Consider the following 55,093-nt stretch of genomic DNA (forward strand, 5'->3'; position numbering starts at 1 on the left):
GCGCGCCTTCCTGCAGGGCCTGGGCGTGAAGACCGAGTTTGCCGACTACGGCGTCACCGACGACGAGGCCGGCGCCATGATCACACGTGCGCTGGACGGCGCCCGGGGCAAGAACTTTATCGGCGCCGTGTCTGCCTAGCGGCACGACCCCGGCCGACGGTACCGCCGGCCAACACGAGCCCGCAATACGGGCCGACAATACAAGAGGAGACAAAAATGGAAACTGCCGATCGCATCCAGGCAGGGGCGTTCGTCGCCCCGGCCGAGCTATCGTTCCGGCGAGCACAGTGGCGTATGCTGCTGGCCGCGATGTTCTGCTACTTCTTCTTCTACACGGGGCGGCAGACCTTTGGCTTCGCCATTCCCGGCATCCAGCAGGAATTCGGGCTTTCCAAGGAGACGCTGGGATGGGCCTCGACCTGCCTGCTGTGGTGCTACGCCATCGGGCAGGCCATCAACGGCAACCTGGGCGACAAGTTCGGCGGCCGCCGCGTGATGACCGCCGGCGCGATCCTGTCGTGCGCGGCCAACTGGGTGGTCAGCTTTGCCGTGGGCTTCAAGACCCTGGCGATTCCATGGGGCATCAACGGCTACTTCCAGGCGCTCGGCTGGGCGCCCGGCAGCCGGCTGCTGTCGAACTGGTGGGGCGCCGGCGAACGCGGCAAGGTCTACGGCTTCTATGTGTTCGCGGCTGGCTGCGCTTCGGTACTGTCGTTCGTCACCTCGATCGTGGTTGTGAATATCCTGCACCTGGACTGGCGCTGGATCTTCCGCCTGCCGGTGCTGCTGATGCTGGTGGGTGGCATCACCTTCTTCCTGATCGTGCGCGAGCGTCCGGAAGACCTGGGCTTCAGGTCGCCCGACACCGGCGCCGCCAAGGCCGACGATGCGGACAAGGCCGCGGCGGTCGAAACCGACGCCAATGAAAGCTCCTGGTCACGCTACAAGGCCGTGCTGTGCAACCCGCGCCTGCTGATCGCGGGCCTGTCGATCGGCTTCCAGAACGCCGCGCGCTATGGCCTGATCGTCTGGGTACCGGTCCACTTCCTGGGCAAGAACTGGAAGAGCGCCGAGACGCTGATCGACCCGGCGTGGATCTCGGTGGCACTGCCGGTAGGCATGGCGTTCGGCGCGCTGAGCAACGGCTGGATTTCCGACCGCCTGTTCGGCTCCAGCCGCAGCAAGGCCATCATGCTGTACATGGTGCTGGGTGCGGTGGCGTCAATGGTCATGTACAAGCTGCCCACGGGCATGGGCGCCATCGTCGCGCTATTCCTTGCCGGCTTCTTCGTCTACGGCCCCGCGTCGTCGTTCTGGGCGCTGTGCCCGGACCTGGTTGGCGCCAAGCGGGCCGGCACCGCTACCGGCATCCTCAATTTCTTCTCCTACCTGCTCGCCGGCCTGGGCGAACCCCTGATCGGCCGCATGCTGGATCACTCGGGCAATACCTCGCTGGTGTTCCCGATCGTGGCAACCAGCTGCATCATCAGCGCCGTGATCGCGGCCTTCATTCGCCGCTGAGTGCGCCGGGCCGGCACGATGCCGGCCCGCCCGCCACGGCTGCAACCCGTTCCCCACACTGCACAAGACCCGAGAGGGCAAGCCCATGACCGCATTGCATGCCATCCCCGAAATCCGCCACGAAGCGCTGCGCATCGCCGGCGAGAAGATCTACCGCGAAGACGTGATCGAGGTGACCTATCCGTACACCGGCGAAGTCATCGCCACCGTGCCGAAGGCCACGCTCGACGACGTGCGCCGCGCCTACCGCATCGCGCGCGACTACCAGCCCACGCTGACGCGCTATGACCGCTACAAGATCCTGATGCGCGCCGGCGAGATCATCGCCTCGCGCCTGGACGAGATCTCGCGCACGATCACGCTGGAATCCGGCCTGTGCCGCAAGGATTCGCTGTACGAGGTGGGCCGCGCCTCCGACGTGCTGCTGTTTGCCGCCAACCAGGCGCTGGTCGACGACGGCCAGGTGTTCTCGTGCGACCTGACCCACCACGGCAAGAGCCGCAAGGTCTATACGCTGCGCGAGCCGCTGCTGGGGGTGATCACCGCGATCACGCCGTTCAACCACCCGATCAACCAGGTGATCCACAAGGTGGCGCCGTCGGTGGCCACCAACAACCGCATGGTGCTCAAGCCCAGCGAGAAGACCCCGCTGGCAGCCTGCCTGCTGGCCGATATCCTGTATGAGGCCGGACTGCCGCCGCAGATGCTGTCGGTCATCACCGGCGACCCGCGCGAGATTGCCGACGAGATGCTGACGCACCCGGACGTGGACCTGGTGACCTTCACCGGCGGCGTGCCGATCGGCAAGTACATTGCCGCCACTGCCACCTACAAGCGCCAGGTGCTGGAGCTGGGGGGCAACGACCCGATCATCGTGATGGAAGACGCGGATCTGGAAGAGGCCGCCACGCTGGCCGCCAGCGGCTCCTACAAGAACTCCGGGCAGCGCTGCACGGCGATCAAGCGCATGCTGGTGCATGAGTCGGTGGCGGACCGCTTTGTCGACCTGCTGGTGGCGAAGACCGAAGCGCTCAGCTATGGCGATCCCATGGACCCGAAGGTGGACATGGGCACCGTCATCGACGAAGCCGCCGCGATCCAGTTCGAAGCCGTGGTCAATGAAGCGATTGCCGCCGGGGCCACGCTGCGCTACGGCAATATCCGGCGCGGCGCGCTGTATTCGCCGACGGTGCTCGATCATGTCGATCCCGGAATGACGGTGGCCAGGCACGAGACCTTCGGGCCGGTGTCGCCGGTGATCCGCTTCAGGGACATTGAAGAGGCGATCCGCATTTCCAACGGCACCGCCTACGGGCTCTCGTCGTCGGTCTGCACCAACCGGCTCGACTACATCACGCGCTTTGTGCGGGAGCTGAAGGTTGGCAGCGTCAATGTGCGGGAGGTGCCGGGGTATAGGCTGGAGCTGACGCCGTTCGGCGGCATCAAGGACTCTGGCCTGGGCTACAAGGAAGGCGTGCTGGAGGCGATGAAGAGCTTTACCAATACCAAGACGTATTCATTGCCCTGGTGAGCGGCCCGGCGCGTAGTTTCTGCTGGTGTCTCTGGTAGCCAGGACCAGGTGGGTTCTCCCGCACTGCCATCCCGGATTTGGCCGCCTGCGCAGGCGGCTGCTTTATTTTCAGGCGGCGCTGGAGACCCCGGCGATTCTGGAGCAGCTTGGGCAGGCACGCGGAAGCTGCGGCGCGCACCATCCGTGCGCGCCGTGGCACGGCTAATCTGCCTTGACATTGGCGCTGCGCACCACCTCGCCCCAGCGCTTGAGCTCGGCCGCGGTGAAGACCTGGAACTGCTTGCCGGGCATATAGCTGGGCAGCGCGCCGTCGGCTTCCATGGCGGATTTCAGCCTGGGCACGGCGAGGGCCTTGCCTACGGCAGCCTGCAGTTTCTCAAGGGCGTCCGGCGGTGTCTTTGCCGGCGCCACGACGCCGGCCCACGACGTGACCTCAAAGCCGGCAAGGCCCGATTCAGACAATGTCGGCAGTTGCGGCAGCGCCGCCGAGCGCTGGCCCGAGGTAACGGCAAGCCCCTTGAGCTTGCCGGACTTGACGTGCGGGATCATGGCCGGAATGGTCTCGATCGTCAGGGTGACCTCGCCGCCCATCGCGGCCAGCATGGCCGGGCCGCCGCCCTTGTAGGCGACATGGGTCATGTCGACCTTGGCCTGGGACTTGACCAGTTCACCGCTGAGGTGGCCTGGCGACCCGGATCCCGCGGACGAGAAGAAGACCTTGCCGGGATTGGCGCGCATATATGCCAGCAACTCGGCGGAGGTTTGCGTCGGCATCGCCGGGTTGACCGCTACCACCAGCGGATAGCGCGCCACCAGCGCCACCGGCTCGAAGCTCTTGAGCGGGTCGAATCCCGGCTTTGCATAGAGCCATGGATTGATGGCCTGGCTGCTCAGGGTCGCCATGAACAGGGTGTAGCCGTCGGGCGCGGCCTGCGCGACATACTGGGCAGCGATGTTGCCGGCGGCACCCGGGCGATTCTCGATCACCACTTGCTGGCCCAGCGCTTCCTGCATCTCCCTGGCCAGCAAGCGGGCCAGCTTGTCGGTCGAGCCGCCGGCGGCGAAGCCAACCACGAGGCTGACCGGCCGGGCCGGATAACCGCCCTGGGCGTAGGCCGTGCAGCACAAGGTCGCGGCCAGGCCGATCAGTGTCAGGGTGGCCCGGATGCGCCCGGGCCGGTGCGGCTTGCGTTGGTTTGCCTGCATGAGTGTCTCCTGTGGGGATTGTCGTTGTCGGTTCACGCCTTGTGGCCGTGTCCGGCCGCCTGCCTGCTTGCTGCTTGTGGCGTCACGGATTGAGCAGGCGTTCCTGTGCGTGCGGCGCGCCGGCATTGTCGGCGGGGAGGAACGAAGTGTCTTCAGGGAGGGCGCCGCGCATGCCTGCCGGCGCGGCGCACAGCAGCGCGTTCATCTGGGAAAGCTCACGCAGGGTGTCGAGGTGCAAGGCGCTGGTTTCCACGCTCGCGGTGCGGCGCTGTGCCACCCGGGCAATGTGGCGGGCGGTGAGGCGCCCGGCGCGTGCCTGGAAGTCGCCAGCGCAATCGATCAGCAATGCCGACGCTGCGCGGTCGTTGGCAACGAAGAGCGACATCCTGGTGCGCAGGTTGGCCACCAGCATGTCGCAAAGCTCGAGCAGTTCGGCACTGCCCTCATCCGAGAAGCAGTAGTTGCGGCTCAGTTTGCGCTGGTCCAGATCGACCAGGATGCGTTCGACGATATCGCCGACATACTCCAGGTTGATATTGACCAGCATGATCTCGTCCCAGCGGGTGGCATCCTCACCGTCGAGGCTGCCGGCGTCGACGTCGGTCAGGTACATCTTGACCGACGAATAGAGTGCGTCGATGCGGTCGTCCAGCGCCCGGCAGCGGGCGTTCACGGCGCGGTCGTTGCCCACGATCGAGAGCTTCATGCCATTGAGCATCTCCTCGATCACGTTGCCGATGCGCACGACTTCGCGCGTGGCATTGCCAAGGGCGACGGAAGGATGCCGCAGGTCGCCCTGGCTCAGGTAGCGCGCGCCGCTGGGCGCTGCGTCGTCGTGCGCATCAGGCAGCCATCGGGTGCACAGGGACGCTACCGGGTTGACGAACCAGACCAGGGTTGCGGCCAGCGTCAGGTTGAATGCCATGTGGAAGTCAATGGCCATGGTGCCGGCACTGCTGCCCAGGCGGTCCAGCAGCCAGGGCATGGCGTCCAGCATCGGCAGGAATGCCAGTATCCCCACGAACCGGAAGATCAGGTTCGCGAGCGATACCCGCCGCGCGGCGGGCGAACTGCCGGAATTGGCCAGGCAGGCTATCAGTCCACTGCCCAGATTGGCGCCAAGTACCAGCGGCAAGGCGGTGGCAGGGCCGATGACGCCGCCCATGGCCAGCGTTGCAGTCAGCAGTACCGCGGCCAGGCTGGAGTACGCGAGCAACGTCACGAGGGCGCCGATCACCAGCGCCAGCAGTGCGTCATGGCCAAGCGAGGTGAAGACGGCGCGCACGATCTCGGCGTGCAGCAGCGGCGCGGCGTATAGGCGGATCAGCTGCAAGGCCAGCGTGATCAGCCCCAGTCCCACGATGACTTCGCCAGTCTGTCCGCGCAAGCTGGCCTTGCCGGACAGACGCAGTGCGATGCCGATCACCAGCAGCAGTGGCGAGAGCCAGGAGATGTCGACCGACAGCAGGCGCGCCATCAGGCTGGTGCCGACGTCGGCACCCAGCACGATCGGCAGTGCCGCCGGCAACGACACCAGGCCGCCTGCGACAAAGGCGCTGGTCATCAAGGCCGTGGCGCTGCTGCTCTGGATCAGCGCGGTCACGCCAAGCCCGGCCAGGAAGCCTCGCGCGGGACTGGCCGTGCCCGCGGCCAGCACCAGCCGCAGGCGCGGCCCCAGTACCTCCAGCATGCCGTGGCGGGTCACATGCGCGCCCCAGATCAGTAGTGCGACCCCGGACATCAGGGAAAGCAGGATTTGCATGGCGCCGCCCCCTGGTGGTGGCCGTCTTGGCGGCCACCTTTAGCTATTGACTGATGACGCGTGCCGGCCTGGCCGGCACGCACTGGCTTTAGTCCGCGTGGTTCAGCGCCAGCCGCAGGATGTCGAAGTTGCGCAGCCGCTGGCCGGCGGGCGCTGCAACCTTGCGGTTGAACAGCAACGGCACCTTCTGCTCGGACAGGCCGCCGTGCGAGCGCAGCGGAGCATCCAGGCCGCTCAGGTCATGGCGTGCCGGCGTGGTGCCGAGCACGGTCAGGCGTTCGCTGACCACTACCAGGTCGCCGATGCGGTCGGGCGGCAGCTCGAAGCGTTCGCTGGCGGCGCGCTTGTCCAGCACCAGCTCGATGCCGGGCAGCGCGGCGATGGCCTCATGCACGGCACGCTGGTCGGTACCGGCGGGCAGGTACACGGTCGCGTAGGAGCCCAGTGCGCCGTGGTGGGCGACATAGGGATCGGTGATCGGCAGCAGCACGCGCGTGGCGTCCGCGCCGAAGCGCTCGTCCAGCACCTGCTGCAGGAACAGGATGTTGGCCTTGCCCAGCGAGTCGGTCTTGGCATTCATGCCGTGGTCGGCGGTCACGCCGATGACCGCGCCGAGCGCGTCCAGGCGCTGCATGTAGCTGTCGATCATGGCGTAGAAGGCATTGGCCTGCGGCGTGCCCGGGGCATGCTTGTGCTGGATGTAGTCCGTCGTGGACAGGTACATCAGGTCGGGCCGCATGGTTTCCAGCAAGGCCACGCCGGCGGCGAACACGAACTCTGACAGGTCGGCGCTGTAGACCGAGGGCAGGGGCATGCCGACCTTGCGCAGCACGTCGTCGATGCCGTTGTCTTCGATGGTGGCCTGGTCGGCCTTCTCCGCCGAGAAGCAGATGCCCTTGAGGCCGTGGCCCAGCAGCGCGCGCAGCTTGTCCTTGGCCGTGACCACCGCCACCGATGCGCCGGCCTGCGCTGCCGCGGCCAGCACGGTGGGGGCGCGCAGGTAGCGGGCGTCGTTCATCAGCACTTCGGCGCCGGCTTCGGTGTCGTAGAAGAAGTTGCCGCAGATGCCGTGCACCGACGGCGGCACGCCGGTCACGATCGACAGGTTGTTGGGATTGGTGAACGACGGCACCACGCAATCGCCGGTCAGCACCGTTCCGCGTTTGGCCAGGCTGGCGAAGAAGGGGGTCGCGCCCGCCTGCACGGCAAGGTTGATGTATTCCTGCTCGCAGCCATCGATGCAGACGATGACGGTGGGGCGGGCGGGAAGCTGGTAGTGGTGGCCGTTGACCTGGATCTGGGTGCTCATGGCGTCTCTTGCGGAAGGATTGTCGATGGGATTTGCCTGAGACCCATGCTAAGTTAGGCGATAAACTCTCACAATCGAGTTTACTTTCCAGATTCTGTCAGGAAATCTCACAATGCCGCACAAGCTGCCCCCGCTCAACGCCTTGCGCATCTTCGAGGTTGCCGCCCGCGCCGGCAGCTATTCCGCGGCCGCGCGTGAGCTGCACCTGACCCATGGCGCGGTCAGCCGGCAGATCGAGATCCTGGAGCAATGGCTGGGGCAGCCGCTGTTTATCCGCCAGGGCCAGCGCATGGTGCCGACTGTCCACGCGCAGGCGTTCGCGCGCGAGATCAGCACGGCGTTCGACCAGATCAGCGCCGCTTCCGAGCGCTATGGCCGCATTGCCACGCGCAAGGTGGTGCGCGTCAATGCCCCGGCAACCTTTGCCATGCGCTGGCTGATTCCGCGGCTGGATGACTTCCGGCGCCAGCAGCCCGAGGTCGACGTGCGTGTGTCCACCGCCTTCAGCAACGAGGCCGGATTCAACGGCACCTTTGACGTGGCGATACGGCGCACCCTCGAACGTGGCGAACAGTTCGAGTCAGTGCCGATCTTTTCGGAGTACCAGACGGTGATCGCCAGCCCGGCGATGCTGGAGCAGGTGCCGTTGCAAGGTGTAGAGGACCTGGTAGAGGGCGTCTTCCTCTATACGGAGACACGGCCGGGAAGCTGGGAATCGTGGCTGCAGCAGGCGGGACATGCCTCGCTGCTGCCTGTTCGCACGCTGCGCTTCGACCATTTCTTTGTCACGCTGCAGGCGGTGGTGGACAGCCTTGGCTTTGCCATCGGCACCTTTCCGACCCTGGAAACGGACCGCGCGGGCGGTCGCATTGCGACGCCGTTTGCCGCCATCCGCGCACCGGGCAATACCTATCATGCGCTGGTGCCGCGCGATGCCGACAAGCCGCTGCATCTGCGCGCGTTCCTGGAGTGGTTGCAGCAGCAGGGGGAGGCTGCCGCGGAGACCTGAAGCGGCGCGCGCCCGGGAAGCGGGGTGAGGGTGGCGCGCGGCCCGCGCGATGCGGGCCTGCGCTGACGGGCGCTCAGGCCCCGTCGAGGAACGCGCTGCGCTGGCCCAGGCGCGTGCCGAGCGCATCGGGGGCCAGGCTCATGCTGGCGGGGTCCACGGCCGAGGCGGGGCTGCTTGCCATGGTCGGGTCGGCGGCTGCCGGCGCCATGCCCGGCTGGGCCGCCTGTACGGGCGCCTGGGCATAGCTGCCGCCCGCTGCGGGTGCCATCTGGGCCGACGGCGCTGCCGACGGCATGGCTTGCACGGGCTGGGCGGATTGCACCGGCTGAGTGGATTGCATCGGCTGCATCGGCTGCGTCATCGGCATGGGCTGGCTCGGCTGCAGGGGCTGGGCCTGCTGGGCAAACAGCGGGTAGGACGCGATCATCGCGCCAGCCACGACCAGGGATTTCGCCAGATGTTGCTTCATTCGTGTACCTCCTAGAACGCCTACAGGCAAGGGAACAGTCACTGTAGCGCCGAGGCACCTGACATTCTGTTTGATTTTGCAACGGTCGTTAACCAGCCTTGCCATCGGGGCCAGGGCAGGTTAGTTACGCGCGCGGCCTGCAAACCTTGCGGGCCGTCAACGCCTGGCCAATCGCTTGAGCGCCGCCGGGTCCAGCAGTTCGATCTGCCGGTACTCGCGGCGGATCAGGCCCGCTTCCTCCCACGCCTGCAGGTACTTGGCCACGGTCTGGCGAGAGCGGTTGACCATGTCGCCAAGGTCCTCCGCGCTGATGCGCACGACATGGTCGGTGCGGTCGGCCAGTTCCAGCAGGCGTGCTGCCATGCGCGCGTCGATGGGCGCCTGCGCCGCGCTTTGCGCGTGGTCGAACGCTACGCGCAGGCGCGCGCAGATCTGCTGCACGATCAGCTGCATGCCTTCCGGATGCGCGCCCAGGATGCGGTGGAAGTCGCGCTGGCTCAGCACCATCAGTTCCGTGTTGCCGACGGCGAAGGCGTCGTGCGTGCGCGGCTTGCCGTCCAGCAGCGAGATCTCGCCGAACCAGCGGCCACGCCCGATCACCGAATACACCGACTCGCGCCCGCCCGTGCTGACGCGGCTCATGCGCACCCGGCCCGACAGCACCATGCAGAAGTAGGTGGGCGGATCGCCGCGCGCGAAGATCATCTCGCCGTCGCCAAAGCGCAGGCGGCGTGCGGCGTTCGCCACGGCATCGAGCACCCCCGGCGGCGCATTGCGCAGCCAGCCGCTGGCCAGCACGCTGCGCGGCAGCGTGCGCACCGGTTCCACCGCTGCCCTCGATCCACGCTTCACATCACCCTTCACATCGCTCTCCTGCTGGAGCCGAGATTGTCTAATACTTAACAGACTTTGGCGCGGTGCGCCCGGACAATGCATCGATTCAATGACTCACATGCCACCGGGGAGGTACGCATATGGCGCAAATCCAGCTTGTCGATTCAATCAGGGACCGCGTCTCCGACGCCGAATGGCAGATGCGCGTGGACCTGGCGGCCGCGTACCGCCTGGTCGCCCACTTCGGCTGGGACGACCTGATCTTCACCCATATCTCGGCACGCGTGCCGGATGCGCCGGACCAGTTCCTGATCAACCCGTACGGGATGATGTTCGACGAGATCACGGCATCGAGCCTGGTCAAGGTCGACCATGAAGGGCAGCCGGTGCTGGAAACGCCGTATGACGTCAACCCGGCCGGCTTCATCATCCACAGCGCCGTGCATGAGGCGCGCCCCGAAGTCGGTTGCGTGATGCACACGCATACCTCGCACGGCGTCGCCGTTTCGGCGCAGCAGGCGGGCCTGCTGCCGATCTCGCAGCAATCGATGTTCGCGCTGACCGGGCTGGCGTACCACGACTATGAAGGCGTGGCGCTGCGCGAGGACGAGAAGGCGCGGCTGGTGGCGGACCTGGGCCGCTGCAAGCAGATGATCCTGCGCAACCATGGCCTGCTGACGTGCGGGCGCACGGTATCCGATGCATTCCTGACCATGTACACGCTTGAGTCCGCCTGCCGCATCCAGATCCTCGCGCAAAGCGGCGGCACGCCGCTGACCATGGTGCCCGAAGCCGCCAGCGCCAACATGGGCCAGCAGGCGCGCCAGGCCACCAAGGGCAAGGGCTCCGGCCTGGCCTGGCCGGGCCTGCTGCGTCGCCTTGACCGCATCAACCCTGACTACCGCAACTGACCATGGCCATCCTCGTTCACCTGCCGTCGTTCATGGCGGTTCCCATCACTGCCGCGCTGCGCGAAGCCGCGCCGGATATCACCGTGTGGAACGGCCGCGAGGCCGCCGTCGCGGAAGAGGTCGAAGCCATCATCGCCTGGGGCCTGAAGCCCGGCGTGCTGCCGGCCTACCCGAAGCTGCGGCTGGTCTGCGCCGCCACCGCGGGCGTCGACAAGCTGCTGGCCGCGCGGGACCTGCCGCCTGGCATACCGGTCACGCGCATAGTCGATCCCGGCCAGCAGACCGGCATTGCCCACTACGTGCTGGCGATGGCGCTGCGCCATACCCGCGCCCTCGGCCTGTACGCCGAACAGCAGCGCCGCGGTGAATGGAAGCGCCACCCGGGGCGCGATGTGTCGCGCTGCCGCGTGGGCGTGCTGGGGCTGGGCGAGATCGGCAGCGAGGTCGCGCGCATGTTTGCCGCCATCGGCTACCCGGTCAGCGGCTGGAGCCGCAGCGCCAAGTATCTGCCCGGCGTGACCGACTTCACCGACGACGACGGGCTGGAGGCCATGCTGGCGCAGAGCGACATCCTGGTCTGCACGCTGCCGCTGACGCCGCGCACCGAGAGCATGCTGAACCGCCAGACGCTGTCGCGGCTGCCCAAGGGGGCGTTCCTGATCAACGTCGGGCGTGGCGAGCATGTGGTCGAGCCCGATCTGGTCGCACTGATCGACGATGGCCACCTTGCCGGCGCGGCGCTCGACGTGTTCGCCAAGGAGCCGCCCGCGGCGGACGATCCGGTCTGGAACCATCCCCGCATCGAGGCCACGCCGCATATCGCGGCCGACCCCTCGTACGAACTGGTGGCGCGGCAATGCATCGACAACCTGCGGCGCGCGCGCGACGGGCGTGAGCTGCTGAACCAGGTGGACCGGCAAGCGGGCTACTGAGGGCCCGGCGGGCCGGTCCGTCCGCGTGACTATGTCACGCTCACATCGGCGGTGCCCGCCGCCACCTCCAGCAGCCGCGTGCTGGCCGTGGCCGGCTGGGCCGGGGCCGTGCTGCCCTCGAGCAGCTTGAGCGTATGGAAGGTGCAGCTCAGCTTCTGGGGCGTCAGGGTGACCAGCGCGTAGCCCTCGACGTTGGAGTCGGCGTGGCGCAGCCACGCGTTGAAGGCGCGCAAGGTGGCGTCGAAGGTGTTCACCACCGTGCCGCCCACGTTGCTGTAGACCAGTTCACGCAGTGCGGCGAAGGCCTGGTCGTTGTCGACGATCGAGCGGAATGAACTGAGCAGGGTGTTGCTCGACAGGCCGGACGTGACCAGGTCCACCATCACCGGCGCTGGCGTTGCGGCATCGTAGTCGTCCATCACCTGGCCGGCAAAGAATGCGTGGATATCGCCGCTCAGTGCCACCACATTGCGCACGCTGTTGTTCTTCAGGAACGCCATCAGGTTTTTGCGCTCGGCGTTGTAGCCATCCCACTGGTCGGCATTGAGGATAAAACGGTCGAGCAGCGCGATGGCCGGCAGCCGGCTTTCGATCAGCGGCTTGATATTGGCATCGAACGCGGCGCTGCCGATGCCGACCTGCGCCAGCACATTGCGCAGCGCCGTGTAGGCCAGGTTGGCATAAGTGCCGGCGGCCTTGGCCGCTCGCAGGTCGTCGGCCAGCGCGTTGGCAATGGCGTTCTCCAGCGAGGACAGGGCATTGTTGGCCAGCACCAGCGCCCTGGCGATCAGCCGCGCCACCGCCTGGATCACATCCACCTGCATGCGCAATAGCGACACCTGGTTGGCCCACAGCTTCCACGTGGTGGCGTCGGCGCCGACGCGGTCCTGCCACCACGCGCGCTGCGCGTCGCCCAGCATCGACACGGGCGTCAGCGTGTTGCCCGCGGCGGCAATCTTCTGTGCTTCGGCCGCGGCCAGTGTCGCGGCCGGGACGAAGTACAGGGCGCCGACTGCGCGGCCGGTGGATTGCTCGGAGATGATGTGGTCGGCGCGGTACAGGCGCTCGTCGGTCATCAGCAGGGTGGCGAGATTGCCGAAGGTGAACGAGCGATAGATCTGGATGTTCTGGAACGACGGGTTGTTGACGTCCAGGCTGACATCGGCCGGCATGAACTCGAACCACGCCTGGTTGGCAGCGCGCCGGCGCGCGGTGCGCGGCGTCAGGTCGTCGTCGGAGTCGTAGGTCTGGCGGTCCTGCCAGCAATTGTCCGAGAACTCATGGTCGTCCCAGATCGCAATCATCGGGAACGCGGCATGCAGGGCCTGCAGGCGCGCGTCGTTGCGATAGCTGCGGTACAGGTAGCGATAGTCGTCCAGCGTGGTGGCGTAGACGCTGCCGTCCGGCAGCGCGGTGCCATTGGGCAGCTGCAGCACGCCGTGGCGATCCTCCACATTGCCGGCGCGCGAGCCGCCCGGGACGGCCTCGTAGATGTAGTCGCCGACGTGGACGATGAAGTCCAGGTCCTGCTGCGCCAGTTCTTCCATGCCGGCCCAGTGGTTGGCATTCCAGTCCTGGCAGCTGACAAAAGCGAAACGCAGCTGTGACAAGGGCGTGCCGGCCGCTGCCGCGGTGCGGGTGCGGCCGACGGTGCTGGGGCGGTTGCCCAGCAGGAAGCGGTAGTAGTAGCGGGTGCCGGGGCTCAGGCCCGTGACCTTGTTGCGAATGGTGTAGTCCCAGTCCGGCAGGGCCATCAGCGGTTGATTGACCAGCAGGCTCGGCGGCGGGAAGTCAGGCTGCGTCGACACCTGCAGCCGCACCACCACCGGCCGTTTGCCGTTGCCGCCTTCCACCCGCGTCCATACCACCACGCTGTCGGGCCTCGGGTCGCCCGAGGCGACGCCATGGACGAAATTGAAGTTTTCCGGATTGCCGGTGTCGGGTTCCGAATCGCCGCCGCCGCAGGCGCTCAGCCCGCCGGTGGCAACGGTGACGGTCAGGAAACTACCCCACTTGAGAAACTCGCGGCGGTCCATGGCGCTCCTCCTGTTCTTGCGGTCTCGGTCCATGCAGCGCGCAGCCGCGGCCAGGATGCCGCGTGCGGCACCAGGATTCGTGGGGGCGTGCTGGTTGCTGAATGCATACTAGTGGCTGGTCCGCACGCTCGCTGTCGGTGAGGTTCCGACATCGATATAGGAGGAGGTCGACTGGTTCGTGCCGGGACCGGCGCACCGCGCATCACCATTGCTGGCGCGATCGGCGAGTCGGCAAGCATTGCCTGCCACGCGGCCTAGACTGAAAGCAAACGGTCCGGACGCGAGGGCATCATGTCGTACGAGAGCATCCTGGTCCAACTCGATGGCAACCGGCAGGCAATGCAGCGCTTGCAGATTGCGGCACGCCTTGCCACCGCCAGCCAGTGCCCGCTGATCGGCCTGCTGGCCGGGCGCGTGCCGGACCCCAGCTGGTTCTACCGCATGAACAATGCCCAGCGCTGCCTGGCCGAAGACCAGGAGCGGCGCCGGCTGCAGCGCGAGAACATGCGCTGTGCCTTTCAGGCCGCCACGCGCGAGCTGGCGGTTACCTGCGACTGGCGCACCGTCGAGCGCGATCCGGTGACACTGGCGCTGCGCGAGGCGCGCGAGGCCGGCCTGATCGTCTCCGGCCAGTACGACGCCGACAACGCTGAAGGCCCGGTGGCGCGGCAGCTATTGGAGGCGCTGCTGCTGGAGAGCGGCCGGCCGGCGCTGGTGGTGCCCTGTGCCGGCGCTTTCGCCACCGTGGGCACACGCGTGCTGGTGGCCTGGAACGGCAGCCGCGAGGCCGCGCGTGCCTTGCACGACGCGCTGCCGCTGATGGCCGGCGCGCGGGCGCGGGTGCTGAGCGCCCATGCCGCCAGGGAGCCGCGTGCCGATGCCACCCCGGTCAGCCACGCCGTGCACGTGCTGGAGCGACAGGGTGTGGCAGTTGAGGTGGAGCACGACCCGGCCGGTGGCGACCTGGCCATCGGCGAGCTGATCCTGTCGCGAGCGTCGGACTTCGATGCCGACCTGATCGTGATGGGTGCCTACGGCCACGGCCGGTTGCGCGAGCTGGTGCTGGGCGGCGTGACCAGGGTGGTGCTGGAGTCGATGACGGTGCCGGTGCTGTTCTCGCACTGAAGCGCAGCGCCGGGCGGCATCAGGATCGTGGCATGGGGTCTGCTTAGTGCATGCCGAAGTTGTCCGCCGCGTCGCTTTCCAGCGCGTCGGCGGCAGCGCCATACAGGCTGCGCGACACATAGCTGCGGATCTGCGTGGCGCGCTGGCGCAGCCAGGCGGCCTTGAGCTGGCGGGCCTCGCGCACGGTGGACGTTTCATCCGACGCCAGCGCCAGCAGGTCGATCACGTGCAGCGCCAGCTGCGTGTCGCCGCGCGCGGCCAGGGACCGGGCGTGGCGGATCAGCGCGCCGTGGTCGGCCACGGCCGCGGCGATCTCGGCGGCCGCCTGTTGCGGCGCGGCCGGATGCAGCGTGGTGGCATTGCGGTCCCACCAGCCGTTCTCCGAGCGGTAGATGTCGCGCGCGATGTAGCTGGGGTCGCCATAGGTGGGGCGCATCCAGGGCTGGTCGAACAGCTCAGCCGGCGGCTTGAGCGCGGCCAGCACCTGGCGTTCATTGCAGCCAGCGTTCATCAGCCGCACCACCTCCGCGCGCAGCCATCGCAGGGCCCTGGCGGTCTGGCACAGCACGCGCTGGCACTCGTCCTCGCCTTGCAGCGTCGCGCCGAACTCTCGCACCACGGTGCGCGGCTGCAGCCCGGCCAAGCGTTCCAGCGTCTCGGCCCAGCGCACGGTGTCGCGCATGGTGCGGAAGGGGGTGCCGATGTTCGGGATCGAATCAATGACCGCGGGGCCGCCGTACAGCAGGCGCCGGCCCGGCAGCCAGACCGCCACGGCGTCGTCGGTCTCGGACGGCGCCCACAGGATTTCCGCGCGGCGCTCGCCCCGGCCCAGCGTCAGGCCATCGGCGAAGGTCTCGGTGGGTTCGATGTGGACCAGCTTTCCTGCCAGCGCGCCGGCCGGCTGGCGGAACTGGATCTCCGCCATGCGCTCCTGCATGCGCTGGGTCTCGCGGTAGCGCGCCTGCCGCGCCAGCACGTTGACGTGGGCCAGCACCCGCGGCGCGGGCTCGCCGCGCGCGGCGGCGTGGTCCAGCCATTGCTGCAGGCCGGCGTTGTAGCCCATATGGCCGTGGCTGTAGCAGATGGCCAGCACCGGCAGTCCGGTCTGCGTGCGCAGCGCCTCGATCATGCCGCGCGTGACGCGCCCGCCGGGGCCGCTGTCGACCACCAGCAGGCCGCCGCCCACGTCGGCGACAAAGCTCTGCCCTTGCCCGTGCAGCAACCACACGCCGTTGCCGGCGCCGTCGATTCCTGTGCCGGTGACCAGTGCCGCCGGCCGGTCCTCAATGTCCTGCATGCTTGCCTCCTCTGCGAACCAGGTCGCGTCCAGCGCAACTGTCAGGCAAGAAGGTGCACCCCGGGGATTGGGGAAAATCCCGCCGGGAGGCGGCATACCGGCCGCAAACCAAGCGCCGGTGCGGCCCGGCGGGGGTTCTGGAATTTCAGGTGTAAACCGCTGGTTAGCACCGCGCGGGTGCAGGGAGTTCCCGGCCGGCGCGCGCTGCGGTAGCGGCTGCCTTCAGTCGAGTCGGCGCAGCGGACTGTCAGGCAGGTTGGACAGATAGTGGACTTCACGCCGCAGCAGAGTGGCGAACTGCGCCGCCACCGGCGTCATCGGCGAATCGGCGCGGTAGATCAGGCTGACGGTGTGGCTGGGCAGCTTGTCCTCGATGGGCAACGGCACCAGGCCATTGGCGGCCAGCCGGCCGGCCACCATCTGGCGCGGCAGCATGCACAGCAGGTGGCGGTCCTGCATCAGGTGCTCGATCATGCCGATGGTGTCGCAGCGCACCGCCACGCGCGGCAACGGCAGATCGCGTTCACGGAAGGCATCGAGGATGGCGGCGCCCGGACCATGCATGCGCTGGCCGGTCAGGATCCAGTCCGAGCCGATCAGCTCGCGCAGGCTGCGGGCGTTGCGCAGCGGATGCTCGCGGTGCGCCATCACCACCGAGTCATTGTTGTAGAGCGGCTCGCAGGTGAATTCGCGCTCGATGCCCTCGTTCGGGACCGGACTCACCGCCATGTCCATCACGCCCGAGCGCAGCTCGTCCAGGTGGGTGGGGTAGCCCCAGCTGTCAATGCACACCAGCACGTCTGGATGCTGCACGCGAAAGCGCTTGACCACGGGAGGCAGCACCACATGCGCCGGGCCGCGGGTGGTGCCGACGCGCACCACGCCGTTGCGCGCGCCCAGCATCTGCGCCATTTCCTCGCTGGCCTTGCGGGCCTCAGTGGCGATCAGCCGCGCGCGCCGCAGGAAGGCTTCGCCGAAGCGCGACAGCACCACGCCGCGGGTGGTGCGGGTCAGCAGCGGCACATGCAGTTCCTCTTCCAGCTGGCGGATGCTCTTGGTCAGTGCCGGTGCCGACACATCGCGCGCACGGGCCCCGGCACGGATGCTGCCGTGCTCGGCCACGGCGATGAAGTCCTGGACTTGGCTCAGACGCATGGCTTTGGCTCCACTCAAACGACGCACTGGACGCACAGCATAGCGGCATTCCGGCGGGTTTGGGAGAACCCCAGGGTGCTAACCATTGGTTTGCACCGAAGCAGTTTTGGCATCTGCCATGATGCGCCGTGCTAACGCATGATCGCTCCACATCGTCGCAAACCGCCGGCCGCGCCGGCATCTTCGAGGAGTGGCATCGCATGACGAACCGGCAAGACCTGCCGCTGGCAGGCATACGCGTGGCGGAGTTCGGGCAGTTCATCGCGGCGCCGGGCGCGGCCATGATGCTGGCCGACCTGGGCGCCGACGTGGTCAAGGTGGAGGCCTTGCGCGGCGACAGCGCGCGGCGCTTTGACGGCACCAGCCCGCAGAGCCCTATGTACCTGGCCTACAACCGCGGCAAGCGCGGCATCGCGCTGGACCTGCGCACGCCCGGCGGGCTGGACGCCGCACGGCGGCTGGCGCTGGCCAGCGACGTGGTGCTGCACAACACCCGCGCCGGCGTGATGGAAGCGCTGGGGCTGGACGCCGCCACGCTGCGCGCGGCGCGTCCTGACCTGATCCACGCCTCCATCAGCGGCTTCGGCACGCGCGGGCCGTCGCGCACGCGGCCCGGGCTGGATATTGCCGCGCAGGCCGAGAGCGGCATGATGTCCGTCACCGGCGAGGCCGGCGGGCAGCCGCTGAAGGTCGGCTTCGCGCTGATCGACGCGGCCACCGCGCTGGCGACCGGCAACGCCATCCTGGCGGCGCTGTTCCGGCGCGAGCGCACCGGCGCCGGGGAGACTATCGAAACCTCGCTGTTGTCGGTCGGTGTACAGATGCAGGCCCAGCTGTGGGCCGAATACCAGTGCTCCGGCGCGCTGCCGGTGCGCAGCGGCAACAGCCAGCCCAAGGCCGCGCCGGCCGCGGATGTGATCGCGGTCGCGGACGGGCATATCGTGCTGTCGGCCTATCTCGACGAACACTGGACGCGCCTGTGCGAGGCCATCGGCCAGCCGGCGCTGGCGCAGGACGCGCGCTTTGCCTGCAACGCGCTGCGCGTGCAGAACCGCCTGGCGCTGCTGGCCATCCTGCACGACGCCATGCGCCACCTGAGCGGCGACGCCGCCCGTGCGCTGCTGGAGCGCCACCAGGTGGTGGTGGGCGTGGTGCGTGACTATCACCAGGTCAAAGCGAGTGCCGACGTGCGCGCCAGCGGCATCCTGCGGCCAGTCGATGATGGCGAGGGCGGCCAGCTGGACCTGCCCGGGCTGCCGTTCACCATGGCTAGCCTGCCGGCAGGGGCCACGCCCGCGGTGCCGCGGCTCGGCCAGCATACGGCCGAGGTGCTGGCCGAGCTCGGCTACAACGCGGCGGAGATCGACGCCATGGCCCGCGCCGGTGCGATCGGCGTGGAACAAGCCCAGCAGGAGCCCGCATGAACACCCCCCAATCCCCCGTACTGCTGCAGCGCCATGCCGACTGGGCCGAGGTGGTGCTGAACCGCCCGGCCCGTCGCAATGCCGTCGACATGTCGCTGGCACGCGCGCTGGGCGATGCCATCGAGACCCTGGCCGCCGACGACAGCGTGCGCGCCGTGCTGCTGCGCGGCGCCGACGGCGCCTTCTGTTCCGGCCTGGACCTGCAGGCACTGCAGGCGGAGCCCGGCGGGCTGGCCGCGTTTGCGCCGGTCTGGGAGCGCGTCCATCTGGGCCTGCTGCAAAGCCGCAAGGCATGGATCGTGGCGCTGGAGCGCCATGCCATCAACGGCGGCGCGGCGCTGGCGCTGGCCGGCGACCTGCTGGTGTGCGGCGCTGGGGCCTTCCTGCAAATCGGCGAGATCCGCCTGGGCATGGCCGCGCCGCGCAATGCCGACTGGCTGGCGCTACGCCATTCCGAGGCCGTGGCCGCGCGCCTGTGCTTGCTTGGCGACCGCGTGCCAGCGCCGGAGCTGCTGCGCCTGGGTATTGCCACCGAACTGGTCCAAGACGCCGGGGTACTGGACCGCGCGCGCGGCCTGGCCGCCACCATCGGCGGCTTTCCGGCCGAAGGCGTGGCCGCGATTAAGGGCGGCATGCGCGCCGCGACGATGTGCATGGCATCTGCCGCGCGCGACAAGAATTCCTGAGGACCGATATTTCCATGACAGATTCCATCAACACCGACGACGACGCGTCGCTGCAGGATTTCCGCCGCGAGGTGCGCGAGTTCGTCGCCCGGTCGCTGCCCCATGCCGTGCGCGAGAAAGTCCGCCTCGGACTGGAAGTCAGCAAGCAAGAGCTGGTCGACTGGCAGCACCGGCTCGCCGAACGCGGCTGGCTGGCGCCGCACTGGCCGCCTGAATGGCAGGGCTGCAACTGGAGCGCCGAGCGCCGCGCCGCATTCCAGGAAGAACTGGTGCTGGCGCACGCGCCCGAGAGCGGCGGCATCACCTTCGAGATGATCGGCCCGATCCTGATCCGCTACGGCACGCCGGCGCAGCAGCAGTACTTCCTGCCGCGCATCCTGAACCAGGAGCACTGGTGGTGCCAGGGCTATTCCGAACCGAACTCCGGTTCCGACCTGGCTTCGCTGAAGACGCGTGCGTTGCGCAGGACGCGGCCCGACGGCACCGAGGTCTACGTGGTCAGCGGCAGCAAGATCTGGACGTCCTACGCGCAGTACGCGGACTGGATCTTCTGCCTGGTGCGCACCGATACCGAGGCGCACGCGCAGCAGGGCATCAGCTTCCTGCTGATCGATATGCGCAGCCCCGGCGTCAGCGTGCGGCCGCTGGTGGGCATCCATGGCTGGCACCTGTTCAACCAGGTGTTCCTCGACGAGGTGGAAGTGCCGGTGGAGAACCTGGTCGGCGAAGAGAACGCTGGCTGGACCATCGCCAAGTCCCTGCTCGAGCATGAGCGGCTGAACCTGGCACGCGTGGCGGAGAACCGCCGCCGCCTGGCCAAGGTGCGCGCCATCGGCGAGGAGCTGGAGGAGGGCGGCCAGCCGCTGTCGCAGCGCCCGTGGTTTGCACGCCGGATGCGCGCGCTGGAGGTGCGGCTCGAAGCGCTGGCGGCAACCGTGCTGCGTTTTCGCAAGCGGGCGCGCGCCGGGGAAACGCTGGGGCCGGAGACCGGCATGCTCAAGCTGCTTGGCAGCCGGCTGATCCAGGATATCGAGAACCTGGCGGTCGATGCGCTGGGTCCGGACACGCTGGCCTATGACCGCGCCGCGCACTTCGAGCCCGCCGTGCCGCAAGCGGGCCAGTCGGCATACGCCGCGGCGGCATCGGCGCGCCGCTTCGTCACCCGCGGCTACACCATCGCCGGCGGCTCCAGCGAGATCCAGCACGAACTGCTGGCCAAGCAGGTGTTGGGCCTGTAGTGGCCCCAATCGTGCCCGCAACCCAGGACAAGGAACTGAACACATGAGCGATTCAACGGACGATCGCCGCCTGCTGCAGGAAAGCGTGCGGCGCTATGTCGAGCGCGGCTACGGCTTCGAGCAGCGCCGCGCGGCGCTGGCCGAGCCCGAAGGCTTCTCGCGCAAGCACTGGCAGGCGTTTGCCGAAATGGGCTGGCTGGCCGTGGGCCTGCCCGAAGCCTGCGGCGGCCTGGGCGATGCCGCGGACCAGGCCCTGCTGGCCGAGGAACTGGGCCGCGCCCAGCCTGCCGAGCCCTGGCTGGCCAATGCCGCGCTGTGCGCGCCGCTGCTGGCCGCCTGCGGCGATCCCGCCCACGCCGCCATCGCGGCGGCGATGGCCGAGGGTGGCGCCATGCTGGCGCTGGCCGCATGGGAAACGCAGGGACGCTATGACGCCTTCGATGTCAGCACCACCGCGCAACAGCATGAGCCGGGTCAATGGACGCTGGACGGCCGCAAGACCCTGGTACTGGGCGGCGGCGCTGCCGCCGTGCTGCTGGTGCTGGCGCGCACCGGCGGCCAGCGCCGCGACCGCAGCGGCCTGACGCTGTTCGCGGTGCCGGCCGACACGCGCGGCATCAGCATCGATGCGCTGCCGACCTACGACGGCCGCCAGACCGCCAGCGTAACGCTGCGCCGCGCGACCGTGCCGGACAGCGCGCGCATCGGCCCGATGGACGGCGCCTGGCCGCTGGTGGAAGGCGCCATCGACCAGGCCACCGTGATGGCCTGCGCCGAAGCCGTGGGCACCATGTCGCGCGCGTTCGACTTGACCCGCGACTACCTGGTGACGCGCGAGCAGTTCGGTCGCCCCCTGACGGCCAACCAGGTGATTCGGCATCGGCTGGTAGACCTCTATGTCAGCGTCGAACAGGCGCGCGCCATCACCGAGCTGGCGGCCAACGCCCTGCATGGCGATGCGGTGGCGCGCATGCGCGCGGTATCGCATGCCAAGGCCTTTGTTTCGGACGCCGGGCGCGCGCTCGGCGAAGACGTGGTGCAGCTGCACGGTGCGGTGGGCATGACCGACGAGATAGAAATCGGCCACTGCTACAAGCGCCTGGCCGCCCACGCCAACCTGTTCGGCGATGCCGACTGGCACTACGAACGGCTGGCGGCACTTGATCACGCGGCGCAGGCGCAAGCCTGAGCCGGTTCAGCCACGGCGCCCGGGCCGCTGCCCGGTGCGCCCACCCATGACACGCCGGCAACGTACCGGCATGCGCGGCCAATGCGCCGCAACGGAGACAGCAATATGAGCAGCCAGCACACTGGCGCCCGCAGGGCTTGTGCCACGCGCACAGCGACCCTGGCCGCGGCGCTGGCCCTGGCGGGTGCGGTCAGCGCGCACGCCGAGGCCCCATACCCCAGCAAGCCCATCCGCATGGTGCTGCCCTCGGGCGCAGGCACCGTCACCGACCAGACTGCACGGCTGGTGGCCGAGCGCCTGACCGCCGCGCTCAAGCAGCCGGTGGTGGTCGACAACCGCCCCGGCGCCAACGGCATCATCGCCAACGAGACCGTGGCGCGCGCCGCGCCCGACGGCTACACGCTGCTGTTCACCTACGCCGCGACCATGACGGTGAACCCGTGGACCACGCCGTCGCTGCCCTATGACCCGATCAAGGACTTCACCCCCATCGCGCGCCCCAGCCAGCCCGGCGGCAACCTGCTGGCGGTCAGCGCCACTGTACCGGTGCACAATCTGCAGGAGCTGGTTGCCTACGCCAGGGCCAGCAAGACGGAACTGGCGTACTGCTCATGGGGCGTGGGCTCGGGCGGCCACCTGGCCATGGAATACCTGAAGGCCAAGACCGGCATCCACCTGCGCCATATCCCCTACAAGACCGCCACCCAGTGCAGCAACGACCTGGCCGCGGGCCACGTCACCATCGGCATCACCGACGCCATCTCGTCTGTCCCGCACCTGAAGTCCGGCCGCATCCGGGGCATTGCGGTCTCCGGTCCGGAGCGCCTGCTGACGGCGCCGGACGTGCCGACTATGTCGCAGCAGGGCATGCCCTTCCAGCAAGCCAGCTGGGTCGCGATCTTCGGCCCCAGGGGCCTGCCCGCGCCGATCGTCAACCGGCTGAACGCCGAGGTGAACCGCATCCTGCAGACACCGGGCGACCGCGAGAAGTTCACCGCCATGAACCTGCAGCCGGCCGCGCCGTCGAGCCCGGCCGACCTGGGCAAGCTGGTCAGCGCCGACCTGGCCGCGTGGGGCGAGGTAGTGAAGGTGGCGGGGCTGCAGGCGAAGTAAGGCTGGACCACAACAACAAGAACGGGAGACAGGCAGCGTGAAGGTAAGACAGTGGATGGTGATGGGCGCGGCGCTGGCCGCGGGCAATGCCGTGGCCGGCACGATGCAGCTGTTCGGCGTGGTCGATGCATCGATCGAATACGCCGGGGGTTCGGAAAGCGTGGTGCGCATGCGCGAAGGCCAGCAGGCCGCGTCGCGCTGGGGCATCCGCGGCATCGAGGACCTGGGTGGCGGGCTCAAGGCCAACTTCCTGGTCGAGTCGGGCTTCAATATCGACAACGGCACGGAGTTCTTCGGCAACAACCGGCTGTTCGGGCGACAGTCCTATCTGGGCCTGTCGGGCAACTGGGGTGAGTTCCGGCTGGGGCGGCAGTACACGCCGTCGTTCTATGCGCTGCTGCGGCTGGATCCGTTCCTGCTCAATGGCGCCGTGTCGCCATTCAACCTGCTGAGCGCGACCGCATCGCAGGGCACCGGGCACGTGGCCTACGGCGCCCGTTTCGACAACGCGGTGCAGTATTTCTCGCCTAATTGGGGCGGCTTTTCCTTTGGCGCCGCGGTGGCGCCCGGCGAGGTGCCGGGGTCGGCGCGCTCAGGGCTGAACTTCGGCATGAATGCGACCTACGAGGCCGGCAACGTCTACGCGTTCTACTCCTACCAGGGGATGTATTCAGGCGCCAACGTGCCGGTGGAGCCGACGCTGACTTCCAACCATTTCGTCGGCGGCTCCTATCGCTTCAAGCCGGTCGAGATCGGCCTGCTGTACAGCGCCGCCAGCAGCGAGCGGCCCGAGACCCGCTCAGCACGCCACTACGGCGTGACCTTCAGTTGGAACGTGACGCAACGCGACACCTTCAAGGCCGCCGCACTCAAGCGCCAGATCCTGGGCGGCGGCCAGCGGCCGCTGGCGGTGACGCTGGGGTGGGACCATGACCTGAGCAAGCGCACCACGGCCTATGTGCGGGCGGTGCTGGTGCATAACAGCCCCGGCGGCAGCGTGAGCAACAACAGCATCGTGATTGATCCGGGTAGCGGGGATGATGCGAAGTCAGTGAGCGTGGGGTTGCGGCATCGGTTTTGAAAACGCCAAGCCGCCCACGCTACTGAGAGATCGGGATCAGGCTGGCACCTCTCGCAGGCGCTCCCCTTTCCCGCGAGCGGGCAAGGGGAGCAAACCGGCAAGCGTGCCGAAGGCATCGGCGAAGCCAGCCTTACTTCAACTGCTGCGCAAATTCATCCAGCTGCGTAATGCAGATGCCCCAGCCCTCATAAAACCCCAGCTCCTCATGCTGCTTGCGCGTGGCCTCATCCGGATGCATCACGCGTGCAATGTAGCGGGTGCCGTCACCCTCGTCAGCCATGGTGATGACCGCGGTCATCGACAGCCACGGCTTGTTGGGCCGATAGCCTGCCACCAGGGCCGAGGTGGAGACGATCTTCTCCATCGGCACGATTTCGAGGAAGCATCCCGGGTTGTCGCTGACGCCGCCGTCCGGGCCTTTCATGAGCGTATGGAAGGCACCGCCGGGGCGCATGTCGAAGGCCAGGACCTCGGTGGTCCAGGGTTTGGGGCACCACCACTCCTTGAGCAGCTTGGGATCGCTCCATGCACGCCAGACCTTGGCACGCGGGGCCTTGAGAAGGCGCGAGATGACTAGGTCCTGGCTTTCAGGGCTGGCGGCGTTTTCATTCGGCATCTGACTGTTCCTCCTGATGAAGGGCTTCGACAAAGGCGGCCAGGCGGTCGGTACGGGCCTCCCACATGGCGCGCTGGTCGGCCAGCCATTGCTGCGCGTCTGACAGCGGTTGCGGTACCAGTTCGCATGTGCGCACGCGCCCCGTCTTGCGCGAGCGGATCAGGCCGCTGCGCTCCAGCACCTGCAGGTGCTTCATGAACGAGGGCAGTGCCATCGTGAACGGTGCCGCCAGTGCCGAGACCGTTTCCGGCCCGCGGCCGAGCACGCTGACGATGGCACGGCGGGTCGGGTCCGCCAGCGCGTAGAACACGTCGGAAAGCGGGGAAATATCGACAGCCTGGGACACGTCAGCAAACTCGGCACAATGGTTAGCCATGTGGCTAAGTATAAGGAAGCAACGGGAAACTGCAAGCGAAAAATGCAAGGCGCCCCGGCGATTAGCCGGGGCGCCTTGCGATCGGGGAAGCGGGGGGAGACTATTGCTGCCGCACGTACGCCGCCAACGCCTTGACTTCGTCCGCCTTCAACCCGGCAAACGGGGGCATCGGCACCGAACCCCATTTGCCGGTGCTGCCGCCGCGGATGCTGGCTTCCAGCCTGGCCTGTGCCTGCGCATCGTCCTTATAGCGGGTGGCGACTTCGTGATAAGCCGGGCCGACAACCTTCTGCGTCACGCTGTGGCAGCTCAGGCAGGCGTTCTTCGCCAGCAGGCCCTGCACGTCCACCGCGGCGGCAGGCGCTGAGGCGGCCGCGGGTGCGGCCGGCGCGGGCTTGCCCGCCTTCTGCGCGATCGCCACGATCTCCGGATCCTTGATCTTGGCGGAGCCGTAGGCCACCGCGAGATAGGCGCCGAGCTGCTCGACCTCGCCATCGTCGATCGGCGCACCGTAGGCCTGCTGCATTTTCTTCATCTCGCCGGTCCACTGCGTCAGGCTCAGGCCGGGCGGCTGGTAGGCGACGTAGTCGGCCGAATGGCAGATCGCGCATTTCTGCATGGCGATGCCGTAGCCGGGCAGCTTCGCGGGTTTGAGCTTAACGTTCTCCGCCGGCAGCTTGATGTCCTGGGGTGCCGCGGACGCGCTACCCGCGCCCAGCAGGGCGAGCGCGAGCAGCATGGGGGTGATGGATCGATGCATGGCGCGCTCCTCAGGCAATGGTGACCGGCGTGGATTCAATGACGTTGCGGCGATAGCCGGCCGGGTTCCAGTTGGCCTTGGCAGGCTGCACCTCGCCCTGGACGCTGGTGGCGCGCACCATCAAGACCGCTGGGCCCTTGCGCGCGAACTTCACCGGCAGTTGCCAGGGGCGGAACGAGAAGCGGCCCAGGTCCTGGCCCAGCGTGGCGGCCTGCCAGCTTTGCCCGCCGTCGACCGAGACTTCGACGCCGCGGATGCCGGAGCCGCCATCGAAGGCAATGCCTTTCAGCTCCACCATGCGACCGGCGGGCAGCACGCCGCCGGCGCCCACGCTGGTGATGAAGCTGCGCACCGCGAGCGTCGAGATTGGTCGCGTCTTGCTGGCGGGGGTGCCCGGCGCCACGCATTGGCAGTCGTTATCCGGTACGCGATAGCCCTTGGTCATGAAGAACGCATCATGGCCTTCGAACGGGCGGTCCAGCACCTCGATCTCGGACAGGTGCTTGATCCAGTAGGTGCCGAAGTAGCCCGGCACCACCAGCTTGATGGGATAGCCGTTGAGCAGCGGCAGGTCTTCGCCGTTCATGCCCCAGGCCAGCATCGGCTCGCCGTTCATCGCATGGGCGATATCGAGCGACTTGCGGAAGTCGGGCGTGCTCGGCAGCACCGGCGTATCCAGCCCGTTGAAGGTGACCACCTTGGCGCCGGCCTTGACGCCCGCGTGCTCCAGCACCTTGCGCAGCGGCACACCGGTCCAGCGCGCATTGCCCATTGCACCGTTGGCAAGTTGGGCACCGAACACGCGCGGCTCGGAGAAGCCGCGGCTGTTGCCTGAACACTGGTTCACGGCGACGATGTCCACCGGATCGGCCAGCCTCTTCAGTTCATCGAGCGACAGCTTCAGCGGCTTGTTGACGTGCCCGCCAACCGTCAGGCGGAAGGTGGCAAGGTCTACCGACAGCGGAATGTTGGCCAGGTGGTAGCGCACGAAGAAGGCGTCGTTGGCGGTGATCGGCCCCTCGTTGAACGCGGAGAAGGGCGTCTCAAGGTGCGGCGGCCGGGTGCTGACGCGCACCAGCGGGCGCTTGCCCGGATAGCGCACCAGCGGGCGGGGGCCGTCGGCCAGGGTGACGCCGTCGCTGATGCGCGCGGCCAGTGCGCCGAGCGGGGAGGCGCTGAGAGCGAGCAGGCCCGCCCCCTGGACGATGCGGCGCCGGGCCGGCACCGGCTGGGCGGGGTCGGCAGATTCCGCCGGACTGTTCTTGTCTCGCATGGGGGCGTCTCCTTCAGGGGCGTGTTGTGTCGCGCAAGGCGCTATGGCGGGTACTTTGGGGCCCAGGCATCAACTTGTGAAACGCGTTTTGCTGCTAGCACTTATCGATCTGATCGATATAGGGAAGACCACAGGCGCTCCGCCGAGAAACCGCTTGCATCGCGAATTCCGTTTCCCTACACTTACCAAAACGTTTTTGTTAGCGGAAATCGATAATATCCGAGGCGAATTGCGCACAGACGCAGCAGGTGGCTTGCGGGCCACCGGCACAACGCCCACACACCAAACGAGGAGCAAAGCATGTCCCACCCCGCCCCCGCGCCAGTGGATGAACGGCTGCCATGGCGGCGCCTGTTTGTCTTCGGGCTTCAACACGTACTGGTCATGGCCGCGTCGCCGATCGCGTCCGTCTTCCTGATGAGCAAGGCGCTGAACTTCCCGCCCGCGCTGGCGGTGCAGCTGCTGAGCGCCACCTTTGTGATTTGCGGCATCGGCACGCTGTTGCAGTCGCTGGGCAAGCGGGGCATCGGTGCCCGGCTGCCGTTCGTGATGCTGCCCGGCGGCGCCCCGATCGTGCTGTTTATCCTGATCGCACAGCAGACCGACGTGCAGACCGCTGCCGGCGCGGTGATCCTGACCGGCGTCTTCTACTTCTGCGTGCTGCCGGTATTCCGGCGCTGCCTGCGCTATTTCCCGCCGGTGGTGGTGGGGACGATGCTGCTGCTAGTGGCGATCAACCTGGCGCAGGTATCCGGCAAGCTGGTTGCCGGCCACCCGGCCGCGGGCAGCACGGTGGATCCGCTCAACCTGCTGCTGGCGTTCGCCACCATTGCCTGCACCGTGGCGGCATCGCGCCTGCTGTCGGGCATGCTGGCACAGCTGGCGATCCTGCTGGGGCTGCTGGGCGGTGCGCTGGTGGCCGGGCTGGCCGGTGCGTTCCAGCCTGGCCATGTGTCGATGTGGCCGGTGTTCGCGTTGCCCACGCCGTTCCCGTTCGGGTGGCCGCATTTCGATGTGGTGGCCGCGATCCCGCTGATGGTGTTCGCCGTGATCTCGATGGTAGAGGCCACCGGCCAGACGCTGGCGATCAGCGATGCCGTGGGCAGGCCGGTTGACCAGCAGCGCGACGTGCCGCGCACCATCCGCGCCGATGCGTTGACTTCGTTGCTGGGCGGGATGTTCGGCACCTCGCTGATCATCACCAGCGGCGAGAACATCGGCATCGTGCGTGCCACCGGCGTGCGCTCGCGCTTTGTCACGGCGATGTCGGGCGCGATCCTGGTGGCTTTCGGGCTGCTGGTGCCGGTGTCGTCGCTGATCAGCGCGATCCCCGAGGCCGTGGTCGGCGGCACCGGGCTGGTGGTGTTCTGCATCGTCGGCACCATGGGCATCGACATCCTGCGCAAGGTGGACCTGCGCGACCACGCCAATATGTACGTGGTGGCCGTGGCGCTGGCCGTGGGCCTGCTGCCGATCCTGGTGCCCGGCATCTATGGCGGCCTGCCGGCCAACGTGCGCATCCTGGTGGGCAATGGCGTGGCCATGGGGGCCATGACCGCGGCGCTGCTCAACTTCCTGTTCTTCCATACGGGCCTGCGGGCCGCGGCAGCGGGCCCGGTGGCCCGCGACGATGCCGCTGCCACGCATTGACCCCGCTTCCTGAATTGCAATGACTGATCGTTCTGACTCGACCCCGGCCTGGCCCGGCGATACCAACCCGGCCCTGGTGCCGGACAGTTTCAGGCAACCGCGCATCCTGCTGCCGGAATGGACCCTGCTGCGCCAGGGCGCGGTACGCGGCCACGCGGTGGTGGTGGAGGGTGGCCGCTTCACGGCAGTGGGCACGGCCGGGGAAGTCGCTGCGCGCTTCCCCGAGTTGGAGACCCTGCCGCTGCCGCGCATGCTGCTGATGCCCGGCATGATCGACACGCATCACCACCTGACGCAGTCGTTCGGCAAGTCGCTGGTGTTCGGCGAGCCGTCGGAGATCTTCCGCCGCGTGTGGGTGCCGCTGGAGGGCAGCCTGAAGGCGGAGCACCTGTACCTGTCGTCCAAGCTGGCGGCGCTGGAAGCGCTGCGCGGCGGCTTCACCACCGTGGTCGATGCCGGCACGCGCAGCGACGCCGGGCTGGACGCGGTTGCGCGCGCGATCACCGATGCCGGCGTGCGCTGCGTGCTGGGCCTGATCTGCAACGACAAGCCTGGCGCCGAAACGCTCGACGCCGCGCCGATCCTGCGCCGCGCCGCCGCTCACCTGGACAAGTACGCCAGCGATCCGCTGGTGGCCCCGTCGCTGGCGATCTCGATTCCCGAGGTGGCCTCTGACGCGATGCTGCACCACGTCTACCAGTTGTGCGCCGAATCCGGCCGCATCTTCCAGACGCACGCCAACGAGCACCTGGTGGCGGTGGAGCGCTCGCTCAATGCCTGCGGGCGCCGTCCGATCGAACATCTCGCGGCAGTCGGCGCACTGGGCCAGGCGGCGCTGCTGGCGCATGCCACGCTGGTGACGCCGCATGAGATCCGCTTGCTGGCCGACACCGGCACCGCGGTGGCCTACAACCCCGTGGCCAGCGCCTGGAAGGGCAACGCCGTGGCGCCGGCTGAAACCATGGCCACCTTCGGCGTGCGCCTGGGTCTGGGCACCGATGGCACCCGCAGCGACGGCTTCCGCCTGCTGGACTATGCCGAGGCCGCCCAGCGCTTCGCCTTCGGCATCGGCGTGGGCGATTCCTCCTGCGGCGCGGGCTGGCGCTGGGTCGACATGGCCACGCATGACGCGGCCGATGTGGCGGGCCTGGGTGCGCTCACCGGCGAGATCGCCGCGGGCAAGCGCGCCGACTTCCTGCTGGTCGACCTGGACGTGCCGGAGCTGACGCCGTCCTGGGACCTGACCTGGGAACTGGTGCGCCTGGCCAACCGCGACCAGATCCGCGCGGTCTTTGTCGATGGCAGCCTGCGCCTGTGGCAGGGCTGGCCCACGGACTGGGACGCTCGCGCGCTGATGCGGGCGATCCACGCCATGGCCGAGGACACCATCGCCAATGCCCCGATCCGCAAGCTGCACGACGCCGCGGACGTGCACCGCGCGCGCCAGGCCGGCATGGAGGCATCCTGACCATGGACATGACGTTGTTCAGCGTCGGCGTGGCGGTCTTTACCGGCGCGCTGGTCCAGGGTGCGACCGGCATGGGCTTCGCGCTGATCGTGGTGCCGGTACTGGCGCTGGCCGCGCCGGCAATGCTGCCAGGCGCGCTGCTGCTGGCGATGCTGCCGCTCAACGCCTACGTGGCATGGCGCGAACGCCATGCCATCGACCTGCGCGGCGCAGGGTGGATCAGCGCCGGGCGGCTGGCCGGCACCTTCGGCGGGCTGTGGGTGCTGGTGGCGATGCCGATGGCATGGCTCAACGCGCTGGTCGGCGGCAGCACCATTGCCGCAGCGGTGGTGTCATTGCTGGCGCCGGCCTTTACGCCGGGGCGGCTGACCTTTGCCTCGACCGGCCTGATCACCGGCGTGACCGAGACCGCAACCGGTGTCGGCGGCCCGCCGCTGGCGCTGGCCTACCAGCATGCGCCGGTCGCGACGCTGCGCGCCACCGTGGCGCTGTGCTTCCTGGTCGGTGAATCGATCTCGCTGGTGGTGCTGGCGCTGAGCGACCGGCTCGGCATGGAGCAGGTGCTCTATGCGATCGGGCTGCTGCCGGTGCTGATCGTCGGCATGGTGGCCAGCCACCTGGTGCACAAGCGCATCAACCAGCGCATGCTGCGCATCGGCGTGCTGGTGTTTGCGCTGGTCTCCGGTGCGGTGGTGCTGCTGCGCGGTTAGACGCCTGGCGTGGACGATGCCCGCACCACCAGTTCGGGCGCGGGCCCGGTGATCACGTCGCGGCTACGGTCGCCGGACAGGTGCGCGAACAGCAGTTCCACCGCCAGCGATGCCACGCGCTCCAGATGCAGGTTGACCGCGGTGATCGGCGGCTGAGCGCTGCGGGCGCGGATGCCGTCATAGCGCGTCACCACCAGCACATCGTCGGGCACGCGCTTGCCCAGCCCTTGCAGGTGGGCCATGGCGCCCACCGCAAACGCATCCACCGGCGCGCACAGCGCATCGAGCGCCGGCATCTCCGCCAGCAACTGCGCGCAGGCCTCGGCGCCCGCGGCTTCGCCGTGTTCCTCGGCTGCCTTGACGATATGGCAGGGCAAGCCCATTGCCTGCGTGAACTCGCGGTAAGCGCGTTCGGTTTCCACATACGACTGCCGCGGCGCCGCGCCGATCATCAGGCCGATATGCCGGCGCCCGTGTCCGTGCAAATGCGCCAGCAGCAGCCGGGCGGTGTCGGCCGATTGCAGGTCGACGCAAGGCACCGGCGTGTCGGTGAGCGGCTCGCGCCCGATCGACACGATGCTGACGCCGCGCTCACGCAGGCGCGCGATATGCGGGTCGCCCGCGATCGGCTCGATCACGATCGCGCCGTCGATATCCAATGTATCGAGCAGGCCCCCGGCGCCTTCCAGCGGCGGCACCAGCACCACGCCCAGGCCGCGCCCCATTGCCGCTTCGGCGGCGATCGCCGCCACTTCCATCATGAAGCCGAGCCGCGACGTGCCGCCCGCCACCGCGAACGGCATCGACGACAACAGCGCGATGCAGTTGGCGCGGCCCGACTGCAGCCGCTGCGCGCGCACGCTGGGCCGGTAGCCCAGTTCGGCGGCAACGCGCTTGACGCGCGCACGCGTGGCCGGGTCCAGCACGCCGCGGTCGTTCAGCGCGTGCGACACCGTGGTCAGCGACACGCCGGCGGCGCGGGCGACGTCGTGGATGGTGATGCGGCGAGGGCGGTCTGGCGTGGATTCGGTCATGCGGGACGCGGGCGATGGTTCAGGGCGGAGCATACAACAGCGCGCGGCAAGGGGCAGGTTCAGCGGCGCGCGTTGGCACCGCCAGCTTCGGACGACAGCGCTTTCCAGTGTTCCCGCGTGAACCGATAGAGCACCTCCAGCGCCGGCGATAGCGAGCGCGCCGCCATGCGTGCAATGCCATAGCGGCCGCAGCGGCGCGGATCGGGCGGCATCGGCACTTCGGCCATCAGCCCGGCGGCGCGCTCCTGCCGCGTGATCGAGAGCACGCCGAACAGCAGCGTATCGCTGGCCAGCGTCACGCTGCGCAGCATGTCGAGGTTGTCGCAATGCAGGGTGAAGAGCTTGTCCGGCGCGGCGCCTGGCCCCCATAGCTCCGCCAGTTGCCGGCTGATGACGGTGCTGAGCGTGGTGGTTGCCACCGGGTAGGCGCGAATGGTCTCGATATCGATGCGGCGTTTGCGCAGGATCGGATGCCCGGCGCGGCATACCAGACCTGCGGGTAGCTCACCCAATGGCTCCACGTCGATGTCGTCGGCCGCGCGCAGCACATAGGCATCGCCGACGATGGCGTCGATGGTTTCGTTGCGCAGTGCCTCCAGCAGGGCGCTGGTGGCGCCGGTCTCGGTGCGCACTTTGATGCGCGGGTGGGCCTGCGCCATGTGGATCAGGAACGGCGTCAGCAGCAGCGCCGCCGGCGCGGGCGCGACCCCGATCGTCAGCGAGCCTTCCTCGCCACCTCGCAGCAGGTCCAGGTCGCGCCGCAACTGGCGTTCTTCCAGCCGCATGCGGCGCGCGCGGTCGGCCACCAGTTCGCCGAACACCGTCAGGCGCGCGCGCCGCGCGCCGCGGTCAAAGAGTGGCGCCTTGAGCTCGTCTTCCAGCGCGCGGATGCTGCGGCTCAGCGCCGGCTGGGTCAGGTGTATGGCACGGGCCGCTTCGGAGAACGTGCCGTGCTCGACCACGGCGAGCAGGTGCAGAAGTTTCTGTGTGTCCATGCGGAAAACCATGCGCGTTGGTTATGGGATCGGTTCAACATTTGCATTTGAATCATACCTCCGCGCTCCCTATGATGACCGGAACAAAAGAGCGGGCCGGTGACAGCACACACGGCGCCCGCCATCCACCGCCCATCGGAAACCGGAGAGACATCATGCTCAAGCTGTTGATTGGCCTTGGCCTGCCGTATATCGGCGTCATCGGGATGCTGCCCTGGGTGGCGACTGTCGAGCGCTTCGTGCTCGGCGTGCCCTTTATCTACGCCTGGATCTTTGCCTGGTTCGTGCTGACCTCCGGCTGCATGCTGGCGTGCTGGCTGCTGTTCGACCGCCACGCCGCCGACGCGGCGCATGAAGCCTGAAGGGGAGACCATCATGACCACAGCGGTATTCCTCGGCTTTATCGTCTTCTCGCTCTATCTCGCCATCCGCTCGAAGAAGGGCCACGGCGCGCAGAGCGTGCATGATTTCTTCGTGGCGTCGCGGCAGTTCGGCGCCTACTTGGTGTTCTTTCTGGCCGCGGGCGAGATCTACAGCATCGGCACGATGGTGGGCTTTCCCGGTGGCATCTACGCCAAGGGGCCGACCTACGGGGTCTGGTTCCTCGGCTACATCCTGCTGGCGTATCCGCTCGGCTATTTCCTCGGGCCCAAGATCTGGCAGGCCGGCGCGCGCTATAACGCGATCACGCTGCCGGACCTGTTCAAGGGCCACTACGGCAGCCGTGCGCTGGAGCTGATCGTGGCGGGCTCGGCGATCCTGTTCCTGCTGCCCTGGGGCCAGCTGCAGTTCACCGGGCTGGTGGCGGCGCTCAAGGGGCTGGGCTGGGAGTTCGAGCCGGTGTACCTGGTGATGATCTCGGCGGCGCTGGCCTTTACCTACATTGCCATCTCCGGCGTGCGCGCATCGGCCTATATCGCCATCCTCAAGGACATCCTGATGGTGGTGGCGATCGTCGCCACCGGCGTTGCAGTGGGCTGGAAGGCGGGCGTGGGCGACGTGTTCCATGCCGCCAGCATGCAGGTCAGCAATCAGATGAATGACACCCAGCTGCGCTTCTCGATGAGCACCATGCTGTTCCAGGCACTGGGCTTCTACGTGATGCCGTTCGCGGTGCAGAACTTCTTCACGGCCAAGAGCGCCAACACCATCCGGCGCACGCAGGTGGCGATGCCGCTGTACATGCTGATGTATCCGTTCCTGGTGCTGGCGTCGTACTACGCGATCAGCCAGAACCTGCAGCTCGCCTCCCCCAACGAGGCCTTCTTCGCGGCGGCGGTGCGGCTGTTGCCGGACTGGCTGCTCGGACTGGTGACCGCCGGCGCCGCGCTGTCGGGGCTGCTGGTGCTGGCCGGCATCTGCCTGGCGATCGGCCCCATTGTCACGCGCAACCTGCTGCCCGGCATGCCCGAGGCGCGCCAGAAGCAGGGCGCCAAGGTGGTGATCGTGATCTACCTGGTGTTGTCCATCGCCATGACGCTGGCCACGCCCAACCTGATGCTGACGCTGATCAACACCACCTACTACGGCGTGACGCAGTTCTTCCCTGGCGTGCTGGTGATCCTGTTCTCGCTGAAGGTGCGGCCGCTGGCGATTGCGCTCGGCATCGTCACCGGCCAGGCACTGGCGATCGCGCTGTATGTGCAGCAGGTCGATTTCGGCGGCATCAACCTCGGGCTGGTCAGCCTGTGCGTCAACCTGCTGGTGATCGCGCTGGTGAACTACGCACCCCGCCTGGCCCGCGTGCAGGCGTCGTGAATGAACGGACTCATGCAATTCATGACACAAGACGACACGGCGCGCACGCAGGTATTCGTGGCGCGCAAGATCCTCACGATGGAAACCGGCCAGCCCGAGGCGACCCAAGTCGCGGTGCGCGACGGCAAGATCCTTGCCGTGGGCGGCGCGGCCGAGATGGCCGGCTGGCCGGATGCGGTGCAGGTCGACACCTTCCGCGACAAGGTGCTGATGCCCGGGCTGGTGGAAGGCCATTGCCACCTGATGGAAGGCGCGATGTGGGATGCGGTCTACGTCGGCTACTTCGACCGCCGCGATCCGGACGGCAAGCTGTGGCGCGGTCTGCGCACGCTGGAGCAGGTGATCGATCGCCTGGCGGGCGCGGCAAGCCAGATGCATGACCCGGACACGCCGCTGCTAGCCTGGGGCTTCGACCCGATCTATTTCGGCGCCAGCCGGCTGTCGGTGCGCGAGCTGGATCGCGTCTCGGCCACGCGGCCCATCGTGGTGATGCATGCCAGCGTGCATCTGATGAACGTCAATTCCGCGATGCTCGCGCGGGCCGGCATCGACGAGGACACAGATATCGACGGCGTGCACAAGGACGCGCGGGGCTTGCCCACCGGCGAGCTGCAGGAATTCGCCGCGATGTTCCCGGTGCAGCGCGTGCTTGGCAGCGGCCTGTCGCTGGCGGCGGCCGAGAATGCCGACGCGGTGCGCTGCTTCGGCCGCGTGGCGCAACTGGCGGGCGTGACCACGGCGACTGACCTGGTCAACGACCTGTCGCCCAAGGGGCTGGAGACGCTGCAGGCGGTCACTGCCGACCCCGGCTTCCCGCTGCGCATCGTCCCGGCGTTCTCGCCGCAGCGCAATGCACAGGGCGGCCCCGCCCGCGTGCAGGCCGCGGCGGCGGCCGGTACCGACAAGCTGCGCTTCGGTCCGGTCAAGTTCATCGTCGACGGCTCGATCCAGGGCTTTACCGCGCGCCTGCGTGCGCCCGGCTATGCCGGCGGACAGGCCAATGGCTTGTGGCTGATCCCGCCCGAGCAACTGCTCGACGCCTTCACGCCGTTCCACCTGGCCGGCCTGCCATTGCATATCCACACCAATGGCGATGAGGCGACGCAAGTGGTGCTGGACGTGCTCGAAGCCATGCTGTCGCGCCATCCGCGCGCGGACCATCGCCATACGCTGCAGCACTGCCAGCTGGCCGACGAGGCACAGCTCGCGCGCGCGGCGCGGCTGGGCCTGTGCATCAACTTCTTCTCCAACCACCTGTACTATTGGGGCGATGCGCATGCCGGCCAGACCGTGGGACCGGCGCGCGCCGCGCGCATGAACCCGGCGGGCACTGCGCGCAAGCTGGCCATTCCGTTTGCGATCCACTCCGATGCGCCGATCACGCCGCTGAACCCGCTCTTCACGGCGTGGTGCGCGGTGCAGCGCCAGACGGCCTCCGGCAGCGTGCTGGGCGAAGCGGAGCGCTTGACCGTCGCCGACGCGCTGTATGCCATCACCATGGGTGCGGCCTATACGCTGAAGCTCGATCACCGCATCGGCAGCATCGCGCCTGGCAAGCTGGCCGACTTTGCCGTGCTGGAAGATGACCCGACCACAGTGGCTCCCGCATGCCTGAAGGACGTGCGCGTCTGGGGCACGGTGCTGGGCGGGCGCGTGTTCCCGGCGCCGGCCCGATGAACGCGCGGGCTCCGGTCCCGCTGGTGGTGGTCGGCGGCTACCTTGGCGCCGGCAAGACCACCTTGCTCAACCGCCTGCTGGCCAACGCGCACGGGCGCCGCATCGCATTGCTGGTCAACGACTTCGGCGAGATCAATATCGATGCCGCGCTGATCCGCACGCGCAGCGACGACGTGATCCAGCTGGAGAACGGCTGTATCTGCTGCTCGATCGGCGGCCGGCTGGCCGAGGCGCTCGTGGCTATCGCAGCAAGGGAGCAGCGGCCCGACCTGCTGGTGATCGAGGCCAGCGGTGTCTCGGACCCGCAGCGTATTGCGCAGGTCGGCTTGCTGGATCGGGCCTTTGTGCTCAATGCCGTGGTGGTGGCCGTGGACGTGACCGAGGTCGCCCACAGCCTGCACGATCCGCTGGTGGGCGACATGGTGCGGCTGCAGATCGCGGGGGCCTCGGTGGTGGTGCTGACCAAGGCAGACCTTGCCGATGCGGATGCACTGGCAATGGCTGCCGCCACGGTCGGCGCCATCGCGCCGCGTGCTGCGGTGCTGAGCGCATGCGAGGGCGAGGTGCCCTTGTCGGTCTTTGTCGACGCCGCCTTGCCGGAACCACATGGCGATGCCGTGCTGCAGGCAGGCGGGCACTGGCGGCGACCCGTCGGCACCGTGCACGCCGGCATCCGCAGCATTTCATACCAGACCGGCCGCGATTTCGACAAGATGCGGCTGCGGCAGGCGCTGAAGACGCTGCCGGTGCGCCTGCTGCGCGCGAAGGGTATGGTCAGGCTGGCAGCCGATCAGCGCCTGCATGAACTGCATGTGGTCGCGGGCCGCATGCGGCTGAATCCGATGGCGCAAGGCGATGCGGCAGGGTCTGCACTGGTATTTATCGGCGCCTTCGGTGCGGAGGAGGAGAGGCGTATCCGCGCCTGCCTCGATCTGGCGCTCGCCTGAGCGGGCGCGTGAATGGTGCCGCTCAGGTGTGGAATTCTTCCGGTTCCGCGTGCGCTGGCTTTCCTTCCCAGCCGCCACGCTCGAACTCCGCGATCACCTGCGCCCCCAGCAGCAGCAAGGTCGCCGCAATCTCCAAGCTCAGCAGCACCACGATCGCCGTGGTCAGCGAACCATAGACCCGGCTCACTTGCGACAACGTGGTGAAGTACCATGCCAGCACATGACGGGAGACTTCCCACAGCACGGCCGCAATCAACGCGCCGCTCAGCGCATGCCGCAGCGACAGCCTGCCAACCGGCATCACCATGTAGATCGAGGTCAGCATCAGCACCTCGCCAATGAAGCCGAGCAGGTAGAGCAGGCCGGTCGAGAGCCGGTCCAGCGACCAGTCGCGGCCCAGCACTTCCACATGCCGTTCGCCGATGGCCAGCAGGCCGCCTGACACCACCGTGACCAGCAGCAGGCCCACGCTCAGTACCGCGATGTAGCAATAGGGCAGTAGCGCCGAGACCAGGAAATGCCGGCGCCGGATCGACACGCGGTGCTCGAAGATCACCGACATGGCATTCTCCAGCACGGTGAAGGCGAGCGAACTGAAGAACAGCATGGTGCCCAGCAGTACCCAGCCGATCGTGCCGCGGTTGCGCAGGAAGGCGGCAAGCTCGGAGATCAGGGCCCTGGACTGCCCCGGCACCACCCACTCCAGGTAGCGCGCGAGCGTGGACAACAGCAGGTCTGGTCCGATCACGTGCGACAGGGCAATGATCATCAGGATTAGCAGCGGCACGATCGACAGCAGCGCGTAGTAGGCCACCGCGCCGGCCAGCAGCAGGCCCTGGTTGGCGCGGAACTGCCTGAGCGTGTGCCAGGCAAAGCGCCCCGGATGGCGGAGCAGGTCGCGGACGCGGGCGTCGGGAAGCTGCATGGCAGACATCGGAGAGGAAGGGTTTCGCCATTATGCGGCTTCGGGGCCTGACATTCCACCGGGTTATGGCTCTATTCCGAACGCATCATTGAGGTCAGGATCCGCGTCCGCCAAGATGGCGCCCGCGGCCTGCACCATGCAGGCTTGCACCTCATGCATACAAGGCGGCGCACCGTCCGTGCAAGCGCCTGGACAGGAATGGAGACAGCATGCAAGCGCAAACAGTGACGCGCAGGACGGGATTCGGACGCAGTCGGGCGTGGTTGGCCGTGGCGCTGCTGGTAGCGCCGATGAGCGTTGCGCTGGCGCAGGGCACCGGCCAGCCTTTGGTCGTTGCCGAGGACGAGGTCATGCAGGGCTTTCCGCCGCCGCCCGACAAGCAAGTCAGCCGCGGCAGCGGGCTGCGTCCGCCGTATATGCGCTGGGCGTTCCGGCATGCGCGCGAGATGTCGCCAACGGCGGGCATCCGGCATGCCAGCCAGCCGCTGGCCCTGGCCGGCCAGCCCGGTACGGAACTGGATGGCACCACGTTTGCCGTGGCGGGCAAGACTGCCCGACTGGCCGATTACCTGCGCGACACCCATACCGACGGCTTTATCGTGCTGCACCAGGGCAAGGTCGTCTATGAGCGCTACCTCGCTGGCTTTGGTCCTTACCAGCCGCATATCTGGGCCTCGATGACCAAGTCCGTCACCGGTCTGCTGGCCGCCATGCTGGTCGAAGAGGGCAAGCTCGATCCGCAGGCCCGGCTGGCGCAGTATGTGCCGGAACTGGCCGGCAATCCGTTCGGCGAGGCCACGGTACAGCAGAACCTGGATATGGAGGTGCCGGTGGGCTACCCGGAGGGGCTGCCGCCGGACCTGGGGCTGTTCGGGGCGGTGGGGATCGTGCCGCGCAAGGCGGATGCGCCGGACACCATCTATGACTTCCTCAAGGTCGTCCACGCCACCGGCGGGCGCGACGAAGTCGGCGTCTGGTACTACCAGAACGGCTCGCCGGAAGCGGTGGCATGGGCGCTGCGGCGTATCACCGGCAAGAGCTGGGCGCAGCTGGTGACCGAGCGGCTGTGGTCCCGCTTTGCCGACGATGATGCCTACACCCAGGTGGACCGCCAGGGCACGGAAATGGCCAGCGGCGGCATGAATTCCACGCTGCGCGACGCCGCCCGCTTTGCCGAGGCGGTGCGCCGGGCGGCCGCGGGCGACGCCTCGGGCGGGATCTCGCCGGCGGCGGTGCGCATTGCGCTGCAGCCGGCCGGCAACCAGGCCCGCTTTGCGCGCGGCAACACCATGCCGGGCCGCGATGGCTATGGCTACCGCAACTACTGGTTCCAGCGCAACGACGGCGACGGCAGCATCGAGGCCAGCGGGCGCTTCGGACAGAAGATCTATATCAACCCGGCCAGGGGGCTGACGGTGGTGAAGTTCTCCGCCAACCCGGACGGCGCCGCGCGTGCGACCAGCGCGGCCGGGGTGCGCAAGCGCGACGATCCGGGCCGGGCGCTGGAATCCGCCGAGGCCATGGTGGCCGCGGCGCTCGCGATCCATCGCGCGGTCAGCCGCTGACCCACGCGACAGCCTGTCAAAGCGTACCGACGTCTATCTGACGACGGCCTATGTCCAGCATGCCGGCATCAACTTCGATACCTCGGCGGTGAGCTTTGCCAACGGGTATTTCCTCGGCAGCGGGCATCGCAGCATGACGGCCGTGGCGGTGGGGATGCGGCATCGATTCTGAGCCGCACCTAGTCCTGCGGTGCCCCCGCCGCCCGCCGCAGGCAATCCAGCATGGCCATGACCGCCGCGCGCGACTGCGCGTCGTCACGCCAGTACATCGACACCGAGCCGAACCCCGCCAGCCGCAGCGGCACGATGCGCAGCGCGCCCAGCTCTTCCAGCCGGCGCGCGGTGCGGTGCGAGGCCAGGCCGATCATGTCGCTGTTGTTGAGTAGCGTGAGATTCAGCACGGTGGAATTGCTCTCCACGCAATCGGCCGGCAGGGCACGCTCGGCGCTGGCCAGCGCGCCTTCCAGCGCGTTGCGGATGGGCGTGCCGCGCGGCCACACCACCCAGCGGTGGCGATACAGGTCGTCCCAGCCGATGCCAGCGCCCTGCAGCAGCGGATGGCGGGGCCGGGCGACGAAGTGGATCGGCTCCATGTAGAGCGATTCGGTGCGCATGTGCGCGTCCTGCAGTTCGGGGGCGGAGCGTCCCACCACGATATCCAGCTCGCTGTGTGCCAGCTGGCTCATCAGCCGGTCCATGGTCGTTTCCACCAGCCGCACGCTGGCGCGGGGCATCTGCTGCAGCAAATGCAGCGCTGCCAGCGGCACGGTATCCGCCGACGACGCGCCCGACGTACCCACCACCACAATCCCGCTGCCGCCGTCGCGCATGGCCTGCAGGTCGTCGCGCGCAGTATCCAGTTGGGCCTCGATCCGGCGTGCGTGCTCGATCAGCGACTCGCCATAGGGCGTGGGCCGTAGCCCGCGCGCCTGGCGCTCGAACAGTGGCAGCCCGATATCGTCCTCCAGGTCCTTCAGCCATTTGGAAAGGCCCGGCTGGGTCGTGTTCAGCATGGCCGCCGACTGGCTCATATTGCCGGTCTCGGCCAGGCTCAGCAGCATCTGCAGGTTGCGCAGCCGCAATCTCTGGGTCCAGTCCATGGGGCTACCTATATAAAAAATCGTATCGATAAGATGAAAAGTTCATTTCAAATCTTATAGGGCGCCGCGTATAACGACAACAAGACGGTGCGAGCGATGACACGCACCCACAAAAGCGCTCCCAAAGCCCTGCATAAAGTTACGGAGACAGCATGTCCGAACACACCCCAGACCCGGCCCGCGTGGCCTATTACGAAGAAATCGGCCGCAGCCACATGACCCCGCTGTGGGAGTCGCTGCACGCGCTGGTGCCGCCGCAACCGCGGCCGCAGATCGTTCCCGCCATCTGGAAGTACGCCCAGATCCGCCCGCTGGTCATGCAGGCCGGCGGCGTCATCAGCGCCGAGGAAGCGGTGCGCCGCGTGCTGGTGCTGGAGAACCCGGGGATCCCGGGCAAGTCGAGCATCACCTCCACGCTGTACGCCGGCCTGCAGCTGATCCTGCCGGGCGAAATCGCGCCCAGCCACCGCCATACCCAGTCCGCGCTGCGCTTTATCGTCGAAGGCAAGGGCGCCTGGACCGCGGTCAACGGCGAGCGCACCACCATGCACCCCGGCGACTTCATCATCACGCCGTCGTGGACCTGGCATGACCATGGCAACCCTGCCGTCGAGGACGGCGGCGAGCCGGTGGTGTGGCTGGACGGGCTGGATATCCCGCTGGTGCAGCAGTTCGATGCCGGCTTTGCCGAGAACTACCCGGAAGCCCAGCAGCCCGTGACCCGCGTCGAGGGCGACAGCTTTGCCCGCTTCGGCCACAACATGGTGCCGGTGCGGCACCGCGTGACCGATCCCACTTCACCGATTTTCAGCTACCCGTACGAGCGTTCGCGCGAGGCGCTGGACCAGCTCTACCGCAACGGCGAGCTCGATGCCTGGGACGGCGTCAAGCTGCGCTATATCAACCCGGCCACCGGCGGCTGGCCGATGCCGACCATCGCCACCTTCATGCAGTACCTGCCGGCGGGCTTCCAGGGCAAGACCTACCGCAGCACCGACGCCACCATCTACAGCGTGGTGGAAGGGCGCGGCACGGTGCGCATCGGCGACGACCAGTTCCAGTTCGAGCCGCGCGATATTTTCGTGGCCCCGTCGTGGGCGCCGGTGCAACTGGGCGCGCTGGAAGACGCGGTGCTGTTCAGCTATTCCGACCGGCCCGTGCTGTCCGCGATGAACCTGCTACGCGAAGCGCGCACCTGAGCCTCCCGCAACCCTGATCCGACCTGCCCCGGGCGGTGCCTGCGCGCACCGCCGGAGGCTCCCGCTTACCTGACGACCTCCGGAAATTCCGAACCATGTCCTACGTCTTCACGCCCCCCGCCACCGTTTCCATCCCCGTTGCCGGCAGCGACGACCAGTTCGCCGTGCGCCGCGTCTACTGCGTGGGCCGCAACTACGCCGCCCATGCGCGCGAGATGGGCTTCGATCCCGACCGCGAGCCGCCGTTCTTCTTCTGCAAGCCGGCCGACGCGATCGTCCCGGTGCAGGCCGGCACCACGCTGGACCTGCCTTATCCGGCGCAGACGCAGAACTACCACTACGAGGCCGAACTGGTGACCGTGATCGGCAAGGCCGGTTCGGATATCCCGGTCGAACAGGCACTCGAACACGTGTGGGGCTATGCCGTCGGCCTCGACATGACCCGCCGCGACCTGCAGATGAAGATGCGCGAGATGGGCCGCCCCTGGGAAATCGGCAAGGCCTTCGATGCCTCGGCGCCGGTGGCGCCGATCCACCGTGCCAGCGAGATCGGGCACCCGCAGCAGGCCGGCATCTGGCTGACCGTCAACGGTGAAACGAAGCAGCGCAGCGACGTGTCGCACCTGATCTGGTCGGTGGCCGAGACGGTGGCCTACCTGTCGCAGTTCTTCCGCCTGGAGCCGGGCGATGTGATCTTCACCGGCACGCCGGAAGGCGTTGGCGCGGTCAAGGCCGGCGAGACCATGGTCACGGGCGTGGACGGCCTCGGCGAGCTGACCGTGCGCGTGGTCTGACCCCCCGTGAATCGCAGCACACAGGCATTACCGATCATGCAGCTCTATAGTTTCTTCAACAGCTCGACGTCCTACCGGGTGCGCATCGCGCTGGCCCTCAAAGGCCTGCCGTACGACTACCTGCCGGTCAATATCCGCACCGGCCAGCACCGCGCGCCGGAGTATGTCGAAAGCATCAACCCGTCCGCGACCGTGCCCGCGCTGGTGGATGGCAGTCTTGCGCTCGGGCAGTCGTTCGCGATCATCGACTACCTGGATGCGCTCCATCCCGAACCGCGCCTGCTCCCGCAAGACCCGGTGCAGCGAGCGCGGGTGCTGGAACTGGCCACGCTGATCGGCTGCGACATTCACCCAGTCAACAACCTGCGCATGCTGCGCTACCTGCAGGATGTGCTGAAGGTCACGCCCGAGCAGAAGGATGCCTGGTACCGCCACTGGGTCGATGAAGGCATGGCCGGCGTGGAGCGCCTGCTGGCGCTGCACGGACATGGCAGGTGGTGCTTCGGCGATGCGCCGACGCTCGCTGACGTCGCGCTGGTGCCGCAGGTTGCCAACGCCCTGCGCATGGGCTGCGACCTGGGCCGGTACGAGCGCGCGATGGCGGTCTACGCCCACGCCAGCGCCCATCCCGCCTTTGCCCAGGCGGCGCCCGGGCGCCAGCCCGACCATACCGCCTGACGCAGCGCGCAGGCCAGGAGACAAGACATGAGCAGTACCAACAACGCGACCGGCAAGGTCCTCATCATCGGCGGCGGCATCGGCGGCCTGGCCGCGGCGCTGGCGCTGGCACGCCAGGGCATCCGCATCGAACTGCTGGAGCAGGCCGAGCAGATCGGCGAGATCGGCGCGGGCATCCAGCTGGCCGCCAACGCCTTTGCTGCGCTCGACGCGCTCGGCGTCGGCGAGGCCGCACGCAGCCGCGCGGTCTTTACCGACTACCTCAGCCTGCGCGATGCGATCGACACCAGCGAGATCGCCCGGGTCGATGTGGGCCAGGCCTACCGCGAGCGCTTCGGCAACCCGTATGCGGTGATCCATCGCGCCGATATCCACCTGTCGATCCTGGAGGCGGTGCAGGACCATCCGCTGATCACGTTCCGCACCAGCACGCGCGTAGAGCAGTTGCTGCAGGACGACAAGGGCGTGACCGTGATCGACCAGCACGGCGAGCATCACCATGGCGACGCGGTGATCGGCTGCGACGGCGTCAAGTCCGCCATCCGCCAGGCATTGATCGGCGATGAGCCCCGCGTCACCGGCCATGTGGTCTACCGCGCCGTGGTCGATGTCGCCGACATGCCGCAGGACCTGCAGGTCAACGCACCAGTGGTGTGGGCCGGCCCGCATTGCCACCTGGTCCACTACCCGCTGCGCGGCGGCCAGCAGTACAACCTGGTGGTGACCTTCCACAGCCGCGAGGAGGAGACCTGGGGCGTGCGCGACGGCAGCAAGGCAGAGGTGCTGTCGTACTTCGACGGCATCCACCCGCTGCCGCACCAGATGCTGGACCGCCCGACCTCGTGGAAGCGCTGGGCCACCGCCGACCGCGATCCGGTCGAGCGCTGGAGCTTCGGCCGCGCCACCATCCTCGGCGACGCCGCGCACCCGATGACGCAGTACGTGGCGCAGGGCGCCTGCCAGGCACTGGAAGATGCGGTCACGCTGGGTGAAGCGGTGAAGGTGGCCGGCGGTGATTTCGAAGCGGCATTCAAGCTTTACGAGCAGGCCCGCATCCCGCGCACCGCCCGCGTGCTCTACGCCGCGCGCGACATGGGCCGCGTCTATCACGCCAAGGGCGTGGACCGGCTGGTGCGCAACAGCCTGTGGACCGGCCGCACGCAGGCGCAGTTCTACGACGCGCTGCAGTGGCTGCATGGCTGGCGTGCCGACAAGTGCCTGAGCCCCACGCCGTGGCTGTAAGCCGCTGACGCAACCTTTCTTCGCAGTCAATCCGAAACGACCTGGCGGCCGCCTATAAGGCCGCCGGGCGTGACTCGCCCCTAATCCTGGCATCAAGGAGGAGACCACCATGCCTGCCAGCCAACCCCTGAACGCCACCGCGTTCATCGACCGCCAGCCGCTGTCGGCGTTCCAGGTGAGCATCGTCGTGCTTTGCTTCCTGATCGTTGCGGTCGATGGTTTCGATACCGCGGCGATCGGCTTCATCGCACCAGCCATCCGCGCGGAATGGCAGCTGACGCCGGCCCAGCTGGCGCCGCTGTTCGGCGCCGGGCTCGGCGGCCTGATGGTCGGCGCCTTCCTCTTCGGCCCACTGGCCGACCGCTTCGGCCGCAAGGGCGTGCTGGTGCTGTCGGTGCTGTTCTTCGGTGCCGCCAGCCTGGCCTCGGCCTGGTCGCATGACCTGTGGACGCTGGTGCTGCTGCGCTTCCTGACTGGCCTGGGCCTGGGTGGGGCCATGCCCAACGCCATCACGCTGACCTCGGAGTTCTGTCCGGAAAAGCGGCGCTCGTTCCTGGTCACGACCATGTTTTGCGGCTTCACGCTGGGCTCGGCTTTCGGCGGACTGGCTTCGGCCGGGCTGATCGACGCCTTTGGCTGGCGCTCGGTGTTGGTGGCCGGCGGGGTCATGCCGCTGATGCTGGCGGCGCTGCTGCAGTGGCTGCTGCCGGAATCGGTGCGCTACCTCGTGCTGGCCGGCAAGCAGCGCGAACGCATCGTCGCCACGCTGCAGAAGATCGCGCCGCAAGCCGACCTGCGCGACGCCACCTTCGTGGTCGGCGAACAGCGCAGCACCAGCTCGCCCGTGCGGCACCTGTTCCGGCCCGAACTGCTGCGGGGCACGCTGCTGTTCTGGCTGACGTTCTTCATGAGCCTGCTGGTGATCTACCTGCTGTCCAGCTGGCTGCCGACGCTGCTGCGCACTGCCGGCCATTCGTTGCGCACGGCCGCGCTGGTGACAACCATGTTCCAGATCGGCGGGACGATAGGGGCGATTGCGCTGGGCTGGCTGATGGACCGGATCAATCCGCACTATGTGCTGGCATCCAGCTATGCGCTGGCGGCGCTTGGCATTGCGGCGGTGGGCAGCGTTGCTTCCGAGCCGGTGGCCGCGGGCATGGCGGTGTTCCTGGCGGGCTTCTGCATCTCAGGGTCGCAGGTGGGTGCGAATGCGCTGTCCGCCAGCTTCTATCCGACGGACTGCCGTGCCACAGGCGTGAGCTGGGCCAACGGCGTGGGCCGGATGGGCTCGGTGGTGGGGTCGGTCGGCGGGGCGACCATGTTGTCGATGGGCCTGGGCATGCCGGCGTTGTTTGCGTTGATTGGCGTGCCGGCGCTGGTCGCGGGGTTGTCGATGTTCTCGTTGGGGATGGTCAGGCGTCAGGGCGCGGTGGAGCGCCTGGCAGTCTGAAAGCGGGCGGCGGGAGCCATTGACTGAGGGGGAGGTGCATGGCCTGACGTTCTCCCCCTCGGCACCACGGCTGTCGGCGATCGATCAGGCGATCGGCAGTTTCAACACCTGCTCGGTCGTCAGGATATCGCCGAAGGTGTCGTCGATGGTGGCAAGCGCGGCCCGGTGCAGGTCCCGGTGCGGCACCACGCCGCCGGCGGTATCCAGGTCGCGCGTTGCGCAGGCATCCTCCGCCACGATCACGCCGTATCCGAGCGGCACCGCATCGCGCGCCGCGCCCGACACGCAGGCATGGGTCATCAGGCCCGTGATGATCAGGGTCTTGATGCCGGCGGCCTTGAGGCGCTGGTCCAGGTCGGTCGTCGGGAACACGCTGACCGAGGTCTTCTGCAATACCGTGTGATGCGCGGCCGGTTGCAGGTCGCTGTGGAACTTCACGCTGGCGCTCTGTTCCGCAAAGATGGGGCTGCCCGCGGGCGTCACATGCTGGATGTGGACAACAGGAATCCCTGCCGCATCCGCGTGAGCGATCAGGCGTTGCGCATTGCCCAGGGCGCGCGCGCCGTCCGGAATCGGCATCTTGCCGCTGAAGTACTCATTCTGGAAATCGATCACCAGCAAGGCGCTGCTGGCGGCTTCGATAGCGGTGGGGGCCGGTGCGCCGGCCATGGTGCGAATCGTCGGGTGGTTCATTGTGGTCCTCGTCATGGGGAAGAAGAGGGCGGCGCCGTTGCCGAGGAGGCCGCCCCAATCACCGCAACCGCGGCATGGGATGTAGTTTCCAACGCCCGCTGGAACCCCGAAAGTGGCCCGATGGACAGCATCCGATAGAATTGGGCCAACTTCAATCCCTGTCCCTGACTGCGAGAATGCAATGCATACCGTCGCGGTGATCGCCTTCGAAGGCATCAGCCCCTTCCACCTGTCCGTGCCCTGTATCGTGTTTGGCGACGATCTTGCCCGGCTGGGCGTGCCGCGCTACCGGCTGATCATCTGCGGCGAGAAGACCGGGCTGATTCCAACCATGTCCGGTTTCGGGATCGAGGTCGGGCACGACCTTTCGGTGCTGGCCGAGGCGGATACGGTCATCATGCCGGCCTGGCGCGACCCTGCGGAGCGCCCGCCCCAGGCCCTGGTGGAAGCGCTGCAAACCGCCAGCGTGCGGGGCGCGCGGATTGCCGGCCTTTGCCTGGGTACGTTCGTGGTCGCCGAGGCGGGTTTGCTGGACGGGCGCACGGCGGCCACGCATTGGGCCTGGGCCGATGACTTTGCGAACCGGTATCCGAAGGTCAGGCTCGATCGCAACTCCCTGTATATCGACGATGGCGACATCCTGACCTCGGCCGGGACGGCGGCCGCCCTGGATTGCTGCCTGCACCTGCTGCGCCGCGACCATGGCGCGGAGGTCGCCAACCGGGTGGCCCGCCGCATGGTCGTTGCCCCGCACCGGCATGGCGGCCAGGCCCAGTACATCGAACAGCCGCTGCCCCGGATGGATGGCGCGGACAAGCTCAGCACGACCCTGGACTGGGCCATCGAGAACCTGGACCAGGCGCTGGCACTGGACACGCTGGCGGAGAGGGCCGGGATGAGCCGGCGCAACTTCACCAGGCGCTTCAAGGCGAAGACTGGCACAACGGTGACGCAGTGGGTGCTGAACCACAGGCTGGCGGCGGCGCAGCGCCTGCTGGAGACGACGGACAAGGGGGTCGACCTCATCGCCGAGCTGGTAGGGTTTGGATCCGCCGTTTCGTTTCGGCAGCACTTCACCCAGGCCTTCGCCGTTTCTCCGTCTGCCTACCGCAAGCAGTTTGGCGGTGCGGTGCTGCCGGATTGACCAACGGGGCCTGGTTCTGAGGACAGGGGCTTACGGAGCCCAGCCAGGCAGTTCCGATGCCTGCCGGATCCAGCTTGCCACCAGCGCCTCGTCAAGCTCGTCGTCTTCGTGGATGTGGAAGTAACGCGTGTTCTCGTCCTTGGACTCGACAGGGGGAACAGGGCGCAGCGACATGCCACGGAAGAATGCCACCTTGATGTACCTCGTCATGCAATGGAAGCTGAGGAACCAGCCCTGACCCTCGATGCCATAGAAGGGCGAGTTCCACCTCACTGCCTTGCGGACGTCAGGCACGGTGCGCTGGATGAGCGCGTCGAGGCGGCGCCCGGCGTCGTGTTTCCAGCCCGGCATGGCGGCGATGTAGGCCTGCACGGGGGCATCTCCGTCGGCCTTCGCGATCTGGGGGTTGCCGCCGGCGAGCAGGGGCGGGCTGGCAGCGGCCCGCCTGGCCGGGGTCTTCGTTGCGGCGTGCGCCGGCTTCCTGGATGGTTGGTTCGCCATTGCCTTCACTCCATCGAATACACGCTGACTGCCTGACAGACAGGCCAAGTCGCCCAGGGCAGGCATGGCTGCTGACGACAGTGCATGAAGCACAACAATCGGGCTATGCTAACCTGCTGAAACGGATGGAGCAATGAACGAGGGATCGACCGAAACGCTCTCTGCCATTGCCGAACGTGAGCTGCCTCATCCACGGGACCAATTCGAGGAATAGGGATCCAATGAATCCATCGGAACGTATCGACGAGCTGATCGCAGGACTCACCGACTGGCGTGGCAAGACGCTGGCCAGCCTGCGCAAGACCATCCTTGAGGCCGATGGCGAGATCATCGAGGAATGGAAATGGATGGGAAGCCCGGTGTGGTCGCGCGACGGCATGATCGCAGTCGCCAACGCGCACAAGGAGAAGGTGAAGATCACCTTCACCAATGGGGCCAGCCTGCCGGATCCTGACAAGCTCTTCAACGCCGGCCTCGGCGGCAACAAGTGGCGCGCGATCGATCTCTTCGAGGGCGACAAGATTGACGCGAGTGCCATGAAGAATCTCATCCTTGCCGCGATTGCGTTCAATCAGGGCAAGTCGAAGAAGAAGGCAGCGCCCGCGGCTACCCGGGCGAAAGCACAAGAGCGTAAAGAGTAAAGGGAAGCGAAGCGTCCTGGCGTGCGGGCGCGCGCCTGAGCTTCGCAACGAAGGTCCCGGCCGGCATGCTCCACGCATATGGAATGCCGGATTTCTTCGTTGGTTTTCGCGCGCTGCGCGCGTACGTTCGTGGGTTTCCATCTCCCCGCGAATGCTATGACCGCTTCCCGACGACAGTTCCTGCGCCAGGGCGCCGCCGCCACGGCCGCGCTCGCCTCCGGCCCCATCCTTTCCTTTACCACCTTCGCCACCAGCAGTGCGCAAGCGCAGGGGCGCCCGGTCCTGAAAGCCGGCGACCAGAAGGGCGGCCTGCGCGCGCTGCTCGAGTCCGCCAACGCGCTCGAGGGCCTGGGCTACGACATTCAATGGACCGAGTTCCCTGCCGCGGCACCGCTTGCCGAGGCGCTGAACGCGGGCGCGGTCGACAGCGGCCCGATCGGCGATGCCCCGGCGATCTTCGCGCTGGCGGCCGGCACGCGGATCAAGCTGATCGGCGCCAACCGCTCTGACCCCTACGGCACGGCAATCCTGGTGCGGCCCGACTCGCCGCTGCGGCAGGCCGCCGACCTGAAAGGCAAGAGCATCGGCACGAACCGTGGCTCGATCGGGCACTTGGTGACGCTCAAGGCGCTGGAATCCGCGGGGCTGAAGCCGGAGGACGCCAACCTCCGCTTCCTGCCGCCGGCGGATGCCAAGCTCGCGTTGAGCAGCGGCTCGGTGGATGCGTGGGCGACGTGGGAACCCTATACCGCGATGGTGGAAACGAGCGGCCACGCGCGCGTGCTGGTCAGCGGACGCGGGCTGTGGTCCGGCCTCAGCTACCTGGCGGCCACCGATGCCGCGCTGGCGGCCAAGCGCGTGGTGCTGCAGGACTTCCTGCGCCGGGTGGTGCGTGCGCAGCAATGGTCCTACCAGCACGTACCGGAGTTCTCGGCGGCCCTCGCCCGCATCATCGGGATCCCGCCGCAGGCGGCACGGCTGCAGTTCGAGCGGCGGCACACGCAATGGCGGAGCATCGATGCCGAACTGCTCGCCGAGCAGCAGCGCACGGCGGATTTCTACCAGAAAGTTGGGTTGCTCAAGCAACGGCTCGATGTGCGGCAGACCTTCGACTCCGGGTTCTCCCTTACCGCCTGACCGCCGCGGGCGGCATCAGGCCGTGCACCGGGATCTTCGACGGCCTCGGGAAGCGCCTCCGGCACGACCAAAGCCTCGTCGGTAGCCGCTAAGGATTTCCATGATTGACGCCGCCTCGCGCCAGCGCATTTCACGGCCTGGCGCGGCCTGCGCCGGCGCGGCCCGTTCTGGTTCCAGCGAATGCGGGCAACTGGTCCTATAGGCCCGGAATGGCCCTCACCTATAAAGCCGTGACCCCCAAACATATTTCCCTTCCGAGGAGCACAACCATGCGGTGGATCAAGCAGATAGCGACGTATTTCGCCCTGGTGGCCGCGCTGGCGCCAGCCGCACACGCCCAGAGCAAGAATGTAGTGATTGCTTACCAGGACATGGTGGTGCCCTGGCGCTACGCGCAGGACATGAAGGAACTGGAAAAGCAGACCGGCTACACGGTTTCGTTCCGGCAGTTCGGCGGTGGCGGGGATGTGATCCGCGCCATGGCTTCGGGCCAGATCGCCATTGGCGAGGCCGGCACTTCGCCGATTGCGTCGGCGCTGTCGCAAGGGCTGGATGTCGAACTTTTTTGGATCCTGGACGACATCAACGCAGCCGAGGCGATGGTGGCGCGCAATGGCAGCAAGATCGCCAGCGTCGCCGACCTGAAGGGCAAGCGCGTCGGCGTGCCCTTCGTGTCAACCACGCACTACCACACGCTGGTCGCACTGGAGCGCGCCAAGATCAATCCGAAGGACGTCCGCATTGTCAACATGCGGCCGCCCGAGGTAGCCGCCGCCTGGGAGCGCGGCGATATCGACGCCACCTTTATCTGGGACCCGGTGCTGGCCAAGCTCAAGCAGTCAGGCACCGTGCTGATGACTTCCGGCCAGATTGCCGCCGACACCGGCAAGGCCACCTTCGACGGTATGATCGCCAACAAGAAGTTTGCCCGTGAAAACCCGGAGTTCATGGTCAAGCTGGTGCGCGTGCTGGCCGCCGCGGATGACAACTACCGCAAGAACAAGGCGTCGTGGACCCCCGATTCGCCCATGGTGAAGGCGGTGGCCAAGGTGTCTGGCGCCAAGGCCGAGACCGTACCCGCGAGCATGGCGCTGTACGCCTTCCCCACGCTGCAGGAGCAGGTGTCGGAGCGCTGGCTGGGCGGCGGCGCGGCGCGCGCGCTGCAGTCCGCGGCGCAGTTCCTCAAGGAGCAGGGCACCATCCAGACCGTCTTGCCGGACTATGGCCCGGGCGTCAACGCGGAATGGGCGAAGCGGGCGTTGCGCTGACGCCGCGCCCATCGCGCTGAAGATGGCCGCCGCGCGCAAGCCAGTCCGGCGCGGCCGCCCCGAAAGTCCTGTTGCGGAAGCCCATCATGTACAAGCTTGAAATCGATAATCTCAGTGTCAACTATGGCGTCGCAGGCGGCGCCAAAACGCTGGCCCTGTCGCAAGTCAACCTCACCATGGAGCGCGGCGATTTCGTCGTGGCGCTCGGTGCCTCGGGCTGCGGCAAGACCACCTTGCTGTCGTGCATCGCAGGCTTCATGGAACCCTCGGAAGGCGAGATCCGGCTGTCCGGCAAGGTGGTGCGCGGGCCGGGTGCCGAACGCGGCGTGGTGTTCCAGAAGCACGCCCTGATGCCGTGGCTCAGCGTGGCGGACAACGTCGCGCTCGGATTGCGCCTGCGCGGCGTATCGCGTGCCGAGCGGCTGCGGGTCGCGCATGAGAAGCTGGCCGCGGTCGGGCTGGAAGATGTCGCCAGCAAGCCGGTCTATCAGCTTTCGGGCGGCATGCAGCAGCGCGTCGGGATTGCCCGCGCGCTCGCCTGTGATCCGGCCGTGATGCTGATGGACGAGCCGCTGGGCGCGCTCGACGCGCTGACGCGCGAATCGATCCAGGCGCTGATTCTCAAGCTCTGGGCCAAGGAACAGAAGATTGTTTTCTTTATCACGCACAGCGTGGAAGAGGCGCTGTTCCTGGCCACGCGGCTGATTGTCATGACGCCGTCGCCTGGCCGCATCGCGCACACCTATGAACTGCCGTTCGCGCGGCGCTTCATCGAATGCGGGGACGCCCGTGCAGTCAAGGCCGACCCGGAATTCATCCGCTATCGCGAAGAGATCATTGATCTGATCCATGCCACCGCCTGAGGAACACGAGATGCCCGCTTCCGTCCAACGCATCGAACCCACGCCGCGCGTCACCAAAGCCGCAGCGGCCGGGGCCAGCCAGCAAATGAAGACCGTTTCGGGCTACCGCCTGCCCGGCGAGGGGTCAAGTTCACGCATCTCCACCATCACCGTGGTCCTGCTGCTCGCGTTGTGGTGGCTTGCCAGCCATCTGCGCTGGCTGCCGCCGCTGTTCCTGCCCACGCCTGAGTCGATCGTCACCGCCTTTATCGATGCCTGGCAGGGCAACCTGCAGGGCGGCCAACCGCTGACCGAGCATTTCGCGGCCAGCATGCTGCGCGTGTTCGGCGCCTTCGGGCTGGCGGTGGTCACGGCGGTGCCGATCGGCGTGATGATGGGGGTGTCGCGCATCGCACGCGGCGTCTTCGATCCGCCGATCGAGTTCTACCGTCCCCTGCCGCCGCTGGCGTACCTGCCGCTGATCGTGATCTGGTTCGGCATCGACGAGACCTCGAAGGTGCTGCTGATCTTCCTGGCCTGCTTCGCGCCGCTGGCAATGTCGGCCCAGGCCGGCGTGCGCTCGGTCACCATCGAGCAGATCAACGCGGCTTACTCGATGGGTGCCACGCCGTGGCAGGTGGTGCGCCACGTGGTGATACCCGCCGCACTGCCCGATATCCTGACCGGGATGCGCATTGCCATCGGCTTCGGGTGGACCACCCTGGTCGCCGCTGAAATGGTGGCCGCGACCGCCGGCCTTGGCCAGATGGTGCTCAATGCCTCCAACTTCCTGCGTACAGACGTGGTGATCATGGGCATCGTGCTGATCGGGCTGATCGCCTACGTGTTCGACCTGCTGATGCGCAAGCTGGCGAAGGTCCTGGTGCCCTGGAAGGGACGGATGTGAGGTGAGGGTGTAGCTCCGGGATCATCATCCCCCCAGGGGGCACGATGAGCCGTTCAGACTTGGCCGGAGAATGCAGTGGAAGATAGCGCAGGCGGTATCTTCCGCTGCGGACTCCAAGTTGCGTCGCCACCCGTTGAAGCGGGGGCGACGCACCTCGGTCCCGTTACAGCGCAGCCACCTGGGTGCCGTTGCCGAAGTTCTGCATGGTGGGCATCTTCAGGCTGAGGTGCGAGCTGGCGTCGATCGTGTTCACGGTCGGCCCGACCTGCAAGCCGATGGTCGGGCTGGCAAAGCCGCCGCCGCCGACGACGTTCTGATAGTTGCCGCCGACAAGTGAGTAGGCGCTGCCACCGCGCACAGCGGACATGGTCTTGCCGTCCAGTTCCTGGTCGAACGGCAGGTCCTTGATCATGAGGGTCGATTGCATGGTAAGTCTCCTTGGGGATTCGGTTGAAGGGGAGTCCCGCCTCGGCGGGCCTCCCGCATGCAGCGTTGTTACAGCGTGGCCACCTGGGTGCCGTTGCCGAAGTTCTGCAGGGTGGGGATCTTCAGGCTGAGGTGCGAGCTGGCGTCGATCGTGTTCACGGTCGCGCCGACCTGCAAGCCGATGGTCGGGCTGGCAAAGCCGCCGCCGCCGACGACGTTCTGGGCGTTGCCGCCGACAACAGAGACGGCGTGGCCGCCGCGCACGGCGGACATGGTCTTGCCGTCCAGTTCCTGGTCGAGCGGCAGGTCCTTGATCATGAGGGTCGATTGCATGGTAAGTCTCCTTGGGTTCGGTTGGGGGAGCACGTTGTTGCGCTCGAAGGGTATAGAGCATGGGGCGTGCCAGACCCGGGAGGGTGCTGCAATAAGATCCATAACCTCTTGAAAAACAAAGGTTTTTCATGGAATGCCGGCACTTTCCGATCCCCGTCAGGCAGACTTTGTGTTGGGCGCGGGCCAACTCATTTCATGACGCTGTTGGCCAGACAAACACATATCAGGCGCTGGCCGCGACGCGATGCCGCCGGAGAGGCCGAAAGGCAAGGATGGCTAGCCCTTTATGCCGCCAGATGCTCATCCCGCGCCGCGGAAAGCGGAGGAAGAAGAGCCATGGCCTCTTCCAGCCTCTGGACCAACGCGGGACTTGCCGGCTGCAACGGCAGTCGGGTTTCCGGGGAAATCACGCCGGATAGCGCCAGCGCAGCTTTCACCGGTGCCGGATTCGGCTCGGCGAACATGAGCGAGATCAACGGCGCGAGCTTGGCGAACAAGGCGCGGGCCGCGCGCAAGCGGCCTGTCTGCGCCAGATGCAGCAGGCGCACGAACAGGTCCGGACGAATATGCGAGGACGCGGCGATCACGCCGGCGCCACCTGCAAGCAGGTGATCCAACAGGGCCGCGTCCTCACCGCACAGCACGGTGACATGCGGATCGTTGACAAGTGCCCGGAGATTGCCGGCGTCACACTCCTTGACCGCCGAGATCTGCGGGTGCGCAAGCAGCGATCGGATGAGCGCCGGCGACATCGCACAGCCAGTTCGCTTCGGCACGTTGTACAGCATCAGGGGGCGTTCGGTTGCGCGCGCCACCTCATTGAAATGCCACACGATGCCCTCATCGGAGGGCCGCAGGTAGCAGGGCGGCGGCACCAGGTAGCCGACAAGATCAAAGGCGTCCAGTTCGGCAACTTGCGCGCACACCGCGCGGGTATCGACCGCTCCGACGCCAGCCATCACCGGCAGCTCGCCATGGACGGCCTCGAGCACTGCCGCCGTGAAGACTTGCCGCTCGTGCGTGGAGAGCAGGCTTCCCTCGCCGGTCGTGCCCAATATGATCAGGCCGTTCACGCCAGCCTCGAGGTAGCGCTCAGCCAGCCTGGCGGCCCCCGGCAGGTCCAGCGAGCCGGCACGCATCGGCGTGACCATGGGCA

53 protein-coding genes and 1 pseudogene (2 of these 54 only partly in view) are annotated in these 55,093 nt (G+C 67.6%); 33 read left to right on the forward strand and 21 right to left on the reverse strand.

Annotated features, from left to right (window positions below; genetic code table 11):
* From psrA to phnY, 3 genes are all read left to right on the forward strand, one after another.
* Positions 1-139, forward strand: partial view of an iron-containing alcohol dehydrogenase PsrA gene (gene psrA / locus CNE_RS21975; protein WP_013952476.1) — the end only. 953 nt of this gene lie to the left of the window's left edge; the window shows 139 of its 1,092 coding nt (coding positions 954-1,092); its start codon lies beyond the left edge, outside the window; it ends in the stop codon at positions 137-139.
* Between the two features lie 77 nt (positions 140-216).
* Complete coding sequence (locus tag CNE_RS21980; protein ID WP_013952477.1) at positions 217-1,521, forward strand: MFS transporter; 1,305 nt, start codon at positions 217-219, stop codon at positions 1,519-1,521.
* A gap of 85 nt (positions 1,522-1,606) precedes the next feature.
* Positions 1,607-3,052, forward strand: coding sequence for a phosphonoacetaldehyde dehydrogenase (gene phnY, locus CNE_RS21985; RefSeq protein WP_013952478.1), 1,446 nt, complete (start codon positions 1,607-1,609; stop codon positions 3,050-3,052).
* Positions 3,053-3,253: 201 nt separating this feature from the next.
* Here the strand turns inward: phnY and CNE_RS21990 are convergent, their stop codons facing one another.
* The 3 genes from CNE_RS21990 to phnA form a co-directional block, all read right to left on the reverse strand.
* On the reverse strand, positions 3,254-4,258 hold the full coding sequence (locus CNE_RS21990) for a Bug family tripartite tricarboxylate transporter substrate binding protein (protein ID WP_013952479.1): 1,005 nt from the start codon (positions 4,256-4,258) through the stop codon (positions 3,254-3,256).
* A gap of 82 nt (positions 4,259-4,340) precedes the next feature.
* Positions 4,341-6,020 (reverse strand): Na/Pi cotransporter family protein, encoded by a 1,680-nt coding sequence (locus CNE_RS21995; RefSeq protein WP_013952480.1) that lies wholly within the window; start codon positions 6,018-6,020, stop codon positions 4,341-4,343.
* Positions 6,021-6,108: 88 nt separating this feature from the next.
* Entirely contained in the window at positions 6,109-7,329 is a 1,221-nt protein-coding gene (gene phnA, locus CNE_RS22000; RefSeq protein WP_013952481.1) for a phosphonoacetate hydrolase, read from the reverse strand.
* 112 nt (positions 7,330-7,441) lie between these two features.
* On the opposite strand from phnA, the gene CNE_RS22005 reads away from it, so the two are divergent.
* Complete coding sequence (locus CNE_RS22005) at positions 7,442-8,338, forward strand: LysR substrate-binding domain-containing protein (RefSeq protein ID WP_013952482.1); 897 nt, start codon at positions 7,442-7,444, stop codon at positions 8,336-8,338.
* A gap of 73 nt (positions 8,339-8,411) precedes the next feature.
* Here the strand turns inward: CNE_RS22005 and CNE_RS22010 are convergent, their stop codons facing one another.
* Together CNE_RS22010 and CNE_RS22015 are read right to left on the reverse strand one after the other, a co-directional pair.
* The gene (locus CNE_RS22010; protein ID WP_013952483.1) at positions 8,412-8,807 is read right to left on the reverse strand and encodes a hypothetical protein; all 396 of its coding nucleotides are present in this window, start codon (positions 8,805-8,807) and stop codon (positions 8,412-8,414) included.
* A gap of 156 nt (positions 8,808-8,963) precedes the next feature.
* Positions 8,964-9,671: a Crp/Fnr family transcriptional regulator gene (locus CNE_RS22015; RefSeq protein WP_049800634.1), complete on the reverse strand. Its 708-nt coding sequence runs from the start codon at positions 9,669-9,671 to the stop codon at positions 8,964-8,966.
* A 110-nt stretch (positions 9,672-9,781) separates the two neighbouring features.
* Between CNE_RS22015 and CNE_RS22020 the strand changes: the two genes are divergently transcribed.
* Both CNE_RS22020 and CNE_RS22025 read left to right on the forward strand, forming a co-directional pair.
* Entirely contained in the window at positions 9,782-10,552 is a 771-nt protein-coding gene (locus CNE_RS22020; protein ID WP_013952485.1) for a class II aldolase/adducin family protein, read from the forward strand.
* Positions 10,553-10,554: 2 nt separating this feature from the next.
* Entirely contained in the window at positions 10,555-11,484 is a 930-nt protein-coding gene (locus tag CNE_RS22025) for a 2-hydroxyacid dehydrogenase (protein WP_013952486.1), read from the forward strand.
* A 29-nt stretch (positions 11,485-11,513) separates the two neighbouring features.
* On the opposite strand, the gene CNE_RS22030 is transcribed toward CNE_RS22025, so the two are convergent.
* Positions 11,514-13,520 (reverse strand): alkaline phosphatase D family protein, encoded by a 2,007-nt coding sequence (locus CNE_RS22030; protein WP_013952487.1) that lies wholly within the window; start codon positions 13,518-13,520, stop codon positions 11,514-11,516.
* A 291-nt stretch (positions 13,521-13,811) separates the two neighbouring features.
* Here CNE_RS22030 and CNE_RS22035 point away from each other — a divergent pair, with 291 nt between their 5' ends.
* Positions 13,812-14,645: a universal stress protein gene (locus tag CNE_RS22035; RefSeq protein ID WP_013952488.1), complete on the forward strand. Its 834-nt coding sequence runs from the start codon at positions 13,812-13,814 to the stop codon at positions 14,643-14,645.
* Between the two features lie 43 nt (positions 14,646-14,688).
* Here the strand turns inward: CNE_RS22035 and CNE_RS22040 are convergent, their stop codons facing one another.
* Complete coding sequence (locus CNE_RS22040; protein WP_013952489.1) at positions 14,689-15,942, reverse strand: alkyl sulfatase dimerization domain-containing protein; 1,254 nt, start codon at positions 15,940-15,942, stop codon at positions 14,689-14,691.
* Positions 15,943-16,164: 222 nt separating this feature from the next.
* Positions 16,165-17,097: a LysR family transcriptional regulator gene (locus CNE_RS22045; protein WP_013952490.1), complete on the reverse strand. Its 933-nt coding sequence runs from the start codon at positions 17,095-17,097 to the stop codon at positions 16,165-16,167.
* Positions 17,098-17,297: 200 nt separating this feature from the next.
* Here CNE_RS22045 and CNE_RS22050 point away from each other — a divergent pair, with 200 nt between their 5' ends.
* From CNE_RS22050 to CNE_RS22075, 6 genes are all read left to right on the forward strand, one after another.
* Positions 17,298-18,521: a CaiB/BaiF CoA transferase family protein gene (locus CNE_RS22050; RefSeq protein WP_013952491.1), complete on the forward strand. Its 1,224-nt coding sequence runs from the start codon at positions 17,298-17,300 to the stop codon at positions 18,519-18,521.
* Positions 18,518-19,207 carry an enoyl-CoA hydratase/isomerase family protein gene (locus tag CNE_RS22055; RefSeq protein ID WP_013952492.1) on the forward strand — a complete coding sequence of 230 codons (690 nt, stop codon included), beginning with the start codon at positions 18,518-18,520 and terminating at the stop codon, positions 19,205-19,207. The genes CNE_RS22050 and CNE_RS22055 overlap by 4 nt, the downstream gene beginning before the upstream one ends.
* A gap of 14 nt (positions 19,208-19,221) precedes the next feature.
* Positions 19,222-20,445, forward strand: coding sequence for an acyl-CoA dehydrogenase family protein (locus tag CNE_RS22060; RefSeq protein ID WP_013952493.1), 1,224 nt, complete (start codon positions 19,222-19,224; stop codon positions 20,443-20,445).
* 43 nt (positions 20,446-20,488) lie between these two features.
* Positions 20,489-21,634: an acyl-CoA dehydrogenase family protein gene (locus CNE_RS22065; protein WP_013952494.1), complete on the forward strand. Its 1,146-nt coding sequence runs from the start codon at positions 20,489-20,491 to the stop codon at positions 21,632-21,634.
* 105 nt (positions 21,635-21,739) lie between these two features.
* The gene (locus tag CNE_RS22070; protein ID WP_013952495.1) at positions 21,740-22,747 is read left to right on the forward strand and encodes a Bug family tripartite tricarboxylate transporter substrate binding protein; all 1,008 of its coding nucleotides are present in this window, start codon (positions 21,740-21,742) and stop codon (positions 22,745-22,747) included.
* Positions 22,748-22,802: 55 nt separating this feature from the next.
* The gene (locus CNE_RS22075) at positions 22,803-23,828 is read left to right on the forward strand and encodes a porin (protein WP_013952496.1); all 1,026 of its coding nucleotides are present in this window, start codon (positions 22,803-22,805) and stop codon (positions 23,826-23,828) included.
* A gap of 130 nt (positions 23,829-23,958) precedes the next feature.
* On the opposite strand, the gene CNE_RS22080 is transcribed toward CNE_RS22075, so the two are convergent.
* From CNE_RS22080 to sorA, 4 genes are all read right to left on the reverse strand, one after another.
* Positions 23,959-24,444 carry an SRPBCC family protein gene (locus tag CNE_RS22080; protein WP_010813386.1) on the reverse strand — a complete coding sequence of 162 codons (486 nt, stop codon included), beginning with the start codon at positions 24,442-24,444 and terminating at the stop codon, positions 23,959-23,961.
* On the reverse strand, positions 24,434-24,820 hold the full coding sequence (locus CNE_RS22085) for an ArsR/SmtB family transcription factor (protein ID WP_013952497.1): 387 nt from the start codon (positions 24,818-24,820) through the stop codon (positions 24,434-24,436). Before CNE_RS22085 ends, CNE_RS22080 begins: the two co-directional genes overlap by 11 nt.
* Positions 24,821-24,920: 100 nt before the next feature.
* A complete protein-coding gene (locus tag CNE_RS22090) occupies positions 24,921-25,580 on the reverse strand; it encodes a c-type cytochrome (protein ID WP_013952498.1) in 660 nt (219 codons plus the stop codon).
* Positions 25,581-25,590: 10 nt separating this feature from the next.
* The gene (sorA, locus tag CNE_RS22095) at positions 25,591-26,853 is read right to left on the reverse strand and encodes a SorA family sulfite dehydrogenase catalytic subunit (protein ID WP_013952499.1); all 1,263 of its coding nucleotides are present in this window, start codon (positions 26,851-26,853) and stop codon (positions 25,591-25,593) included.
* A gap of 300 nt (positions 26,854-27,153) precedes the next feature.
* Between sorA and CNE_RS22100 the strand changes: the two genes are divergently transcribed.
* The 3 genes from CNE_RS22100 to CNE_RS22110 are packed head-to-tail and all read left to right on the forward strand — an operon-like array spanning position 27,154 to position 30,681.
* On the forward strand, positions 27,154-28,503 hold the full coding sequence (locus CNE_RS22100; protein WP_013952500.1) for a uracil-xanthine permease family protein: 1,350 nt from the start codon (positions 27,154-27,156) through the stop codon (positions 28,501-28,503).
* 19 nt (positions 28,504-28,522) lie between these two features.
* Entirely contained in the window at positions 28,523-29,971 is a 1,449-nt protein-coding gene (locus CNE_RS22105; RefSeq protein WP_013952501.1) for an amidohydrolase family protein, read from the forward strand.
* Positions 29,972-29,973: 2 nt separating this feature from the next.
* Positions 29,974-30,681 (forward strand): sulfite exporter TauE/SafE family protein, encoded by a 708-nt coding sequence (locus CNE_RS22110; protein WP_013952502.1) that lies wholly within the window; start codon positions 29,974-29,976, stop codon positions 30,679-30,681.
* Here CNE_RS22110 and CNE_RS22115 read toward each other — a convergent pair.
* Together CNE_RS22115 and CNE_RS22120 are read right to left on the reverse strand one after the other, a co-directional pair.
* Complete coding sequence (locus tag CNE_RS22115) at positions 30,678-31,715, reverse strand: LacI family DNA-binding transcriptional regulator (RefSeq protein WP_041228577.1); 1,038 nt, start codon at positions 31,713-31,715, stop codon at positions 30,678-30,680. The genes CNE_RS22110 and CNE_RS22115 overlap by 4 nt on opposite strands.
* 59 nt (positions 31,716-31,774) lie before the next feature.
* The gene (locus CNE_RS22120; RefSeq protein ID WP_041228823.1) at positions 31,775-32,710 is read right to left on the reverse strand and encodes a LysR family transcriptional regulator; all 936 of its coding nucleotides are present in this window, start codon (positions 32,708-32,710) and stop codon (positions 31,775-31,777) included.
* 155 nt (positions 32,711-32,865) lie between these two features.
* Here CNE_RS22120 and CNE_RS22125 point away from each other — a divergent pair, with 155 nt between their 5' ends.
* Genes CNE_RS22125 through CNE_RS22140 form a run of 4 tightly spaced genes read left to right on the forward strand, consistent with a single transcriptional unit; the run spans position 32,866 to position 37,092 of the window.
* A complete protein-coding gene (locus CNE_RS22125) occupies positions 32,866-33,072 on the forward strand; it encodes a DUF3311 domain-containing protein (RefSeq protein WP_013952505.1) in 207 nt (68 codons plus the stop codon).
* 13 nt (positions 33,073-33,085) lie between these two features.
* Positions 33,086-34,468, forward strand: coding sequence for a sodium:solute symporter family protein (locus CNE_RS22130; RefSeq protein WP_013952506.1), 1,383 nt, complete (start codon positions 33,086-33,088; stop codon positions 34,466-34,468).
* 12 nt (positions 34,469-34,480) lie between these two features.
* Positions 34,481-36,145 carry an amidohydrolase gene (locus CNE_RS22135; RefSeq protein WP_013952507.1) on the forward strand — a complete coding sequence of 555 codons (1,665 nt, stop codon included), beginning with the start codon at positions 34,481-34,483 and terminating at the stop codon, positions 36,143-36,145.
* Complete coding sequence (locus CNE_RS22140) at positions 36,142-37,092, forward strand: CobW family GTP-binding protein (protein ID WP_013952508.1); 951 nt, start codon at positions 36,142-36,144, stop codon at positions 37,090-37,092. The genes CNE_RS22135 and CNE_RS22140 overlap by 4 nt, the downstream gene beginning before the upstream one ends.
* 22 nt (positions 37,093-37,114) lie before the next feature.
* On the opposite strand, the gene CNE_RS22145 is transcribed toward CNE_RS22140, so the two are convergent.
* Positions 37,115-38,026: a YihY/virulence factor BrkB family protein gene (locus tag CNE_RS22145; RefSeq protein ID WP_013952509.1), complete on the reverse strand. Its 912-nt coding sequence runs from the start codon at positions 38,024-38,026 to the stop codon at positions 37,115-37,117.
* A 200-nt stretch (positions 38,027-38,226) separates the two neighbouring features.
* Between CNE_RS22145 and CNE_RS22150 the strand changes: the two genes are divergently transcribed.
* Both CNE_RS22150 and CNE_RS42180 read left to right on the forward strand, forming a co-directional pair.
* Positions 38,227-39,582 carry a serine hydrolase domain-containing protein gene (locus CNE_RS22150; protein WP_013952510.1) on the forward strand — a complete coding sequence of 452 codons (1,356 nt, stop codon included), beginning with the start codon at positions 38,227-38,229 and terminating at the stop codon, positions 39,580-39,582.
* Between the two features lie 10 nt (positions 39,583-39,592).
* Positions 39,593-39,754 (forward strand): annotated as a pseudogene (locus CNE_RS42180) (porin); the annotation flags it as partial.
* 7 nt (positions 39,755-39,761) lie between these two features.
* Here CNE_RS42180 and CNE_RS22155 read toward each other — a convergent pair.
* The gene (locus CNE_RS22155; RefSeq protein WP_013952511.1) at positions 39,762-40,682 is read right to left on the reverse strand and encodes a LysR family transcriptional regulator; all 921 of its coding nucleotides are present in this window, start codon (positions 40,680-40,682) and stop codon (positions 39,762-39,764) included.
* A 152-nt stretch (positions 40,683-40,834) separates the two neighbouring features.
* On the opposite strand from CNE_RS22155, the gene gtdA reads away from it, so the two are divergent.
* The 5 genes from gtdA (at position 40,835) to CNE_RS22180 (ending at position 46,045) form a co-directional block, all read left to right on the forward strand.
* Positions 40,835-41,881, forward strand: coding sequence for a gentisate 1,2-dioxygenase (gtdA, locus tag CNE_RS22160; protein ID WP_013952512.1), 1,047 nt, complete (start codon positions 40,835-40,837; stop codon positions 41,879-41,881).
* A 95-nt stretch (positions 41,882-41,976) separates the two neighbouring features.
* On the forward strand, positions 41,977-42,675 hold the full coding sequence (locus tag CNE_RS22165; protein ID WP_013952513.1) for a fumarylacetoacetate hydrolase family protein: 699 nt from the start codon (positions 41,977-41,979) through the stop codon (positions 42,673-42,675).
* Positions 42,676-42,711: 36 nt separating this feature from the next.
* Positions 42,712-43,353, forward strand: coding sequence for a maleylacetoacetate isomerase (gene maiA / locus CNE_RS22170; protein WP_013952514.1), 642 nt, complete (start codon positions 42,712-42,714; stop codon positions 43,351-43,353).
* A 27-nt stretch (positions 43,354-43,380) separates the two neighbouring features.
* Positions 43,381-44,595, forward strand: a complete 1,215-nt coding sequence (locus tag CNE_RS22175; RefSeq protein ID WP_013952515.1) for a 3-hydroxybenzoate 6-monooxygenase — start codon at positions 43,381-43,383, stop codon at positions 44,593-44,595.
* 109 nt (positions 44,596-44,704) lie between these two features.
* Positions 44,705-46,045: an MFS transporter gene (locus CNE_RS22180; RefSeq protein ID WP_013952516.1), complete on the forward strand. Its 1,341-nt coding sequence runs from the start codon at positions 44,705-44,707 to the stop codon at positions 46,043-46,045.
* A gap of 84 nt (positions 46,046-46,129) precedes the next feature.
* Here CNE_RS22180 and CNE_RS22185 read toward each other — a convergent pair whose 3' ends face one another.
* Entirely contained in the window at positions 46,130-46,738 is a 609-nt protein-coding gene (locus CNE_RS22185; RefSeq protein WP_013952517.1) for a cysteine hydrolase family protein, read from the reverse strand.
* Positions 46,739-46,919: 181 nt separating this feature from the next.
* Between CNE_RS22185 and CNE_RS22190 the strand changes: the two genes are divergently transcribed.
* The gene (locus tag CNE_RS22190) at positions 46,920-47,882 is read left to right on the forward strand and encodes a GlxA family transcriptional regulator (protein WP_013952518.1); all 963 of its coding nucleotides are present in this window, start codon (positions 46,920-46,922) and stop codon (positions 47,880-47,882) included.
* A gap of 30 nt (positions 47,883-47,912) precedes the next feature.
* Here the strand turns inward: CNE_RS22190 and CNE_RS22195 are convergent, their stop codons facing one another.
* A complete protein-coding gene (locus CNE_RS22195; RefSeq protein WP_013952519.1) occupies positions 47,913-48,383 on the reverse strand; it encodes a DUF1801 domain-containing protein in 471 nt (156 codons plus the stop codon).
* Positions 48,384-48,604: 221 nt separating this feature from the next.
* Between CNE_RS22195 and CNE_RS22200 the strand changes: the two genes are divergently transcribed.
* From CNE_RS22200 to CNE_RS22220, 5 genes are all read left to right on the forward strand, one after another.
* Positions 48,605-49,024, forward strand: coding sequence for a DUF1801 domain-containing protein (locus CNE_RS22200; protein WP_013952520.1), 420 nt, complete (start codon positions 48,605-48,607; stop codon positions 49,022-49,024).
* A 156-nt stretch (positions 49,025-49,180) separates the two neighbouring features.
* Positions 49,181-50,161, forward strand: coding sequence for an ABC transporter substrate-binding protein (locus CNE_RS22205; RefSeq protein WP_041228578.1), 981 nt, complete (start codon positions 49,181-49,183; stop codon positions 50,159-50,161).
* Positions 50,162-50,430: 269 nt separating this feature from the next.
* Positions 50,431-51,429, forward strand: coding sequence for a taurine ABC transporter substrate-binding protein (tauA, locus tag CNE_RS22210; RefSeq protein WP_013952522.1), 999 nt, complete (start codon positions 50,431-50,433; stop codon positions 51,427-51,429).
* Positions 51,430-51,515: 86 nt separating this feature from the next.
* Positions 51,516-52,292 (forward strand): taurine ABC transporter ATP-binding protein, encoded by a 777-nt coding sequence (locus tag CNE_RS22215; protein WP_013952523.1) that lies wholly within the window; start codon positions 51,516-51,518, stop codon positions 52,290-52,292.
* A gap of 10 nt (positions 52,293-52,302) precedes the next feature.
* Positions 52,303-53,178, forward strand: a complete 876-nt coding sequence (locus CNE_RS22220; RefSeq protein ID WP_013952524.1) for an ABC transporter permease subunit — start codon at positions 52,303-52,305, stop codon at positions 53,176-53,178.
* Between the two features lie 163 nt (positions 53,179-53,341).
* On the opposite strand, the gene CNE_RS22225 is transcribed toward CNE_RS22220, so the two are convergent.
* The 3 genes from CNE_RS22225 to dapA form a co-directional block, all read right to left on the reverse strand.
* Positions 53,342-53,605 carry a hypothetical protein gene (locus CNE_RS22225; protein ID WP_041228579.1) on the reverse strand — a complete coding sequence of 88 codons (264 nt, stop codon included), beginning with the start codon at positions 53,603-53,605 and terminating at the stop codon, positions 53,342-53,344.
* Positions 53,606-53,673: 68 nt separating this feature from the next.
* Positions 53,674-53,937, reverse strand: a complete 264-nt coding sequence (locus CNE_RS22230; RefSeq protein WP_013952526.1) for a hypothetical protein — start codon at positions 53,935-53,937, stop codon at positions 53,674-53,676.
* A gap of 284 nt (positions 53,938-54,221) precedes the next feature.
* Positions 54,222-55,093 carry the 3' portion of a 4-hydroxy-tetrahydrodipicolinate synthase gene (dapA, locus tag CNE_RS22235; protein WP_049800635.1) on the reverse strand. Its footprint extends 97 nt past the window's final position, so only the last 872 of its 969 coding nucleotides appear in the window; its start codon lies off the right edge, out of view; its stop codon occupies positions 54,222-54,224.

The organism is Cupriavidus necator N-1 (assembly GCF_000219215.1).
GTDB lineage: Bacteria > Pseudomonadota > Gammaproteobacteria > Burkholderiales > Burkholderiaceae > Cupriavidus > Cupriavidus necator.

Bases quoted from the DNA above. Each gene is read 5' to 3' on its own strand.
- CNE_RS22155 (WP_013952511.1), bottom strand. From the start codon at position 40,682: ATGGACTGGACCCAGAGATTGCGGCTGCGCAACCTGCAGATGCTGCTG.
- phnY (WP_013952478.1), top strand. From the start codon at position 1,607: ATGACCGCATTGCATGCCATCCCCGAAATCCGCCACGAAGCGCTGCGC.
- CNE_RS22150 (WP_013952510.1), top strand. From the start codon at position 38,227: ATGCAAGCGCAAACAGTGACGCGCAGGACGGGATTCGGACGCAGTCGG.
- CNE_RS22230 (WP_013952526.1), bottom strand. From the start codon at position 53,937: ATGCAATCGACCCTCATGATCAAGGACCTGCCGCTCGACCAGGAACTG.
- CNE_RS22175 (WP_013952515.1), top strand. From the start codon at position 43,381: ATGAGCAGTACCAACAACGCGACCGGCAAGGTCCTCATCATCGGCGGC.
- CNE_RS21980 (WP_013952477.1), top strand. From the start codon at position 217: ATGGAAACTGCCGATCGCATCCAGGCAGGGGCGTTCGTCGCCCCGGCC.
- CNE_RS22115 (WP_041228577.1), bottom strand. From the start codon at position 31,715: ATGACCGAATCCACGCCAGACCGCCCTCGCCGCATCACCATCCACGAC.
- CNE_RS22065 (WP_013952494.1), top strand. From the start codon at position 20,489: ATGAGCGATTCAACGGACGATCGCCGCCTGCTGCAGGAAAGCGTGCGG.
- CNE_RS22205 (WP_041228578.1), top strand. From the start codon at position 49,181: ATGACCGCTTCCCGACGACAGTTCCTGCGCCAGGGCGCCGCCGCCACG.
- CNE_RS22090 (WP_013952498.1), bottom strand. From the start codon at position 25,580: ATGCATCGATCCATCACCCCCATGCTGCTCGCGCTCGCCCTGCTGGGC.
- CNE_RS22140 (WP_013952508.1), top strand. From the start codon at position 36,142: ATGAACGCGCGGGCTCCGGTCCCGCTGGTGGTGGTCGGCGGCTACCTT.
- CNE_RS22075 (WP_013952496.1), top strand. From the start codon at position 22,803: ATGGTGATGGGCGCGGCGCTGGCCGCGGGCAATGCCGTGGCCGGCACG.
- sorA (WP_013952499.1), bottom strand. From the start codon at position 26,853: ATGCGAGACAAGAACAGTCCGGCGGAATCTGCCGACCCCGCCCAGCCG.
- CNE_RS22135 (WP_013952507.1), top strand. From the start codon at position 34,481: ATGCAATTCATGACACAAGACGACACGGCGCGCACGCAGGTATTCGTG.
- gtdA (WP_013952512.1), top strand. From the start codon at position 40,835: ATGTCCGAACACACCCCAGACCCGGCCCGCGTGGCCTATTACGAAGAA.
- CNE_RS22180 (WP_013952516.1), top strand. From the start codon at position 44,705: ATGCCTGCCAGCCAACCCCTGAACGCCACCGCGTTCATCGACCGCCAG.
- CNE_RS22125 (WP_013952505.1), top strand. From the start codon at position 32,866: ATGCTCAAGCTGTTGATTGGCCTTGGCCTGCCGTATATCGGCGTCATC.
- CNE_RS22105 (WP_013952501.1), top strand. From the start codon at position 28,523: ATGACTGATCGTTCTGACTCGACCCCGGCCTGGCCCGGCGATACCAAC.
- CNE_RS22145 (WP_013952509.1), bottom strand. From the start codon at position 38,026: ATGTCTGCCATGCAGCTTCCCGACGCCCGCGTCCGCGACCTGCTCCGC.
- CNE_RS22200 (WP_013952520.1), top strand. From the start codon at position 48,605: ATGAATCCATCGGAACGTATCGACGAGCTGATCGCAGGACTCACCGAC.
- CNE_RS22020 (WP_013952485.1), top strand. From the start codon at position 9,782: ATGGCGCAAATCCAGCTTGTCGATTCAATCAGGGACCGCGTCTCCGAC.
- CNE_RS22010 (WP_013952483.1), bottom strand. From the start codon at position 8,807: ATGAAGCAACATCTGGCGAAATCCCTGGTCGTGGCTGGCGCGATGATC.
- CNE_RS22060 (WP_013952493.1), top strand. From the start codon at position 19,222: ATGACAGATTCCATCAACACCGACGACGACGCGTCGCTGCAGGATTTC.
- CNE_RS22190 (WP_013952518.1), top strand. From the start codon at position 46,920: ATGCATACCGTCGCGGTGATCGCCTTCGAAGGCATCAGCCCCTTCCAC.
- CNE_RS22130 (WP_013952506.1), top strand. From the start codon at position 33,086: ATGACCACAGCGGTATTCCTCGGCTTTATCGTCTTCTCGCTCTATCTC.
- CNE_RS22050 (WP_013952491.1), top strand. From the start codon at position 17,298: ATGACGAACCGGCAAGACCTGCCGCTGGCAGGCATACGCGTGGCGGAG.
- maiA (WP_013952514.1), top strand. From the start codon at position 42,712: ATGCAGCTCTATAGTTTCTTCAACAGCTCGACGTCCTACCGGGTGCGC.
- CNE_RS22185 (WP_013952517.1), bottom strand. From the start codon at position 46,738: ATGAACCACCCGACGATTCGCACCATGGCCGGCGCACCGGCCCCCACC.
- CNE_RS22040 (WP_013952489.1), bottom strand. From the start codon at position 15,942: ATGCAGGACATTGAGGACCGGCCGGCGGCACTGGTCACCGGCACAGGA.
- CNE_RS22215 (WP_013952523.1), top strand. From the start codon at position 51,516: ATGTACAAGCTTGAAATCGATAATCTCAGTGTCAACTATGGCGTCGCA.
- CNE_RS22055 (WP_013952492.1), top strand. From the start codon at position 18,518: ATGAACACCCCCCAATCCCCCGTACTGCTGCAGCGCCATGCCGACTGG.
- CNE_RS22110 (WP_013952502.1), top strand. From the start codon at position 29,974: ATGGACATGACGTTGTTCAGCGTCGGCGTGGCGGTCTTTACCGGCGCG.
- CNE_RS22120 (WP_041228823.1), bottom strand. From the start codon at position 32,710: ATGGACACACAGAAACTTCTGCACCTGCTCGCCGTGGTCGAGCACGGC.
- CNE_RS21995 (WP_013952480.1), bottom strand. From the start codon at position 6,020: ATGCAAATCCTGCTTTCCCTGATGTCCGGGGTCGCACTACTGATCTGG.
- CNE_RS22035 (WP_013952488.1), top strand. From the start codon at position 13,812: ATGTCGTACGAGAGCATCCTGGTCCAACTCGATGGCAACCGGCAGGCA.
- CNE_RS22070 (WP_013952495.1), top strand. From the start codon at position 21,740: ATGAGCAGCCAGCACACTGGCGCCCGCAGGGCTTGTGCCACGCGCACA.
- CNE_RS22025 (WP_013952486.1), top strand. From the start codon at position 10,555: ATGGCCATCCTCGTTCACCTGCCGTCGTTCATGGCGGTTCCCATCACT.
- phnA (WP_013952481.1), bottom strand. From the start codon at position 7,329: ATGAGCACCCAGATCCAGGTCAACGGCCACCACTACCAGCTTCCCGCC.
- CNE_RS22195 (WP_013952519.1), bottom strand. From the start codon at position 48,383: ATGGCGAACCAACCATCCAGGAAGCCGGCGCACGCCGCAACGAAGACC.
- tauA (WP_013952522.1), top strand. From the start codon at position 50,431: ATGCGGTGGATCAAGCAGATAGCGACGTATTTCGCCCTGGTGGCCGCG.
- CNE_RS22225 (WP_041228579.1), bottom strand. From the start codon at position 53,605: ATGCAATCGACCCTCATGATCAAGGACCTGCCGTTCGACCAGGAACTG.
- CNE_RS22080 (WP_010813386.1), bottom strand. From the start codon at position 24,444: ATGCCGAATGAAAACGCCGCCAGCCCTGAAAGCCAGGACCTAGTCATC.
- CNE_RS22220 (WP_013952524.1), top strand. From the start codon at position 52,303: ATGCCCGCTTCCGTCCAACGCATCGAACCCACGCCGCGCGTCACCAAA.
- CNE_RS22165 (WP_013952513.1), top strand. From the start codon at position 41,977: ATGTCCTACGTCTTCACGCCCCCCGCCACCGTTTCCATCCCCGTTGCC.
- CNE_RS22085 (WP_013952497.1), bottom strand. From the start codon at position 24,820: ATGGCTAACCATTGTGCCGAGTTTGCTGACGTGTCCCAGGCTGTCGAT.
- CNE_RS22005 (WP_013952482.1), top strand. From the start codon at position 7,442: ATGCCGCACAAGCTGCCCCCGCTCAACGCCTTGCGCATCTTCGAGGTT.
- CNE_RS22045 (WP_013952490.1), bottom strand. From the start codon at position 17,097: ATGCGTCTGAGCCAAGTCCAGGACTTCATCGCCGTGGCCGAGCACGGC.
- CNE_RS21990 (WP_013952479.1), bottom strand. From the start codon at position 4,258: ATGCAGGCAAACCAACGCAAGCCGCACCGGCCCGGGCGCATCCGGGCC.
- CNE_RS22100 (WP_013952500.1), top strand. From the start codon at position 27,154: ATGTCCCACCCCGCCCCCGCGCCAGTGGATGAACGGCTGCCATGGCGG.
- CNE_RS22030 (WP_013952487.1), bottom strand. From the start codon at position 13,520: ATGGACCGCCGCGAGTTTCTCAAGTGGGGTAGTTTCCTGACCGTCACC.